General features: G+C 40.0%; 49 protein-coding genes and 2 tRNA genes. 25 read left to right on the top strand and 26 right to left on the bottom strand.

Going from position 1 to position 57,671, the window contains the following annotated elements; genetic code table 11:
* Positions 1 to 142 precede the first annotated feature (142 nt).
* On the top strand, positions 143 to 349 hold the full coding sequence (locus HY817_00255; GenBank protein ID MBI4835671.1) for a hypothetical protein: 207 nt from the start codon (positions 143 to 145) through the stop codon (positions 347 to 349).
* Positions 350 to 352: 3 nt separating this feature from the next.
* Here HY817_00255 and tilS read toward each other — a convergent pair whose 3' ends face one another.
* A complete protein-coding gene (gene tilS / locus HY817_00250) occupies positions 353 to 1,345 on the bottom strand; it encodes a tRNA lysidine(34) synthetase TilS (protein MBI4835670.1) in 993 nt (330 codons plus the stop codon).
* A complete protein-coding gene (gene prfB / locus HY817_00245; protein MBI4835669.1) occupies positions 1,342 to 2,349 on the bottom strand; it encodes a peptide chain release factor 2 in 1,008 nt (335 codons plus the stop codon). The genes tilS and prfB overlap by 4 nt, the downstream gene beginning before the upstream one ends.
* A 298-nt stretch (positions 2,350 to 2,647) precedes the next feature.
* Between prfB and HY817_00240 the strand changes: the two genes are divergently transcribed.
* Entirely contained in the window at positions 2,648 to 3,292 is a 645-nt protein-coding gene (locus HY817_00240) for a hypothetical protein (protein MBI4835668.1), read from the top strand.
* Here HY817_00240 and HY817_00235 read toward each other — a convergent pair.
* Together HY817_00235 and HY817_00230 are read right to left on the bottom strand one after the other, a co-directional pair.
* Positions 3,281 to 4,861 (bottom strand): beta-galactosidase, encoded by a 1,581-nt coding sequence (locus HY817_00235; protein MBI4835667.1) that lies wholly within the window; start codon positions 4,859 to 4,861, stop codon positions 3,281 to 3,283. The genes HY817_00240 and HY817_00235 overlap by 12 nt on opposite strands.
* 114 nt (positions 4,862 to 4,975) lie before the next feature.
* Positions 4,976 to 5,800, bottom strand: coding sequence for a hypothetical protein (locus HY817_00230; protein MBI4835666.1), 825 nt, complete (start codon positions 5,798 to 5,800; stop codon positions 4,976 to 4,978).
* Positions 5,801 to 6,012: 212 nt separating this feature from the next.
* On the opposite strand from HY817_00230, the gene HY817_00225 reads away from it, so the two are divergent.
* The 3 genes from HY817_00225 to HY817_00215 all read left to right on the top strand — a co-directional run bounded on the left by HY817_00225 (position 6,013) and on the right by HY817_00215 (position 10,478).
* On the top strand, positions 6,013 to 6,576 hold the full coding sequence (locus HY817_00225; GenBank protein MBI4835665.1) for an HAD-IA family hydrolase: 564 nt from the start codon (positions 6,013 to 6,015) through the stop codon (positions 6,574 to 6,576).
* Positions 6,577 to 6,813: 237 nt separating this feature from the next.
* Positions 6,814 to 9,660: an excinuclease ABC subunit UvrA gene (gene uvrA / locus HY817_00220; protein MBI4835664.1), complete on the top strand. Its 2,847-nt coding sequence runs from the start codon at positions 6,814 to 6,816 to the stop codon at positions 9,658 to 9,660.
* The gene (locus HY817_00215) at positions 9,660 to 10,478 is read left to right on the top strand and encodes a YdcF family protein (GenBank protein ID MBI4835663.1); all 819 of its coding nucleotides are present in this window, start codon (positions 9,660 to 9,662) and stop codon (positions 10,476 to 10,478) included. Before uvrA ends, HY817_00215 begins: the two co-directional genes overlap by 1 nt.
* Positions 10,479 to 10,788: 310 nt before the next feature.
* Here HY817_00215 and HY817_00210 read toward each other — a convergent pair.
* A tRNA-Arg gene (locus tag HY817_00210) sits at positions 10,789 to 10,863 on the bottom strand.
* Between the two features lie 213 nt (positions 10,864 to 11,076).
* On the opposite strand from HY817_00210, the gene HY817_00205 reads away from it, so the two are divergent.
* From HY817_00205 to HY817_00190, 4 genes are all read left to right on the top strand, one after another.
* Complete coding sequence (locus HY817_00205) at positions 11,077 to 11,673, top strand: nucleotidyltransferase family protein (protein MBI4835662.1); 597 nt, start codon at positions 11,077 to 11,079, stop codon at positions 11,671 to 11,673.
* A gap of 54 nt (positions 11,674 to 11,727) precedes the next feature.
* Complete coding sequence (locus HY817_00200) at positions 11,728 to 12,537, top strand: hypothetical protein (protein MBI4835661.1); 810 nt, start codon at positions 11,728 to 11,730, stop codon at positions 12,535 to 12,537.
* Positions 12,538 to 12,915: 378 nt separating this feature from the next.
* Positions 12,916 to 13,116, top strand: a complete 201-nt coding sequence (locus HY817_00195) for a hypothetical protein (protein ID MBI4835660.1) — start codon at positions 12,916 to 12,918, stop codon at positions 13,114 to 13,116.
* 54 nt (positions 13,117 to 13,170) lie between these two features.
* Positions 13,171 to 13,782, top strand: a complete 612-nt coding sequence (locus HY817_00190) for a hypothetical protein (GenBank protein MBI4835659.1) — start codon at positions 13,171 to 13,173, stop codon at positions 13,780 to 13,782.
* Here the strand turns inward: HY817_00190 and HY817_00185 are convergent.
* From HY817_00185 to HY817_00160, 6 genes are all read right to left on the bottom strand, one after another.
* Positions 13,765 to 14,757: a hypothetical protein gene (locus HY817_00185; GenBank protein MBI4835658.1), complete on the bottom strand. Its 993-nt coding sequence runs from the start codon at positions 14,755 to 14,757 to the stop codon at positions 13,765 to 13,767. The genes HY817_00190 and HY817_00185 overlap by 18 nt on opposite strands.
* Before the next feature lie 217 nt (positions 14,758 to 14,974).
* Positions 14,975 to 15,943, bottom strand: coding sequence for a hypothetical protein (locus tag HY817_00180; protein ID MBI4835657.1), 969 nt, complete (start codon positions 15,941 to 15,943; stop codon positions 14,975 to 14,977).
* Positions 15,944 to 16,061: 118 nt separating this feature from the next.
* Complete coding sequence (locus tag HY817_00175) at positions 16,062 to 16,979, bottom strand: hypothetical protein (protein ID MBI4835656.1); 918 nt, start codon at positions 16,977 to 16,979, stop codon at positions 16,062 to 16,064.
* Between the two features lie 124 nt (positions 16,980 to 17,103).
* Positions 17,104 to 17,445 carry a hypothetical protein gene (locus HY817_00170; GenBank protein ID MBI4835655.1) on the bottom strand — a complete coding sequence of 114 codons (342 nt, stop codon included), beginning with the start codon at positions 17,443 to 17,445 and terminating at the stop codon, positions 17,104 to 17,106.
* Between the two features lie 41 nt (positions 17,446 to 17,486).
* Positions 17,487 to 18,401, bottom strand: a complete 915-nt coding sequence (locus HY817_00165; GenBank protein ID MBI4835654.1) for a D-alanyl-D-alanine carboxypeptidase — start codon at positions 18,399 to 18,401, stop codon at positions 17,487 to 17,489.
* A 34-nt stretch (positions 18,402 to 18,435) separates the two neighbouring features.
* Positions 18,436 to 19,149, bottom strand: coding sequence for an rRNA pseudouridine synthase (locus HY817_00160; GenBank protein MBI4835653.1), 714 nt, complete (start codon positions 19,147 to 19,149; stop codon positions 18,436 to 18,438).
* A 43-nt stretch (positions 19,150 to 19,192) separates the two neighbouring features.
* On the opposite strand from HY817_00160, the gene HY817_00155 reads away from it, so the two are divergent.
* The gene (locus HY817_00155; GenBank protein MBI4835652.1) at positions 19,193 to 19,648 is read left to right on the top strand and encodes a DUF3566 domain-containing protein; all 456 of its coding nucleotides are present in this window, start codon (positions 19,193 to 19,195) and stop codon (positions 19,646 to 19,648) included.
* 5 nt (positions 19,649 to 19,653) lie between these two features.
* Here the strand turns inward: HY817_00155 and uvrC are convergent, their stop codons facing one another.
* The gene (gene uvrC, locus HY817_00150; GenBank protein MBI4835651.1) at positions 19,654 to 21,576 is read right to left on the bottom strand and encodes an excinuclease ABC subunit UvrC; all 1,923 of its coding nucleotides are present in this window, start codon (positions 21,574 to 21,576) and stop codon (positions 19,654 to 19,656) included.
* 56 nt (positions 21,577 to 21,632) lie between these two features.
* On the opposite strand from uvrC, the gene HY817_00145 reads away from it, so the two are divergent.
* Positions 21,633 to 22,913 carry an MgtC/SapB family protein gene (locus tag HY817_00145; protein ID MBI4835650.1) on the top strand — a complete coding sequence of 427 codons (1,281 nt, stop codon included), beginning with the start codon at positions 21,633 to 21,635 and terminating at the stop codon, positions 22,911 to 22,913.
* On the opposite strand, the gene HY817_00140 is transcribed toward HY817_00145, so the two are convergent.
* Positions 22,884 to 26,690 carry an isoleucine--tRNA ligase gene (locus HY817_00140; protein MBI4835649.1) on the bottom strand — a complete coding sequence of 1,269 codons (3,807 nt, stop codon included), beginning with the start codon at positions 26,688 to 26,690 and terminating at the stop codon, positions 22,884 to 22,886. The two genes, HY817_00145 and HY817_00140, sit on opposite strands and share 30 nt — an antisense overlap.
* A 207-nt stretch (positions 26,691 to 26,897) precedes the next feature.
* On the opposite strand from HY817_00140, the gene uvrB reads away from it, so the two are divergent.
* Positions 26,898 to 28,877 carry an excinuclease ABC subunit UvrB gene (uvrB, locus tag HY817_00135; GenBank protein ID MBI4835648.1) on the top strand — a complete coding sequence of 660 codons (1,980 nt, stop codon included), beginning with the start codon at positions 26,898 to 26,900 and terminating at the stop codon, positions 28,875 to 28,877.
* Here the strand turns inward: uvrB and HY817_00130 are convergent, their stop codons facing one another.
* The 3 genes from HY817_00130 to HY817_00120 form a co-directional block, all read right to left on the bottom strand.
* Entirely contained in the window at positions 28,878 to 29,933 is a 1,056-nt protein-coding gene (locus HY817_00130; GenBank protein ID MBI4835647.1) for a hypothetical protein, read from the bottom strand.
* Between the two features lie 50 nt (positions 29,934 to 29,983).
* The gene (locus HY817_00125; protein MBI4835646.1) at positions 29,984 to 30,328 is read right to left on the bottom strand and encodes a hypothetical protein; all 345 of its coding nucleotides are present in this window, start codon (positions 30,326 to 30,328) and stop codon (positions 29,984 to 29,986) included.
* 76 nt (positions 30,329 to 30,404) lie between these two features.
* The gene (locus HY817_00120) at positions 30,405 to 30,977 is read right to left on the bottom strand and encodes a hypothetical protein (protein MBI4835645.1); all 573 of its coding nucleotides are present in this window, start codon (positions 30,975 to 30,977) and stop codon (positions 30,405 to 30,407) included.
* A 126-nt stretch (positions 30,978 to 31,103) separates the two neighbouring features.
* On the opposite strand from HY817_00120, the gene HY817_00115 reads away from it, so the two are divergent.
* The gene (locus HY817_00115; protein ID MBI4835644.1) at positions 31,104 to 32,873 is read left to right on the top strand and encodes an alanine--tRNA ligase; all 1,770 of its coding nucleotides are present in this window, start codon (positions 31,104 to 31,106) and stop codon (positions 32,871 to 32,873) included.
* 52 nt (positions 32,874 to 32,925) lie between these two features.
* Complete coding sequence (locus HY817_00110) at positions 32,926 to 33,744, top strand: hypothetical protein (GenBank protein ID MBI4835643.1); 819 nt, start codon at positions 32,926 to 32,928, stop codon at positions 33,742 to 33,744.
* Between the two features lie 5 nt (positions 33,745 to 33,749).
* Here the strand turns inward: HY817_00110 and HY817_00105 are convergent, their stop codons facing one another.
* A complete protein-coding gene (locus HY817_00105) occupies positions 33,750 to 34,001 on the bottom strand; it encodes a transcriptional regulator (protein ID MBI4835642.1) in 252 nt (83 codons plus the stop codon).
* A 324-nt stretch (positions 34,002 to 34,325) separates the two neighbouring features.
* On the opposite strand from HY817_00105, the gene HY817_00100 reads away from it, so the two are divergent.
* From HY817_00100 to HY817_00075, 6 genes are all read left to right on the top strand, one after another.
* Positions 34,326 to 36,494: a hypothetical protein gene (locus HY817_00100; GenBank protein ID MBI4835641.1), complete on the top strand. Its 2,169-nt coding sequence runs from the start codon at positions 34,326 to 34,328 to the stop codon at positions 36,492 to 36,494.
* 61 nt (positions 36,495 to 36,555) lie between these two features.
* Positions 36,556 to 38,028, top strand: coding sequence for a hypothetical protein (locus HY817_00095; GenBank protein MBI4835640.1), 1,473 nt, complete (start codon positions 36,556 to 36,558; stop codon positions 38,026 to 38,028).
* Between the two features lie 9 nt (positions 38,029 to 38,037).
* Positions 38,038 to 39,159 (top strand): o-succinylbenzoate synthase, encoded by a 1,122-nt coding sequence (gene menC / locus HY817_00090; GenBank protein ID MBI4835639.1) that lies wholly within the window; start codon positions 38,038 to 38,040, stop codon positions 39,157 to 39,159.
* Between the two features lie 9 nt (positions 39,160 to 39,168).
* Positions 39,169 to 39,870, top strand: a complete 702-nt coding sequence (gene pepE / locus HY817_00085) for a dipeptidase PepE (protein MBI4835638.1) — start codon at positions 39,169 to 39,171, stop codon at positions 39,868 to 39,870.
* Position 39,871: 1 nt separating this feature from the next.
* Positions 39,872 to 41,197, top strand: a complete 1,326-nt coding sequence (locus tag HY817_00080) for an aminopeptidase P N-terminal domain-containing protein (protein MBI4835637.1) — start codon at positions 39,872 to 39,874, stop codon at positions 41,195 to 41,197.
* Positions 41,198 to 41,359: 162 nt separating this feature from the next.
* Positions 41,360 to 42,265, top strand: coding sequence for a hypothetical protein (locus HY817_00075; protein MBI4835636.1), 906 nt, complete (start codon positions 41,360 to 41,362; stop codon positions 42,263 to 42,265).
* Positions 42,266 to 42,267: 2 nt separating this feature from the next.
* Here HY817_00075 and HY817_00070 read toward each other — a convergent pair whose 3' ends face one another.
* The 7 genes from HY817_00070 to HY817_00040 form a co-directional block, all read right to left on the bottom strand.
* Entirely contained in the window at positions 42,268 to 42,570 is a 303-nt protein-coding gene (locus tag HY817_00070; GenBank protein ID MBI4835635.1) for a hypothetical protein, read from the bottom strand.
* Positions 42,571 to 42,636: 66 nt separating this feature from the next.
* Positions 42,637 to 43,125 carry a hypothetical protein gene (locus HY817_00065; protein ID MBI4835634.1) on the bottom strand — a complete coding sequence of 163 codons (489 nt, stop codon included), beginning with the start codon at positions 43,123 to 43,125 and terminating at the stop codon, positions 42,637 to 42,639.
* A 275-nt stretch (positions 43,126 to 43,400) separates the two neighbouring features.
* The gene (locus HY817_00060) at positions 43,401 to 45,041 is read right to left on the bottom strand and encodes a hypothetical protein (GenBank protein ID MBI4835633.1); all 1,641 of its coding nucleotides are present in this window, start codon (positions 45,039 to 45,041) and stop codon (positions 43,401 to 43,403) included.
* Positions 45,042 to 45,072: 31 nt separating this feature from the next.
* A complete protein-coding gene (locus HY817_00055) occupies positions 45,073 to 46,710 on the bottom strand; it encodes a hypothetical protein (protein MBI4835632.1) in 1,638 nt (545 codons plus the stop codon).
* 67 nt (positions 46,711 to 46,777) lie between these two features.
* On the bottom strand, positions 46,778 to 48,418 hold the full coding sequence (locus HY817_00050; protein ID MBI4835631.1) for a hypothetical protein: 1,641 nt from the start codon (positions 48,416 to 48,418) through the stop codon (positions 46,778 to 46,780).
* Positions 48,419 to 48,445: 27 nt separating this feature from the next.
* Positions 48,446 to 50,086 carry a hypothetical protein gene (locus HY817_00045; protein MBI4835630.1) on the bottom strand — a complete coding sequence of 547 codons (1,641 nt, stop codon included), beginning with the start codon at positions 50,084 to 50,086 and terminating at the stop codon, positions 48,446 to 48,448.
* A 310-nt stretch (positions 50,087 to 50,396) separates the two neighbouring features.
* Positions 50,397 to 52,097, bottom strand: a complete 1,701-nt coding sequence (locus tag HY817_00040; protein MBI4835629.1) for an S-layer homology domain-containing protein — start codon at positions 52,095 to 52,097, stop codon at positions 50,397 to 50,399.
* 120 nt (positions 52,098 to 52,217) lie between these two features.
* On the opposite strand from HY817_00040, the gene HY817_00035 reads away from it, so the two are divergent.
* From HY817_00035 to gyrB, 5 genes are all read left to right on the top strand, one after another.
* Positions 52,218 to 52,288, top strand: a tRNA-Gln gene (locus HY817_00035).
* Positions 52,289 to 52,589: 301 nt separating this feature from the next.
* Positions 52,590 to 53,429 (top strand): hypothetical protein, encoded by an 840-nt coding sequence (locus HY817_00030; protein MBI4835628.1) that lies wholly within the window; start codon positions 52,590 to 52,592, stop codon positions 53,427 to 53,429.
* Positions 53,430 to 53,442: 13 nt separating this feature from the next.
* Entirely contained in the window at positions 53,443 to 54,123 is a 681-nt protein-coding gene (recO, locus tag HY817_00025; protein MBI4835627.1) for a DNA repair protein RecO, read from the top strand.
* A gap of 79 nt (positions 54,124 to 54,202) precedes the next feature.
* Positions 54,203 to 54,571 carry a four helix bundle protein gene (locus HY817_00020; GenBank protein MBI4835626.1) on the top strand — a complete coding sequence of 123 codons (369 nt, stop codon included), beginning with the start codon at positions 54,203 to 54,205 and terminating at the stop codon, positions 54,569 to 54,571.
* Positions 54,572 to 54,638: 67 nt separating this feature from the next.
* Positions 54,639 to 56,555, top strand: coding sequence for a DNA topoisomerase (ATP-hydrolyzing) subunit B (gene gyrB, locus HY817_00015; protein MBI4835625.1), 1,917 nt, complete (start codon positions 54,639 to 54,641; stop codon positions 56,553 to 56,555).
* A gap of 111 nt (positions 56,556 to 56,666) precedes the next feature.
* On the opposite strand, the gene HY817_00010 is transcribed toward gyrB, so the two are convergent.
* Positions 56,667 to 56,846, bottom strand: a complete 180-nt coding sequence (locus tag HY817_00010; GenBank protein ID MBI4835624.1) for a hypothetical protein — start codon at positions 56,844 to 56,846, stop codon at positions 56,667 to 56,669.
* 100 nt (positions 56,847 to 56,946) lie between these two features.
* A complete protein-coding gene (locus HY817_00005; protein ID MBI4835623.1) occupies positions 56,947 to 57,423 on the bottom strand; it encodes a hypothetical protein in 477 nt (158 codons plus the stop codon).
* Between the last annotated feature and the right edge of the window lie 248 nt (positions 57,424 to 57,671).

Raw genomic sequence — 57,671 nt, 5'->3', positions numbered from 1 at the left:
CCCTATATATGTACCATCTATTTTTATTAAAGAAATTGGTAGAAAATAGCACGTAACTGGTTTATGTTACTTAGCTAGCACATAGGCCAAAGCAGAACGTATCACATTATTAAATACTTACTTAATTATTTATTTAACTTTTATGGCTCTAATAGAAAGAAGATCGGTTGATAATTTGTACGATGGAAATACTGTTTCACCTAGTACTCCTAGTCGTAGAGATGATTTAGTTGCTTGTATCAAGGAGCGACTTGCACGGGGAGGAATTTCCGCTCGTGAATTGAGTGAAATGGATGTGTGGACTAGGCGAGCTGTGTTGACCGTGATGCGAGGACATGCATCACGGTAGCTGCTAATCTTTCACAAGATAGATTTTTGAGAGTTTATGCTTGAGTAGCAACTTATTACGATAACGATATCTGCTTGAGCTTTTGGACTGGGTAATCCACTGATATACACTGCTTAACCAACTAAAGCTGAGGTCTCTTAATCGAAAATAGTGTTTAGTAATGTGTTGGAGAAGGTAGAACTGTAAGTATATGGGCAATGCAAAAAAATCTTGGCGTTTGAAATATAATTGATCATCATCTTTATTTAGATGATCTCGTAGCCAATTTTCAATAAATTGATCGAAAGTAGCAATGCCGGTTTTGGCTTGATTGCTGAGTTGGATAATAAGTTCTCTGGGAAAATGTGGAAGCAGATTGTGGCGAATGAAGTTTCTGCTTAATGTTGTATCTCTATTAGTACTGTCTTCTCGCCATTGTAATTGGTGTTTTTGGGCGTAAGCAATGATGTCTTTTTTTGCAGTAGTTAATAACGGTCTGAAGATCTGTTGCTTATTGAGCATTTCCATTCCTACCAAACCCTGAATGTCGCTACCTCTAATGAGGTGAAAGAGAATGGTTTCTAATTGATCGTCTTGGTGATGAGCTGTAATAATAGCTGCAGCTTGGTACTTCTTCTGATACTTTTGTAATACTTGATAACGAATATCACGAGCCGCTTCTTCCAGGCCTTTTCTTTGCTGTTTGGCAAGTGTTGGTACCGTTACTTTTTTGCTATGAAAAGGAATTTTATATTTCTGCGCAGCCTTTTTTACTAAGGCAATATCATCCTTGCTATCTTGGCGAATAGAGTGATCAATAGAAACAACAATGTAGTGATATTTACTGATTTGACTTAGGCAGTGAAGCAAGGCCATTGAATCTACGCCTCCAGATACAGCAATGATAAAAGTAGCATTCTTTTTGAAGAACTGCCGAAGATATTGTTGGATTTCTTCTAATAGCTTTAACTTCTGCCTTCTGCCTTCTGCCTTTTGCCTTCGCACTACGCCGCTCATGGCTTTTGTCTTAGATAACCTTCAATGAATGGCATGATCTCACCATCTAGTACTTTATGTACATCACTAGCTTCCGTATTAGTCCGATGGTCTTTTACCAAAGTATAAGGGTGCAGAACATACGAACGTATTTGATGGCCCCAACTATTTTGGTGAGAACCTTTTAATTCTTTCAGCTCTTCTTGTTGTTCAGCCAACTTTAAAGCGGTTAAGCGATGACGTAATGTTTTGAGCGCTAATTCTTTGTTCTGTAATTGAGAGCGTTCATTTTGGCATTGGACCACAATTCCGCTAGGAAGATGAGTAATGCGTACTGCCGAATCAGTAGTGTTTACTCCTTGGCCACCATGGCCACCAGCACGAAATACATCGATACGCAATTCATCATGATCAATTGTCACCGTTACATTATCAGGAAAGATGGGCATCACTTCAATCAAAGCGAAGGACGTTTCTCTTGAATGTTTGGCATTGAAGGGAGAATTGCGGACTAGACGATGTACACCATTTTCGCTCCTTAGTAGGCCGTATGCGTAGGGCCCTTTGATTTCAAGTGTTGCTGTTTTGATACCCGCTTCTTCTGCTGGTGAGAGATTGATAAGTTTCGCCTGAAAATGTTCTCGCTCAATAAAACGGGAATACATACGAAATAACATCTGTGCCCAATCTTGAGCGTCCAGACCGCCAGTACCGGCATGAATAGTAAGAATAGCGTCACCCTTATCATATTTGCCATGCAAAAAGGTGATTGTTTCAAAGTGCTCAAAGCGCAGCATCAAGTCAGGGACTTTGCTGTGCAGCTCTTTGGCTAATTCTGGATCTTGTTCGGGGGAAGTGATTGTCACTAATTCCAGCAGTTCTTTCTGTTGCTCTTCTAGCTGCCTAAGTTCTCCAAGGGTGGTATCTATTTCGTGAATCCGTTCGGAAACACTTTTAGCCTGCTGTTGATCCTGCCAAAAGGCAGCTTGCTCTGTTTTTTGTACTAGCTCCTGCTTTTCTTTTATTAATCTATCTACGTCAAAGAAATTCTCTCAGCTGAGAGAGTTTATCTGCTAGGCTTGCTAATTGTACTTTTAATTCATGCATAGGGTTTGAACAGATGAAGTTCGGTGCCACTATACAGAAAAGTATTTCTTGGGGGAATTGTAGTTCCTAACAATGGGGATATGCAGGATGGTTACTTTAATGTTTAATCGTTAATTTGTCAATTGATAAGTGCCATTTGTGGCCCTCTAGTGGTTATATAAGCATAGTGAGTGGCTATAAGAGCTGGTATACTTAGGGGATTGCTGTATTTCTTCTATGTCCTCTGTCCACTCCCATTTTTTCTCAGCTACTTCAGTAGATACGGTAGAACCTATGCTCACTACACCTGAAGAGGATGCATATCTCTCAGTACAATTTAGTGCCCGTTCACTAAGCAAAAGAAAAGATAATAAAAAACAATTGTTACAAGAGTTAGCTAAAGATAAGGCTGATCTTAAAAAGCCTCTAGTAATTTTGCTCCCTGGGCTTTTTACGGTCAAAAAAGACCGGACTCTTTTGGAAGACCTAATGCCTGGCTTGCAGAAGCTTAATGCGACTATTTTGATATTGGCTTCCAATAAGTCTTGCAATCAAGATATGCTGCAATGGTGCACTCAATTAGAAGCAAATGAGAAAAATATTCATCAAGCATTGGCTGCTGGAGATATAGTGATAACTCCACCAAACGGTGATCAATCTTTCACACAATCGTGTCTAGGATATGGCATTGTTCCTGTGGCACCAGTTGCTAATGGTGTGCAAGATTACGACCCAATTTGGGAATCGGGTAATGGGTTTATTTACCAAGATTATTCAGTTTGGAGTGTTTTTGCTGCTATTGTTCGTGCTTTAGAAACGTTCAAATTGCCTTACGATTGGCAAAGAATACAGAAAAACGGTATGGAAGGTTTAGAGAAATAGACCCCAAAAAAGCTTAAGAAGAACTAACAAAGTCAAAGTAGAACCGGAAAGGTAAAGGGTATTGGCAATAATCAGAGCAAATGAATCTGAGGTATTTTCATCTTGCCAATTTAGCTGGGGAAATATTCCTCTTGCCCATGCCTGTTCTATTGTAGAGTCGATTTGGTACCGTTTGCCCTCCTTCGCTAGATTCAATACTTGATCGCGATCAATAAAATAAGAGTGAGCATGTTCTGGATAAGTCAGATCAACAAGTGCATTAATCTTTCTTGCTGCTTTTACGATCCCTTTTGTCCGATCTTTTAGTGAACCATCCAAATTTAAGAGAGAATAATAGTCATTGCCTCTTTGCCATTTGAATACGCTAGAAATGCTGGCACCATGGAGAAATTGGAAAAGCAGATAGTGGTACAGGGTATCTTCCCCACAAGCGTTTCCCAAAATATTAGTCTCAGCGATAATAATTGGTTTTTGATAACTATACTGGGCGGCAAATACATTAGGTGTGAAACCATAAATGTCATTGACTAAGATAGGAGAATTAACCAGCTTAGATGTTGGTCTTTGGTGAAACTTATGAGCATTATCAGACATTGATTCATAGAGCATCAACCGATGTGCCAATGGTACTTGAGTGTTTTGCTGTTTTTGTACTTCGGCAAGAATATACGCTTGGTACTTTGCTAATCCATCCTGCAAAAAGTATTCGAATAATCGGTAATTAGGATCGTTGCTATCTGTGGGTAAAGCAAATGTCGGCTTTTGTATAGCATTTAAATATTTTACCCAAGCGAGTTTGGCATGTTCTGAATAATCAACCCTAATTTCTTTAGGATAGGTTTGTTCATTGCTAAGGAAAATTGCGATCATTGATGCGCGTTTTTCATAATGCTGCACAGCATTTGTTTGAAATACTATCTGTTCTTGGCTAGCTGCATCCGCAAAAGGAGAATAAGTAAGATACGCGCCTGTTTCTGGCACTAATTGACGGATATTATCCCAAATGATTTTTCTGCCATCAGGTGTATGCATATAAATATCACCCAATTTGGCAAATACCCAATCCGGTGTGTAGTGGGGAGCTAGTAATATAGTAGAATATAGTCCTTGCTCTTCAATAATATCCAATGCTTTTTCAATATAAACGGGCGGAGTAAATTGATTATCTGCTGATTCATATTCATACCAAGGTACCTCCAAAGAGACACCCAAAATCCCCTCTGCTTTCATAACAGCCACATCTTGACGGAACTGTTCTAAGCTGGCTTCTCGCTTATGTAAAAACACATTTACCATAATACCTTGAATGCGCTCGTCACCTTTGTATAGAAAGCGTTCTTCGATTCTCATTGGTCGGTAATCATGAGCTTGCAGATGTGCACTACTATTGTCTTTGATCACCTCTTGAGTATGTCTAGGATAAATAGCGATCAATTGGTCAAGCTGTTGAGCTAATTGGGTGGAATTGGCTGAGCTGCACTCGGAAAATTGAGCGGCATTAACTGGGGTAATTGCGATGAGAGATGCTAATAGTGCTACACCAGGAGCTTTTAGTGAAAACAGATTCATGCTATCGAAATTGATCAAACACAAAGTAGTGAAAAGTGTAGTTGAATAAAAGAGAATATTATAAAAAGCGACTTTACCTATAAAGATAAAGCCGCTTTCTTTTTAATCGACAGATTACTTAATAATTACTTCTTTCGGTTCAGGAAGTGGAGGCACAATTTCGGGAACTTTAGGTAATGGAGTGCGAATAATCTCTGGCGCCAAAATCTCCTCACGAATACGTGAACAAGCATTGTCACGGATGACTATCCATCCAGCATTTACCACTACTTGATTACACACAGCACCAGCGCCTGCACTATAATTTCGAGAATTGATAAAGTGACCACGTACTAAAATATGAAGAACATGACTTTGTTCAGTTCGATTGCCACTAAAATAAGGCGGGTTGATATAAAACAAATCTGGGCTAATAGTTGTTAGGGCTCGAAAGAAGCGTTGTGATGGTGGGCTATACTGACATTCATAGTGAATTTGAGCTAACCGAGGATTAGGTTCAACACTATTAGGATCTGAGTCATTCCAACAACTGGTACGCAAATTGTAACTGCCTAATTGTGCAGGGAAAATATCTTCAACAGTGACATATTCCACATCGCTACCAGTATTATTGATATTGATCAGAAAATCGACACTATCCCCTGATCTGGCACTTACAGCTGTATCAAGAGTATCAGCATCCTGAAATGGTCCGCCATTAACACTAACTAGTTTTCTAACATTCAGTGTGTTCAAACCGCCACCAAAAACAGTGGGTTGGGTGTTTTCCGGTTTCTGATCTAATGGGACAATGCTCTCTACTTTTTCTGCAGGTTGTGGGTCAATCACAGAGGCCAGAAAAGAACGATTATTTTGTGTGGTCAAAATAGCTGCACTTAATACGCCTACACTCAAAATAACACCAAGACCTGTAACTAGCTTACTGGACGATTTCTGCATGGCAATTATTAATAATTGCTGAGACAGTAACAATTACCCTTGTTGGTGTAAAGTTTTATTTTTTTGCCGAAGTTTCTACGAGATAAATGGTGAATAGTAGGTACATATAAGGTAATGCCAATCTCCACCAAACATTATTAAAGTATGATTGGAATCTTCCTACTAGCTTTGGCAGTGATTTCGACTTAAGGTGTGGGAGAAAAATACTTTCCATGTCCTCTATAACTACTCTCATTTTTGATTACGATGGTGTTTTTACTATTGATGAATACCGAGGAGCACGTCTGCTATTTCCCGATGAAGTCGTACTAGAAAAAATGGAAGCACCTTATTATACGGCAGCTAGTTCTACTCAGCTCTGGTCTGATTTATGCACATATTTTCACTTGAGGAAAAGTAATGAAGAGTGCATTATGACTTACAATTATGAAGATGAAGAACAGAAAGTCTATAAACAAAAAATGTTTGCATATACGAGAGCACTTGCTAAAAGATTCTCTTTGATATTGTTATCCAATCAAATGCGCGATCGCAGTTGCTACTTACGAGCTCATGAAGATTTTTCTTTCTTGAAGCAAGTCTATTTTTCTGATGAAATAGGACTACAAAAACCAGATCCGGCAATATTTCATTTTGTGCTCGCCGAACAGAAATTAAGTCCAGGTGAATGTTTGTTTGTGGATGATCGTAAGCAGAATACTGATGCTGCTCAAGCGCTAGGGATGCAGATACATACCTTTGTGGGAGTAGAAGATTTGAAACAGGTGCTAGGCTGATTGAGAGAAAAGCTCATTAATCCACTGCACAGCTCCGCCCAGAGTCACTAATAGAAATCGTGATTGGTAATGTATCTGATCTTCACTTACTTCAACTCTTCCCTTGATTTAACCACTCTCGCAAAATTACTTTCTCCCACCTGTTGTTTAATTTAACCCGAGTAGTAGAGTGAATATTTGACGAACTGCAGTGACCGCGGTAGCATTCACTAACGTAAATACATAACTCTATCTCCAGTGGCTTCTGATAAGATTGTTATTCATGGTGCACGGGTTCACAATTTGAAAAATATTGATTTGGAGCTTCCTCGGGATAAGCTAATTGTGATTACTGGTTTGTCTGGTTCAGGCAAATCCTCTCTTGCGTTTGATACTATTTATGCTGAGGGGCAAAGACGCTATGTGGAAAGTCTTTCTACCTATGCCCGTCAATTTTTGGAATTGATGGAAAAACCTGATGTGGATCAAATTGATGGTTTGTCTCCAGCGATCTCAATTGATCAAAAAAGTGCTTCTCGTAATCCCCGCTCTACTGTAGGTACTGTTACTGAGATCTATGATTATTTGCGTTTGCTCTTTGCCAAAGTCGGCCAACCGCATTGTCCTAATTGTAATCGGCCAGTGACGAAGCAAACTGTGCAACAAATTATGGATCAGATTGTAGCTATTCCAGCTGAGACGAAGCTGATGTTATTGGCGCCATTAGTTAAGGATCGCAAAGGTGAGCATGCTAAAGTGTTTGAACAAATCAAAAAAGGTGGATTTGTCCGTTTGCGGGTGGATGGTGCCATGTACAATATTTCTGACACAATTAGCTTAGATAAAAACCAAGGTCATACCATTGAGGTGATTGTCGATCGTATGGTGACAAAGGCGGCCTATGAAAAAGAAGATTTGAGTCGTCTTGCTGATTCTGTAGAACTTGCTTTAAGTTTAGGCGAAGGGATGATGTTATTGGTCAATATGACTACTAGCGAAGAAACACTTTTTAGTGAGCATTTTGCTTGTGTCTATTGTGCGATCAGCTTGCCAGAAATTACTCCTAGAAGCTTCTCTTTCAATAGTCCTCATGGTGCCTGCGGTTCATGTCATGGCCTAGGCACAAAACTAGAAGTCGATGAACATCTGATTATACCCAATCCCCGACTCACTTTGGCTGAAGGAGCTATTGTCCCTTGGGCAAAAACTTCGTCTCGTTTAAATTGGTACAATCGCATCTTGAGAGAAGTAGGGACAACTTACGGTTTTGATCTTAATACCCCTTATAATAAGTTGTCACCTGAAGTGAAGCAGATGGTGCTACGTGGTACTGGTAGCGAAGTATATTCTATTCGTGGTGTCAAAGAATATGGCTTTGAAGGTAATATGAAAGTAACCTATGAAGGTGTTATTCCTAATCTTGAACGTCGTTATAATGAAACAGAATCAGATTATGTGCGCAGAGAGATTGAAAAATTCATGCAAATTCTCACTTGTCCTGTATGTGAGGGAAAAAGATTAAAAAAAGAGGTTTTGGCAGTGAAAATTGCCGAGCAATCAATTATTGATGTTACTCAATTGTCTGTTGCTAGAGCCGTAAGCTTTTTTAAAGAGCTGAACTTGTCAGCTCATCAACAAATGATTGCTAGTCGGATTATCAAAGAAATTAATGATCGTCTACATTTCTTGAACAATGTCGGTCTGAATTACCTGACCCTGAGTCGTTCAGCTAGCACTTTGTCTGGAGGAGAGGCTCAGCGCATCCGTTTGGCTACACAAATTGGCGCACAATTACTTGGTGTTCTCTATGTGCTAGATGAACCTTCTATTGGTTTACATCAAAGAGATAATGATAGATTGATTTCTACTCTCAAGAGTCTGCGAGATTTGGGCAATACCGTGATAGTGGTAGAACATGATATGGATACCATGCTAGCGTCTGACTATATTGTGGATATTGGACCTGGTGCGGGAAAACATGGCGGTAAAGTGATCGCAGCTGGTACTCCTACTGAAATCATGCATGATCCTAAATCAACCACTGGCCAATATTTGTCAGGCAAAAAGAAAATTGAATGTCCAATGCATCGGAGAAAAGGAAATAATCTCAAAATAATCATTGAGGGAGCAGTAGAGAATAATCTCAAAGATATTCGTGCTGAGTTTCCTCTTGGTAAGTTTGTTGCTGTTACCGGTGTATCTGGTTCGGGCAAGTCTACCCTGATTAATGAAATTTTAGTGAGAGCAGCAGAAAATCACATTAATCGCAGCAATAAGCCTACTGGCTCCTTTGGCCGTATTTCTGGTCTGGAAAATATTGATAAGATAATTAATATCGATCAAAAGCCAATTGGTCGCACTCCTCGTTCTAATCCTGCTACTTATACTGGAGTATTTTCTGATATTCGAGAACTTTTTGCCGCTACTCCAGAAGCTAGAACACGGGGCTATAAAGCTGGTCGCTTTAGCTTCAATGTCAAAGGTGGTCGCTGTGAGACTTGTCATGGTGATGGCATTGTACGCATAGAAATGCACTTTCTACCTGATATTTATGTGCCTTGTGAAGAATGTAAGGGGCAACGTTATAATCGTGAGGCTTTGGAAATTCATTATAAAGGAAAGAATATTGCCCAAGTATTGGACATGACAGTGGAAGAAGCGGCACAATTCTTTGCACCAGTACCGAAAATCAAAGAGATACTTGATACCTTGATGGAGGTTGGTTTGGGCTATATCAAACTAGGCCAACAAGCTAATACGCTTTCTGGGGGAGAAGCACAAAGAGTGAAGCTCGCTACTGAGTTGGCTCGTCGTAGTACAGGAAAGACCCTATATGTTTTGGATGAACCAACCACAGGATTGCACTTTGCTGATGTTGATAGACTTCTAGCAGTACTGAATAAACTGGTGGAAACTGGCAATACAGTAATTACTATTGAACACAATCTAGACGTAATCAAATGTGTAGACTGGATTATTGACCTTGGTCCCGAAGGTGGTGAAGGCGGAGGTACTATTTTGGCTGCAGGTACTCCTGAGGATGTAATGGAAGTAAAAGACTCTTATACAGGGCAATACCTCAAAAAATTAATTAGTTCTGAATAATGAGCAGACGCGATTATCATCCAGAATTACAAACTGATGGTAAATATTTAACTAAGATTGCTGATGGTACCCCAACGATTGCTGAATTGATGGATATTGATTTTCTTAAGTTAAGTGAGGCATTGGCAACATTTGCCTTAGAGGATTTGTATCAATATGTCAGTAAAGATGCGATTGATATTGCTCGAGTAAAAGCTGTGTTAGATATATTGTTTACCAAGATAGTAGCTGGCTCATTAAATGATGAGCAAAGACAGAAGTTAGATGTGCTGTGGGACTATTTAGCAGTGGATGATAGTAACCATCTTAAACCTGCTGATATCATTTTTGTTTTTGGGGGGCCAGAAGAAGTTAAGGCTCATAAGGCTGCAGAATTGTTTAAAGCTGGTCTAGCTCCCCTGATTATTTTTACTGGCGATACCCAAAAAGCATTGGTAGCAACACCGCATACTAGTGAATCAGTAAGAGATGCTGAAATTGCTATGAGGTTGGGAGTGCCTCGAGCAGCAATATTGATTGAAAATACCTCTATCAATACACCGCAAAACGTACTCAATGCCAGGGCTATACTGGCTAAAAGACAGCCTTTTCCTAGAAGGTACATTTTAGTGAATCTACCATGGTATTTGCGTCGAGCCACTAACACTTTTATCACCAATTGGCATCAGGCTCCTGAGCCAGCCTTGAGTATTCAAAAAGTAAGTGTCGATTCCACTAGATTTACTCGGAAAGATTACCATCTCGATCGCCAAGGTTTAGAATATGTTGTCTTTGAATATCTGAAACTGAAGCAAGCAAGAGCAATGGGACATATGTAAGAAATGAGACAGATTCACTCTACAAAACCTGTTTTCTTAGTCTTTCAATTCCTAGTTCCTTGCTCCTCATTCCTTGAGCTCGCAAAAAGTCCTAGATACAAAAAGACTCCTAGGAATGAGGAACAAGGAATAATAGATGATGCTGAATAATGGCCTATCCTTATGGTACTGTCATTGATTTATCCTTCGGCACTTTTTCATTTTTGATTCGTTATTTTTTAATTTTTCGAGCTCGCGTAAATATCCTCAGCCAAAGAAAAGGGATAAAAAATGACGAATCAAAAATAAGACTCACTCGCAAGCGAGCTCGTGGTGCCCCTGGAAGGAATCGAACCTTCACAACCGGTTCCGAAGACCGGGACTCTATCCATTAAGCTACAGGGGCGAAAAGCGCGTGAATTATAAATGACAGTTATTTAATTAGCAATTTGCTTTTAGCTAAGACGTCAGTCACGGTCTGGGAGAAGAAGATTGATAGCTAAGTGTTGTTTAACAACTAGGGCTACGCTTTGGCTTCAAAGTGGTGGTATTTAGCTGAATCTTTGACTTGCATACTCACTGGTGAGGAGAGTTATTTTGCCAATGATTAATCATTCTTATGTTTGGATCTGCTCACTGGTTGCCCTTGGATCAACAAGTAATAGCTCTGCAAGAGATACTCAACACGAATCTTGAATTAACCTCCGTGCTCAAAATTGGTCGTGAATTAGGCTTCCCCAATTGGTATGTCGGTGCAGGAGCAATCGCTCAAACTGTCTGGAACTATTTTCATGGTTTTGCCCCACTTGAAGGTATCAAAGATTATGACTTTGTTTACTTTGATTCCGATATATCTTATGAAGCTGAGGATCGATGTATCCAAAAAGGTTTAACGGCATTTCAAAATATTTCTCGGCCAGTAGAGATTCGTAATCAAGCGCGAGTACATCTCTGGTACAAAGATCATTTTGGTTATGACATTCCTCCGCATGCTTGCACTGAACATGCGATTACTACTTGGCCAGCTACTGCTACTGCCATTGGTATTCGACTAGAAGCAGATGATATCCTCACAGTATATGCACCATATGGCTTACACGATTTATTAGGAATGGTAGTGCGCCCAAATAAAGTAAAAATTACCGAACAGATTTATCTTGATAAAGTGCATCGTTGGCAAGCAGCTTGGCCAAAGCTGAAAATAATGCCTTGGTAATCAAATTTGTGCTGGCCACAGCTTTTTGCTATGGTGCTGCACAATTTAAATATTATGGGAAAATTATTAGATTTTGAAATCGCTTTTGCCCAAAAAGGAGCGCGGGATTTTGTAACTACCAGTTTGTCTGAATTTGCAGCCTTAGAAGTAGGAGCACAGAAAATAGCAGTCACCTACAGAGCTCTTTGTAGAGATGATGTGCGGCAAGCAATTGATGCTTTTGTTCCCTTAACAGAAGCAGTTCGAGCAGTAAACCCATGTGTGGAAACTATGGGTAGCGATGCTATTGTTGGTGGACCTAATCATACCTGGGTAGCTTGGTTGCTAAACTCTTTGGGCAAAGTCTATGAAGACTTGTCACCAGAGGTAAAGAAACTGGCTCTTGAACAAGTGGTGGTACGTTACTTAGATGAAAGAAGAAGCGATCAAGCGACTAACCATGTGGAACTTATTGAGGATCCGGCTTTAGCTGGAGACATTGTCATTAGTAGGCCAGAATATTGGCCGGAAAGAACGACATTGGCTACTTACGAAAGAGCAGCGGCTCAGGGCAATGATACCAATATCACACACGCCACTTACGAACGTATGAGAGCTGCCTTGGATGCACTACCAAGTCCTTTTTGGGCGGCTAGAGTGGTAGCCAGAAAAGGCTGGACCAGTCCACCTGTCCAATCCACTTTTTATCGAGAGCATCCCGTGTTGATGAAAAGTACTTTGCGAGCTTTGGCCGGCATTATAGTTGTTCATGGTAAGCATAATGCAACTGTGATTGAAGATAAATTGACTCGATATGATTGGCGATTAGTAAAAGAATTACGAGAAAACATAGCTGCTAAAACCTGGACAGAATTAGCAAAATAAATAGTTACAAATCCGGCGAAATGAGCTTAATTGAGAGTTTGGTCATCTGCTCAAAAAAGCATGACCAATCAGCTGGATCAGCACCCTCAGCCAACTTGTCATACCGGACTCAGATCCGGTATCCAGTTAGGACAATGTCACCCTTAAATTATCTGTCACTTTGGAGCACTATTGTCCCTGCTGGATACCAAATCTCGTTTGGTATGACAATGGAGGTGAGGATACTAATCAAGCTAATTCGTCATACTTTTTACCCAAAATGCCAGAGGTGCAATGGATAAAGTTCTTTGGCATTCTTGTCAGTATTCAGAATTATATACTTGCCTGACTTTAAATATAATTAGCGTATAATACCTAGTGGCCTTAACCCTCTATTATATGGCTCAAACAGTTCATACTACCTCTGGGGATTCCTCAGCAAATGTACTTTTGGGAGTCTTATTGGCAGTGGTTATTATTGGTTTACTCATTGCGGCCATCTACGCTTTTGGTGGTAGAGCTAACCCTAATACTTCAGGGAACCGTATTTCAGGACAAGTGGATCTTTCGCTGCCCTCAGTGCCTGGGGTAGCTAGATAATCAAGCTTGTCTGGGGCAATACTTTCTTCTATTATCGGCAGGAAAAACTTTTTTGTGGCTATTAATTCACCTTATCTGGTTGGTATAGCTGGACCTAGCGGCGCTGGTAAATCCACCGTTGCTCAGAACATAGTGAAGTGTTGCCCCCAAGTGACGCATTTTAAACTAGACAATTTCTTTAAATCTTTGATTGAATTTCCTCGATATAAAGAATGGCCTAATCGCGAAGTGCCTGAGAATTTATTGTGGCAGGAATTTTTTACCGCGCTCAAGGCACTAAAAAATAATCAATCAGTGATTGTTCCTACATATTCTATGGCAGCCGATGCGCCCATTGGGACACATGAAGTAAAACCGACACCGATTATTTTGGTAGAAGGGTATTTACTGTTTTTGTATGAGCATATTAGTGATCTTTTTGATTTTCGTTTGTTTTTGGATGTACCAGTGAATACCCAATTAGAACGTCGACTCATGCGCCAACCCAATATGGATATTGATTATTTCCAAGAAGTAACGGTTTCGGTATTTAAACAGTATGGTGAGCCCACTAAAAACATTGTCCACAAGGTCATTGATGGTAGAAAAGATGAAGAAGCACTCTGTTCGGAAATTGTAGAACTGATGAAACGACGTGTTCCAGAATTGTTATCCGACATTAACTAGATTTCTTGTCTCGTCGCGAACGGAAGTGCGATGAGAGCGCTCAGCTATTTCTGTTTGAGCACCGATGACTTCTGCCAAACGGGTATTAAAGTTATCCATGTGTGCTAAATCAAGTAATCCTTGTGAGATAGCGGCACTAAATGCACTAGCGATGGGTAAAGGCAATACTATTGTTCCTGGTGGTACAGTTTGCTGATCTAAGAAATGCCTATCGCCTAAAATTAGGGTTGGAAGCAATTTTCTAGGAGGCATCTTTGCTGTCACTATCTTTACCTCTCTGATACCCGCCTCCCTTACTAAGGGTTTTAAGAAACGTCGAGCAATATGTCTCTCTACTCTGGTACAAGCTGTATCTATTTCAGGATGTTGTCTATTTGGCGGGAAATTGTCAGTTGCATTAGCCGGAACAAGGGCCTGAGTAAATAATTGTGAGATAAAAGGATGATGCTCACCAAGATGTTGGCTCAGAATAACACAGCGTTCGATTCTTTTGCTGGTTTTTCCTAGTCTTGCTTGAATGAGGCCTAATAACATCCCTAAAGCCTCGCGAGTTTTTGTAGTATTGCTTTCAACACCTTCTAGCGCGTGAGGATCATGAATCGATTCAGGGCATAGGGCTAGATAGGCTGCTTCTGCTAATAACACTTCCAAACTACCCAATGGTTGCTGAATAGCTATTTCAGCATCACCCTCAATGGCATGAGCAATTGTGGTGTCTACAAGAAAACTTTTTGCTCTCGTGTCTGCGATTAGTCTTTTTACATGATCTCGAATAGCTATCGCGTTTGCTCTTGGTGGTAATAAAAAGGGGCCATTTACTCCATAACCTAATTCTTCTAAAATCCTTTTTATTTCATTACGGATAGCGGTGTAAAGGCTGTTTTCTCGGCATATGAGAGTAACCTTTTTAGCAGCTATTGGGAATTCACCAGTGGAATCAGCAGTAAGGAAAGTGGGACCTTCAGGAATTGTCATCAGTATTGCTTAGCGACGTACTCTAGTCCTCCTTTAATTTCTTGACAAGAGCTAAAAAAGCTTGACTACTCACTAGATATATATGTTTTGTTATAGTTACTGACTATAAAGTATACAAGCAAGCTAGTGCTTATATTTGGGATTATCTGAATGTTGTTTAGGAAAAAAGCTTTTGAGAAAAAGAAGAAATCAATGAATAGCCTCAATAGTAAGAGTGCTAGCTGCCATTGATAATTTCGCTAAAAACGGCTCGATGGCCTTTGAAATGTGGGTCATTCAGTCTAACTGATACTTTGAGAGTATCATTGAGCATGCCGGTCATTCGCATCTGCCAAAGAGCTCGGATGCCGGCTGCATGTGCTGGCATAGCGGCACACAATGCAGCAACTTTCTCTTCAACAATTCTGCGCACAGCTACTGGATCGTCAGCAAAAAGCAGCATATGGCCCCAGGCTCGTAAACGATCATAATATTGATGATATGGTCGTGTATATAAATGTAATTGAGTGAAATGTAATTTTCCCTTATCGTCTACCACAATTCTATCACCATGAATGTCATCATGAGCTGGACCAATAAGATCATCAGCTACTAGGACATGATTAACAATACCTTTTACCATTCTACCAAAACCCGCTATAGACAGATGTTGTCTTCCTTCAGGATAGCGAGCATTTTTCAAGGGCCAACCTAAAGTACGAGATATTGTCCATTTATCGGCGTCACGGCGTCTTAAGTCTACCTTGTGCTTACGCGTATAAGTATAGGCTGCTAATTGGAAGGCTGTATGTACTGTTTCAATAGCAGCAAGGGTATCTGTAGTAGCATCATTGTAATGGTCAGTAAAATATCTGCCTGGGGTAAAACGGGTAATTACAGCGTGAGGATCGTCAAAAAATAAGGGATGCATTTGAGGCATATGCACTCCAGCTACTTCTTGACCATGATAATGATGAGTAAAGCTACGCTCATGAGGGCGCAAGTGTTGGTTTGTAGCAATAACCCACACTGCATTGTCTCTATCGACCCCAATCTGTCTATGATCAGCTAATATTCTTTCTAAAGCAGCTCGATTATTTCTGGTGGCTGGATGGAGGGCAATCTCAAACAACTGTAGTTTGGTAATGTTCGCTCCGACAAGTTTTCTGTCTAAACTTTTGCTAGCGTCTGCTGGTAAGCGTTTCATAAAAGTTGGTAAGTCAATTAGTGCATATTTGTGATATGCGATCATTTCTCATCCTACTGATTGTCTCAAAAAGATGAGATGTTAGTATAAGCTCAAGATAAAGATTGTCTAGCTTGTTTTAATATTCACCAGTAATTAGCTTAAGGAAACAATTTCTCCGCTCTTCTGCTGCTTCTACTGCTGGAGTATCCATATTGGCTAACATATCAGCTCCTAAAGCTCCTAAACCGCGCAAAGCTAAAAACCAATGCAATTCATTTTTATCTACATGGGACAATCTGGTGCTGATATTCTTGATTACTAAACTAAACATTTGCTTAGGATCTTTTGCTTTTAATATCATCCAATCCAAAGCTCGCACCCAATCATAATATTCTGCTCGACCAGGACGATACCAACATACTGGGTCCACCACATAACCAGAGCCCGTCGCTGGCAAAAATGTATGATCTCCATGCATATTACCATGTATTGCTGCAAACATGCTCGTGCCATGTTGCTCAACCAGTTGAGCCCAAGCTTGATAAATACTCTCTAATTTGTGTTGCTCCATTAATCCAGCTTTAACAATTGGCGCTCCCCAAGCTTGAATCTTTTCGAATAGCCACCTTTTTTCTTTTTCATAATCCATAGCGATAGGATGCTCGGCTAAGAAGGAGGCTAATAGCCTTTGATATCCTTGAGCCATTTCCCATACCGTATCAATGCAGCGTTGTGGTTCAGTATCAATCAGACTAGCAATTTTAGGGGCAGTGATATGTTCCAAAACTATCCAATTACTACCATCTACTTGGCCTTCAGCATGTAATTGGGGTAAGCGACATCCCGAATCAAAACCATGTTCGGTAGCGAAGCGCAACAAAGCTAATTGAGTGGATTCTATTTTATCGGTCTTAAGCACAAATCTTTGGCCATCAGGCATTAGTATCAGATGAGCACCTAATCTTCCTAATAAGAATGGTTCTTCAATAACAACTTTTCTCTCCAAAAGAAAATCCCCCGCTGTTCCCTGATATTGAGCTATTTTACTGACCATAAATACAATTACAGTAGCCTACTATAGCTAAAAATGGTTATCTTGGCTAACAAAAAGAGAGCCATTCAGGCTCTCTCTCCATTCAAAACTCAGTTATCATCCCGAACCACAATCTGGGATGAAATTATTTTTGCAACATATCTCCCAAGTTTCCCTTGAAAGTCTTCAAAAATTCATGCACTTTCATAACATCATCTGAATTGACAATCTCTTGAGCGCCTAGCTTCTCTACATCAGTTTTCATATTCTTGGTACTCATAGCGGTAGTGTTGGCACCTTGAGGAGAAAGGCTAGCAGTGATCAAAATTGAAGTTTTACAATAGTCGCATTGGGCAATGATAGCGCATTTTTCTCCAATACAACTAACAACCGTGATATCATCATTGGAGTAACTATTATCACATTGAGGACAATTCACATGGCTCTTGATGTTCCGAATGACAGCTCTGAGTGAGGTGAAATTCATTTTGTTTTCTTTACTATCTTTATTATACCTTGAGTTAGTAGCTATTGCCAATGATAGTGTTTAGTTACCCATTCATAGAGCACTTTTGTCTCTTGGAAGCGATCAGGACTGTTGAGGACTACCGTTATGAATTCGCGACCTTTATAGGCTCCTAGTGAGACGAAGGACTCGCCCGCCTGTAATGTGGTACCAGTTTTTAAACCTTTGATATCAATATAACTACCTAGTAATAAATTAGTAGACTTTACTTGATAATTAGTTCCTAAGGCAGAAGTAATAGTCACCTTCTTTTCTTTTACGATATCGACAATAGTAGGATAGCCTTTGATCATGATATGTACCGCTTTCGCTAATTCAAAAGGAGTAGAATAATTGTCAGGATCATCAAAGCCTACCGCAGTAGCAATATGGGTATTAATTAATCCTAGAGAACGAACTTTTGCATTAATTTTCTCTAAAGCGCTTTCGGTATTACCAAATATTCCTTCTACTAGTGCTTGGGTTGCATCGTTTGCTGAAGCAATTAAGCTCGCTTGCACTAATTGATGAAGGCTCAATTTATCTCCGGGTTTAAGATATAACTTTGATGCCGGCATATCAGCAGCGAATTGATCAATGGTAATGAGACGACTCAGGTCTTTTCCTTCATCTAGGGCCGTCATAACAGTAAACAGCTTAGTGATACTAGCTATCGGCATCCGTAAATAGGCATTTTTCTGATAGAGAATCGCTTGGGTCTTAACGTCCATCACAATAGCTCCACGGGCGGCAATTACTGGAGCTAAAGCTTCTTCATCTTTATGAATGCCAAAAAGAGCTGGGTCGAAACTTTTATTCTCAGCTAAAATTTGACTTTGCTGCTGTGGTGGTAAACTTACGGGGGGAAGATTGAGGAGCACAGAGCCTTGGGATGCTTGATAGAAGAGTAGGGCGCTGAGGAAAAGCGATTGGGACATGGAAATTACGAATTACAAATTACGAATGAAGGAGTTAGGGATTAGGGTGGGAGGGGTGGAGTGTTGCCAATTCTAGGGGTTTGAGGGGACGGTAAGATTTTCCTGCTAAATCTGCAAGTGATAGTGGGCCGATATTGGTACGGACCAGCTTGACTACCTCATAGCCACATTTTCTTAACATTCTTCGAATATGACGTTTTTTCCCATGATGCAAGCTGATTCTCAGTTGTATTGGTGACAGCACTTCTAATTTGTCTAATTGGAGAAATTCTTTTTGATCGCGCATGCCTCTTTTTAATTTATTTTGATCTTCCGGGCGAAAATTTGGGGTAATATTGATTTCGTAGATTTTGGTCAAGAAGAATTTAGGATGAGTCACTTGATACGCTAAGTCGCCATCATTCGTTAAGAGCATTAATCCTTCAGATTCCTTATCCAGTCTACCTACAGGGTAAAGCCGGTCACTGGATTTGGGAACCAGATCAGTCACTAATCTTTCGGCAAAACGATCTTGGGTGGAAGATGTATAGCCGATGGGTTTGTAAATTAGATACGTGACTTTGTGCACAGTGGCACTAATCAACTTGCCGGAAATCATTACTTGATCATGAGGAGAAACTTTATTTCCTAAGCTAGCAATTTTATCATTTATCGTGACTTTGCCAGCACGGATCAGCTCTTCTGCTTTTCTTCTCGAGCATATTCCACAATCAGCAATATACTTTTGCAATCGCACAGATTTGACCATAAAAACGCTTAAGTATAGGTTACAAGTAAGTAACCAAGCTTACATGCTACATACTGTCTCTCGCATTAAACCATTTTCTCTCGGTAAAATACATGGGTTACTTTGTGCTACCGTTACTTTATTAGTTGGTTTAATTCTGAATGCAGTGACAGTGTTCTGGGGCCAAAGAGCTTTATCATTAGGTTGGCAGAGTATCACTCCCGATGGTCAAATTATGTTTCATGCCCTGACTATCAAACCAGTAGAGATTCTTTTGCTCACTTGTATTTTTACTGTTATTTTCTTGGTCATTGGCTTCTTTTATGGGGTAATCTTGGCTAGTCTCTATAACTTTGCCTCTGGTATCACGGGTGGTATCCAAGTAGATTTGGCTTTGCATACGACACGGCCGGTAAGTGTCCCAGCGGCGATGCCGGAAACAAAAATTGCAGAACCTGCAGTAAAAACTGCTTCTGTACGTCGACCAGTTGTCAAGAAAAAAGCGGCTAAGAAAAAGTAAATCGTCTACAACATCTCCCTGATGCGCTCAGCGGTTTTGCTACCCACTACTTTCACAATATCTTCAAAAGTTGCTTCCCGGATCCCTGGTACACTACCAAAGGCCTGAAGCAACTTTTTCTTTAGCTTGGGACCAATACCAGAAATAGTGTCCAATTTTGATTTTACCATTTTTTTGCTGCGCAAGTTTCTATGTCCTTTGATTGCAAAACGATGAGCTTCATCACGGATTCTTTGGATCAAGAAGAATACTGGCGTATCTTTGGGCAATAATAAAGGAATTGATTTTCCTGGAAAGAAAATCTCTTCTTCTCTTTTTGCCAAGCTAATTATCAGCGGAAGTTCAACTTTGAGACCTCCTTTAACTTCTGCTTTTAACGCTTTGACTACGCTAGAAAGCTGGCCTTTGCCACCATCAATAATAATCAGATCCGGTCTTTCGGGTAAAGACATGGTATCGACTTTTTCCCGCCGCCGTTTCTTTTTTGCTCGATAAAGTTCATCTAAATAGCGAATACGTCGGGTGAGTACTTCTTGTAGTGAAGCAAAGTCGTTATTTACACCTTCGGCTAAACTCTCAATATGAAAACGGCGATAGAGCTTGCTTTCTGGTTTGCCATCAATGAAGACAATCATAGAACCAGTTTTGTTGGTCCCTTGAATATGGGAAATATCATAACATTCGATTCGATGGGGTGGTGTCTTCATGCCCAAAGCTTGTTGTAGTGTCACTATTGCTTGGGAACTATGAGTTTGCTCTTTTTGCCAGTTCTTTTTGTTGTTTTCTAATTGGAGTTGAGCGTTTTCCGTGACCATATCAATCAATTGTCTTTTCTCCCCTCTTTCTGGCATCAGAATGCCGACTTTTTTGTCTCGAATAGTACTGAGAAATTGTTCTAAAAGTTTTTTATTTTCAGGAGAAAAATCAGTACTTACGACCACCTCATCGGGTAATGAGGCTGCTTCACTATAATATTGTTCGATAAAGGCAGAGAGCAATTGCTCTTCATTATGATCTTTACTGTAATCAGAGAGATTGAAGTGCTCGGTCTGAATTACATGTCCTTGGCGTACCATGAAAAGAGCAATTACCGCCTGATCTGCATCTTTGGCGACAGCCAAAACGTCCTGATTGTGACCAGATGTTAATGTGGCGTATTGTTTTTTGCTTAGTTCTTGTAATGCTTGTAGCCGATCGCGATAACGAGCAGCGATCTCAAAAGCCTTATCATTGACAGCTTGCTGCATGGTGCTTTGCCAATCTTGAATTAGCTCATCATAGTTGCCTTTGAGAATATTGCTAATTGCTTGAATATTTTGTTGGTACTCGGTTTTTGTTACTTTACTAATACAAGGAGCCTGGCAGCGTTTGATATAATACTCAAGACAAGGAGCTCGGCGACTTAAGTGCTGATATACATTCTGTCCTGGAACTTCTTCTCTGATTTCGCCTTCACAGGTGCGGAAAGGGAACATCTTTTGTAAGCCTTTTAAGGTTTTAAATATCGTGTCTCTACTAGTATATGGTCCGAAATAATGGAATTTACTATTGCGTTCGAAGCGACGGACAATATTAATTTCAGGAAAATCCTCTTCTCGAGAAATCTTCACATATACATAACTCTTATCATCTTTCATCAAGATATTATATCTTGGGCGCATGCTCTTGATGAGATTTGTTTCTAATACCAAAGCTTCCAACTCGCTTCTAGTGATAGTGCATTCGATAGTGACGATTTTTTCTCGCATCACCGCTACTTTGGGTGATAGATCTTTTTTAGTTTGAAAGTATGACTTGACCCTTTTGCGTAGATTTTTTGCTTTTCCTACATAAATTACCTGCTTGTCCTTATCAAGCATTTTATAAATACCTGGTTGGGTGCTGAGTTCTTTCAATAAAACCTTGATGTGATCAGGAACTTTAAACATAGCTTCATAACGTACACACATGTTATACTATAAAGAAACTTACTTTTTGACCATCCATGCTAGACATTCATTCTCTTTTGGTCCCATTTGCGATTACTTTGGCCATAGGTTTTTTAATTGGCGCTGAGCGTGAATCTTTGCGCCTTCATGAAAAAGTTACTATCTTAGCGGGTTTGAGAACATTTTTATTTGTTAGTATTTGGGGCTTTGTCAGTGCCGTGCTCGATCTTATTGGTATTAGCCACTTCTTTCTGATCTCAAGTATTGCTTTGGTGGGATTTGTCGGTATGGCGCAATATATTCGTGGTATAAAGGAAGGTATAACCGGATTGACTACTGCTTTAGCCTTGATTTTAACTTTTCTCCTAGGAGGATTGAGTCTACATCTGCAACCACCTTTAGTATTAGCCTTGGGTATTATTACTGCTCTTATTTTATCGTTCAAAAATAAGTTTCAGTATGTGCTGGGCATTATTCCTCGAGATGCTGTATTGGCTACCGTTCAGTTTGCCGTGTTGAGTGCTGCTATTTTGCCCTTCTTGCCTAATAGTTATATTGATCCCTGGAACTTTTTAAATCCTTATACCGCTTGGTGGATAGTGGTGCTTATTTCTGGAGTGAGCTTTATTGGTTATTTGCTCCATTTAATTATTGGTAGTCGGGGGAGTTTGATTTTAACAGCTGCGGTTGGTGGCTTGATTTCTTCTACCGCAGTGACGAGCAGTATGGCTCAATTATCAAAGAGTACCAAGCTATCAGAAAAACTTTTAGTGACCGCTTGTGTTATTACTACCACCATAGCGGCGGTACGTATTCTCTTTACCACTACGGCGGTAAACGCTGATATGTTTCAGGTCCTACTTATCCCTGCAATTGTCTTTGTGTTGATTGGTTCACTATTCATTTACTTTTGGCATAGGCAAAGTGAGAATCAAGAAGAATTACCAAGTAAGCTTGATGGTTTCGATAATCCTTTCCGCTTGCCAGCTGCGCTTAGTTTTGCCATTTTGTTTATTGTGATCAAATTTTTGGCGCGCAATAGTACAGCATTTTTGGGAAGCAGCGGTTTGTATCTTACCAGTTTGATCGCTGGTTTAGCAGATATCGATGCAATTAGTTTGTCTATTAGCGAATTACTTGGTCAGGGCTCAATCACGATTTTGCAGGCACATTTTGCTGCATTGATTGCTTTTATGAGTAATGTAGCTATGAAATTAGGTATCATAGTAGTATTTGCTGCACCAGCTTTGAGGGCTTATATGTGGCGCTACTCATTGGCCATACTTACTAGCGGTACTGCGACTGCTTTAATTCTGAGCCGGTTCTATTTTAATTAATAGTTCGATTTCATCGATTTTCACTTTCTCTTCTCGATCAGCGAGCAAATTTTGTTCAGTCAAAGTGTTAGCTAATGTTTCGCGAGCAATATAAGAGCTAAAGTTGCTGAGGACTTTGTGAGCTAATTCACCTTCACTTAAGACTTCGATATTAACATTGATACGACTATCTACTTGATAATCGGCATTTTTTCGCATTTCTTGAATATGACGGACAATCTCTCGAGCATATCCCTCCCAAATTAGCTCATCAGTAAGCTGAGTATCCAGGGCGACTACAATAGAACCCTGACTAATGACACTCATGCCTGGTTCCGCTTGATACACGATTTCCACCTCTTCCGGTAAAAGGGTGAATTCATCAGCGATAATCACGGTACCATCTTCAACTAAAGTAAACTTATCTTCTCTCACGGCTTGCAAAATCTTTTGGACATCTTTGCCATATTTGGGGCCCAAAATAGCGGGAATTGGTTTGATGCTTCGTTTGATCTTGCCTTCTTCAGCTGTAGTCATTTGTACTGTTTTGACATTGAGTTCTTCAGCAATTACTTGTTTTTCTTCCTCACTCAAGCGATGTTCTGCGATAACAGCAACGGAGCTTAATGGTTGTCTAGTTTTGAGCTTTTGAGCTGCTCGGATAGCATGGCCCAAGTTGACTACAGTTCTAATAAAAGCCATTTCTTCATTCAAGGCAGGACGAATAAAGGTTTGAATAGTCTGAGGATAATTAGCCATGTGGACGGATTCTTGCTTTACCAAATTCTTATAAATATGTTCGCTAATAAATGGTGTGAATGGCGCAATAATACGAGTGAGTAAACTCAATACATGGTAGAGGGTTTGATAAGCACCAATTTTATCTTGATCATTTTCTGTTTTCCAAAAACGACGACGGGAGCGACGTACATACCAATTGGAGAGATTGTCTACAAATAATTCGATCTTACCAGTGGCTTCCCATATCCGATAATTATCTAAATCACTAGCTACGGTATCAACTAAAGTATGGAGTTCAGAGAGAATCCAACGATCTAGTTTATGCTCACTCCAACTCATTACATATCGGTCAATCAGGCCAGGAATAATGGTTTGATTGAGTATTTGATCAGATGGAGTGTGATAGAAATACTTTTGCACCATCTTTTTTACGGCACTATGAGTAACAACCAAGATCGTTTCCCCTTCATGTTTGCGCTTGAGCTCTTCTAAGAAAGCAAAGCATCTTTTCTCAACATCAAGATATGATTCTCCTTCCGGGAAACTTTCAGCATAAGGATTCTTGAGCTGTGTAATATATTCTTGGATATCAGTGAGACTTTTACTCTCGAAGGTACCAATATCCATTTCACCAATACGTTCATCAACCGTGACCGGGACATTATGGAATTGACTAATAATTTGAGCCATCTCTTGAGTGCGCATCAAAGGAGAAACATAAATGCGATCCATAACGGTGTGTTTGAGCTCTTGGGCGATACCATCAGCATCCCGTCTACCCTGCTCGGTGAGATGATAGGTATGTTCTTTGTCTAAACTACATAAGCCCAAGCTGTCATTTTCGGCTTCAGTATGAGTAAGGGCAATAATTTTGGTAAACTTCTTCGGCTCAAAATGATCAATATTGGCATAAGTAACAAAGAATGCATACACATTCCATAAAGTAAGCAAGAACTTGCGTAGCGATTGCTCTACTAATCCTAAGGAAAAACTACGGGGCTGACCTGGAGGAGATGCGCTAAACATATACCAGCGCAGAGCATCAGCACCATGAATATTAGTCACTTCCATCGGGTCTACAATATTGCCTAGCGACTTACTCATTTTTCTCCCTTGCTCATCGAGAATATGGCCAAGACAAATAACATTCTTGTAAGGACTTTGATTGAATAAAATAGTGTTGATGGCCATGAGGGTATAGAACCAACCACGGGTTTGATCGATAGCTTCACAAATATAATCAGCGGGAAAGTGATTCTTTAAAAATTCTTCTTCAGTAAGGGCAAACGGATAATGCTGTTGAGCAATAGGTACGGCACCGGAATCAAACCAACAATCAATTACTTCCTCTACTCTAGTGCTAGTACCGCCACATTCACAGTTAAGGGTGATTTGGTCGATATAGGGACGGTGTAAGTCAATTTCTTCAGCTTTATTCAGGGGCAATGGTTGGCCGCTTTTCTTTTGTAATTCAATCATGGAGCCCACACAGACCGACTTGCCACAGCTTTGACATTCCCATATTGGTAACGGCGTACCCCAATAGCGATTGCGAGATAGAGCCCAATCTTTTACTTCTGCTAGCCAATTACCAAAGCGGCCATGTTTGATATGTTCAGGATACCAATTTACTGTTTCATTATTAGCCATCAATTCTTCTCTCAATTGCGACATGCGAATAAACCAAGAGCTAATAGCAAAATAAACCAATGGTGTTTTGCAACGCCAACAATGAGGATAATTGTGTTCGTACTTTTCCTTTTTGAGCAACAAATCTCTACTGGCTAAATCTTTTAAGATTTCTATGTCCAATCCCTCTTCTTTGAAATAGCGCCCAGTGTATGGGCCACTACCAGCAATAAACTTGCCTTCTTTACTAACATGCTGCACACGAGGTAAATCATATTTGGTAATGACTTGGAAATCATCTTCACCATATAAAGCAATTTGAACCAAACCGGTACCGTCAGTGGTAGTGACAAATGGTTCAGCAATAACATACCAGCCCTTTTTATCACTAGTATAATAAGGCCATAATGGTTCATACTCTGCACCGACTAATTCATTGCCTTCGAAGGTAGCCTGAATTTCAATATTAGGAGAGTTATCGGCATTTTTAGGTAGAACATCATGATAAGCCGCGATTCGCTCTTCTGCTATAAACACCCAACTATTGTCTTTTAACCTTATTTTGGCATAACGAACATTAGGGCCGACACAAATAGCTACATTTCCAGGTAAAGTCCATGGCGTAGTGGTCCAAGCGGCCAAGTATACTGTTTCATTCTCATTTACTAAATTGGTATTTGTCGCTTTCACTTGGGCCAATGCCGTCAGTGATAGATCCTTTACTGTTTGGTACTCTTGCGCCACTTCGTGGCTAGATAAAGGGGTGCCGCAACGACAGCAATAAGGTACTATTTTGAGATCACGATACAATAGTCCTTTTTCCCAAATTTGTTTCAGCGACCACCAGACAGATTCAATATAATCAGGCTCATAGGTGACATAAGGATTTTTCATGTCTACCCAGTAGCCGATCCGTTCTGTCATTTCTTCAAATGCTTGGGTAAAGCGATGGACGCTCTCCTTACATTTTTGATTGAATTCCTCTATGCCATATTCTTCAATTTGCTTTTTGCCCGATATGCCAAGTTCTTTTTCCACCTGTAATTCTACTGGTAATCCATGAGTATCCCAACCAGCCTTACGCTCAATTCGGTAGCCTTGCATGGTTCGATAGCGGAGAATGATGTCTTTGAATACTCTAGCAATTACATGATGAACTCCTGGTTTCCCATTAGCTGTCGGTGGGCCTTCATAAAAAATAAATTCTTTACCGCCAGCTCTGCTATCAATAGTTTTGCGAAAAATATCACTATCTCGCCAAAAACTTAAAATGTCATCTTCTAGTTTGGGAAAAGATTGCTTGATATCCACGGCACTGAAAAATGTATCTAAAGGTTTTTTTTCTGCTGTTGGCTTGGTCTCGGTAGCTGTTTCAGCTGGGGCTGCGGTTTTGGCTTTCGATTTTTTATTAGTCGTTTTTTTAGGCATAAAGCAAAATGTAAGAAGTGCGTCTAGACTTTTGTGGCCGAAGAATACTATTTTTTAGGCTGAGTCGCAATTTGACAGTAGCAGAAAGAATTCTGAATTCTGAATGCTGAATTCAGAATCAGAAAGGAGCATGATACAGCACCTAGTGGTTGTCATAATTATTTAGCCTGCTAATATAGATCTACTCTATTCCCTAATTTGCTGTGCATGGATAATAAGCAATTTAAATTGGTTGCGCCCTATTCACTTACTGGTGATCAGCCAAGAGCGCTAAAAGAACTGATGGCGGGAATTGAACAAGGGAAAAGGCATCAGACGCTATTGGGAGCCACTGGTACCGGGAAAACATTTATTATGGCCAATGTGATTAGTCAAATGCAAAGGCCCACTTTAGTTTTGGCGCATAATAAAACTCTGGCAGCGCAGCTCTATAGCGAGTTTAAAGAATTTTTTCCCGAGAACGCTGTAAATTACTTTGTCTCCTACTATGATTATTATCAGCCAGAAGCGTATATTGCTCGCTCAGACACTTATATTGAAAAAGACGCTTCTATCAATGAAGAAATTGATAAATACCGCCATGCAGCGACAAAGAATCTACTTACTCGAAGAGATGTGATTATCGTGGCTTCAGTGTCATGCATTTATGGTTTGGGTTCAGTGGAAGAGTATGGCAATGTAGCGGAAAAACTGAGTGTCGGTCTGCAATATAAAAGAGACAAACTGCTCCGTCACCTAGCTGATCTCCAATATCGTCGCAATGATATTGCCTTTACTCGTGGTACATTTCGCGCCCGTGGCGATGTGGTAGAGATTTATCCTACCTATAGTGATACTGCTATTCGTATTGCTTATTTCGGCGACGAGATCGAAGAGTTACAAGAGTTTGATACTCTGACTGGAGAAATCATTGCTCAATTACAGTCAATCGAAATATTTCCCGCCAAGCATGCGGTGACTTCCCGAGAAACTATTCTCCGGGCGGTAGAGCAAATTCGAGCTGAGCTAGAGCAAAGAGTAAAGGAGCTAAATGAATGGGGAAAAATCGTGGAAGCGCAACGTGTCCGTCAGAGAACTGAATATGATATCGAAATGATGTTGGAGACTGGGTACTGTAGTGGTATTGAAAATTATACTCGTTATCTTAATAATCGCGGCCCTGGTGATCAGCCAGCAACCTTGCTCGATTATTTCCCCGATGATTATTTAATGTTTATTGATGAATCACATATTACTATCCCCCAAATAGGTGGTATGTTTAACGGTAATTTGGCGCGTAAGACTAGTCTAGTAGAGTACGGTTTCCGCTTACCCTCAGCTTACGACAATCGGCCACTGACATTTGCTGAGTTTGAAAAACAAATAAATACAGCAGTATATGTATCAGCGACTCCCCGTGAATATGAGGTGAAAAAATCTGGTGATGTGGTGGTAGAGCAGCTAATTCGTCCTACTGGTTTACTCGATCCTACTTTGGTAGTGAAGCCGACAGAGAATCAAATTGACGATCTTTTGGTAGAAATTCATAAACGCATTGAAGTCAATGAGCGGGTATTGGTAACCACTCTGACCAAGCGCATGGCGGAAGATCTCACTGAATACCTACAAGAGGCAGGTATCAAGGTGAAATATCTGCATTCTGATATCGACACTATGGCGCGCCTCGATATTCTTCGGGATTTGCGCTTGGGAGAAATTGAGGTAATTGTGGGTATCAACTTACTTCGTGAAGGATTAGATTTACCAGAAGTAAGCTTGATCGCTATTCTCGATGCTGACAAAGAGGGCTTTCTCCGTTCTGATATGGCCTTGATCCAAACTATTGGTCGAGCAGCTCGTAATGCTCATGGGCATGTGATCATGTATGCCGATCGTATGACGGATGCCATGAAAAAGGCAATTTCAGAAACCAATCGTCGTCGTGCTATTCAAGAGGAGTACAACAAAAAGCATGGCATTACACCTACTACTATTATCAAAGAAATCCGTAATATCATGCCTCAAGATGAATTACGCCAAGATGCACCTAAACTCAGTGAATTACCTGAAGAAGAAATCGCTAAGGTCATTACTCAATTAGAATTGCAGATGGATATGGCTGCCGGCAAAATGGAATTTGAAAAAGCAGCAGAACTCCGTGACCAAATTGAAGAGCTTCAGAAAAAGTTGAAGAAGTTGAAGCGGTAATTATCTCGATCGATTAAAAATAGCCAAGTCCCAATATCCTGAATGAGTGACAGGATTCAATGAATTGGTTAATGACACCGCATAAGTGCGGCCATAAGGACTTTGGGGGGATGTGCCATGTTGAGCTGGAAGGTATGGCTTGATAGTCCAGCCGACAATTGCATCTAATTGGTCAAAGAAATCTTCTCCTAAACTACCAAATTCTCTAGCTGGATCATTTTGGTATCCAGCTAACATGGCTACTGAGGATGAAGTGAGAGAAGATCTTTCTACATATAAACTTTCATGGCCATGCGCTCGCTCTTTCATCCTACCCGCAACCAAAGCTCCTGTACCAAGTATCTCAGTGATCGCAGTGGTGAATTGGTTGCTGGCATTGGCCAAAGCACCATGATATGACCAAGCTAAATTATTGCTTGTTTTGACTACTAGTACGCAATGTCCCACAAAGGTACGCAGTTCACAGCGGATGCTGCCATGAGGAGATAAATATGGATTTTGTTGTTCAGTAACTAAATTGATACCGGCATCGATTATTTTTGCTCTGGCTTGCCTGATAATATCGCTAGCAGTTAGTCTTGACCTGGGAGCAATAGCTTTTGGGATGTTGGTCTTGGCAATCGTTGCTGGTCGAGCTGGAGTTTCTCTTCTAGCGTCTAGCCATCGTTGTACTGCTGTACTATTAGCGCCACGAGAAGCTTCAGCTAATGCCTTTTTTTCATGCCAGGCAGCGACTAATTGTTGATACTCTATACCTGCACTGCGATCAACTAGTACAGTCTCACCTTTTAAGGCATTGATTGCGTAGGTCATTGGTGGCTTATCTATAGCATTGTCTAAAGATGTGATCTGTCCACTGCTAACTAGGCATAATCTATTTCGATAAATAACAACTAATGGGACACCTTGCTTTGCTTCAAATTCACTTAATACCCAAGCAGTTCCTTCAGGAGGGAGCATGTCTACTAGATCAAGGTCAATTGGCACAAATTCTAGAAGTTGATCTATGTCAGGAGCATTTACTTCAATAGCTTCGATAGTATTAATGTTTTTCATTTAGAACTTAGTAAACAAGATCTCGGTAAATACTCTAATGAGATTAGTAACTATACACGACTGAGCCAATGATCATGGGCTCTACGGTAAGCTATTCGTTCCATCATTGCTTGATCCACGATAGCTGCCACACCTTTTTGTACTTTTGGTAGACCCAATTGTCCTAACTCAGCAGGACTATTGTCAGCCATAAATAATACGCTACCCCAAGTTATTCGTTTAGTTGTTCCACCCGTTTTGAAAAGTAATTCCATACAAAGCCTAGCAGCTCGACAGCCATCTTCAATAGCCTGAACTACAGCTGCTCTATCATCCGCTTTAAGTTCTTTTAAATCTTGGGGAATTGGGAAATCTTCTAATTGAACTGCATCATTGCTTGGTACTGTGGGATTCATAAGATTATTTAAGTAAATAAGCTAGCATATGAGAATAGACTAAGTAAATATGGTGAATAAAGTTTGTTTAGATAGTTTAGTAATCAACTGTAATCTGACTATACATTTCTTGCCCTAAGAATCTTACCGTGCATCCACCTCGTACTGCTGACATTTGTACTGGCCAATAACTTCTTACAGTAGCACTGAAGTTGGGAAAATGGACAGTGACTACTTCTCCCCCATCATTGTCTCGATGATAAAGCCCATGGGCAAAGAATTGCGGACTAAATTGATTTCGAGCTGTGCAATTTACCATTACCGGTACTTTGTATATGGTGCCGCTTACTGAGCTTAGTTCCGGGTATTCTGTAGTTGAGCTGCCAGCCGCTGCTACATCAGCGGCACAATTAGTCATCGCAATAGTTAGATGAGGGATGCTGGAGTCAAGAGAAGTAAGTAAAGTCTGATTAATCCGACCACCATTTACTCCATCGTGCCAATCAAAATAAGCAAGTTCACAGGAAGATGCGCTGATGTGGTTAACAGGAGGAACTTTATCAGCAGGTACCTTAGGTGGGACACAACCAGCTAGAACACACGCTATTGCTGTTCTTTGTAGCCATTGATCTGAATTGTTCTCCCCTATTCTAGATAATCGATTGTTCATAACATTTAAAATAGTTTACTTTCTAGCATCTTTTTCAGTAGAATGCCAGTGTAATAAGGCAATGAGCGAGAGCATAATGCATGCTAATTGGTCTACTATTTATACTTCGTAATCTGTAATTAACCTATGTTTACTGCAAAAGAATTGCGCAAAAAGTATTTGGACTTTTTTCAAAAAAACAATCATGCTGTTTTAGCTAGCGCCTCTTTGGTGCCAGAGAATGATCCTAGTGTGCTTTTTACCACCGCTGGTATGCATCCTTTGGTGCCCTTTTTGATGGGTGAAAAACATCCTCGAGGGATGAGATTGGTAAATGTCCAAAAGTGTTTGCGCACCGATGACATTGATGAGGTTGGTGATAATACGCACAATACCTATTTTGAAATGTTAGGAAATTGGTCCTTGGGTGATTATTTCAAAGAAGAATCGATAACGTTAAGTTTTAGATTTCTCACTGAAGAGTTAGGTGTTGCTATAGAGAAACTGGCAGTAACCTGTTTTGCTGGGGATGATACGGCACCAAGGGATGAAGTGTCTCACCACTGTTGGCTAAAGCTGGGTATTCAAGAAGCTCGCATTGCTTTTTTAGGCAAAGAAGATAATTGGTGGCCATCTGGAGGTAAGCATCCCGGTCCCCAAGGTCCTGATACGGAAATATTTTATTGGACTGGTATGGAAAGTGCTCCTACTATTTATGATCCTGCTGACAAACGTTGGGTAGAAATATGGAACAATGTGTTCATGGAATTTAATCGTACTACGGATGGTGCTTATCAGGCGCTTGCTCAACAAAATGTGGATACTGGTATGGGACTGGAGCGTACTTTGATGGTTCTGAATGGTAAGACCAATATTTATGAGACCGAACTTTTTATTCCTATTATCAATAAAATCCGTGAGCTAGCAGAGAATCAAGATACTATTTCCGAGCGCGTGATTGCTGACCATGTTCGGGCTGCTATGTTTCTCTTAGCTGATCATGTTCGTCCTAGCAATGTCGATCAGGGCTATATCCTTCGCCGTTTAATTCGTCGTGCTGTCCGTCATGGTCGGAAAATGGGCATTAAGGGAAACTTTTTAGAAGTACTAGGAGCTATTGTGATTGCTCTTTATCAAGAAGCCTATCCAGAGTTAATGAAGCATCCTGTTGCTTTACTCCAAGCTATCCAAGACGAGGAAAATCAATTTAGTAAAACTTTGGAAAATGGTTTGAAGCAATTCCGTAAATTAGAACAAGAGCTCACTGCTACGGGTAATAAAATGATTAATGGTGAAGAAGCTTTTCATCTCTATGACACGTTTGGTTTTCCTATCGAAATTACTAAGGAATTGGCCAGTGAAGTTGGTTTTGTTGTTGATGAAGCTGGTTTCGGTGTTGCTTTCAAAAAACATCAAGAATTATCTCGCCAAGGTAGCGAACAAAAGTTTGCTGGTGGCCTTGCCGATCATTCTGACGAAAGCAAAAAACTTCATACTGCCACTCACCTATTGCATCAGGCTTTACGTATGGTATTGGGACCACATATTGAACAACGAGGCAGTAATATTACCCAAGAAAGATTACGTTTTGATTTCCCCCATGATCAGGCTATGACTGCTGAGCAAAAAGTACAGGTGGAAAAAATTGTGAATGAGCAAATACGTCGTGATTTGTCGGTAACCTGGGAAGAATTGTCTGTAGATGAGGCCAAAGCAAAGGGTGCTATTGGGATATTTGAAGATCGCTATGGAGATAGAGTAAAGGTGTATACGATGGGAGATTTCTCTAAAGAAATTTGTGGTGGGCCTCATGTAGATCATACTGGTGAACTCAAGGCCTTTAAAATTCTTAAAGAAGAAAGTTCTTCTAAGGGAATTCGTCGTATCAAAGCGGTGATTGGTGAAGCGGCTCTGTAACATTGCCAGTAGGTACTTATTATTGTATATTGTTCTGTTCGAAACAGCGTACATGTTTACAGTGAAGATTGACGAAAGTCCATTTGAAATTGAACCATTAGCAGAGCTTCATGGTTGGGGTGAACGATGGTTTTGTAAAGAAAAGAGCCCTTTAGATTTTGCTTTATGGTTAAGCCAAAATGCTGAAGCACTCAAGACTCGAGTTGCTTTGAGTGGTGTCATCGTAGTAGAAAATGCTCACTTTACAGTTCCTGATGATCCTGATGTCTATGCTAGTGAAATCCCAGCTGAAGGTCCTATGGGGTGGCATGCTGATGGTGGCATTGGTGCAGGTACCATCAAAGCCGTAGTGTTAGGACAAAGATTAGGAGCAACTCCTAGAAATGTGCCTACTCAAGTTGCTGCGGCTCCAGTGATTTGGCCTGTTCTACAAATGCTAGCTAGGGATGCATTGAAGAACTTTCACTTGCCAGTCGAAGATACCCCAAAGAATCGACTCCTGGCTGGTCCTTTTGATTTTCTGGAATATGATGCTTATCGACAACTAGCTGAGGGCGGAGAAGTGGTTGATACTGCCCGTTTAGGTGCATACAATACTGCATTGATGCAAAGCGTACAGCTTGAAACCCAGAAAGCTGCTGCTGAAAGATTAGTAAAAGTAACTGCCAGCGCTACTGAGATGATTGAAGGCTCGGTATATACTCATGATTGGCAAAGTTATTCTAGCGGCTCTGTATTGATCATGGATACTGCTATTGAAAAAGTGGCTTGTGGTCGAGATATAGTGAAAGCTGCTCGTATTCTCCATGCGCGTATATTCAGACCTGGGAAGCAAATCACTGGCGATCATTTGATTTCGCAGTTGCTTTAAGATGATTAAGTAGTTAAGAGATGCTTAATCTTTTGATAACTATTGCTTCTGATTACACTGGCTCCCCGAGTTACTGTGGCTACTCCAACATGTAACTTCTGGGCAATTTTATGCTGAGGCTCTCCGTGTTCTAAGCGGTTGAGTATTTCTAGGCGTTGCCCTATCTCTTGGAGCTCTTTCGGAGTCAGTATGACTTCTAGCAATAAGGATAACTCTTTGGCGTTAGCGACTTTTTCTAAGGCTTTGATTAGACTCATGGTTGCGTAATTAGTATGATGCTATTTTTATCACAGACTAGTAGACTAGTAAATTAAATCTTCCTACCAATACTAGTGTAAAGTGGTATTGGCGTAACACTTTTCTCATTTTAAGCGGGACAACTTTAGAAGATTTTGTTGCATTTTTTGCAAGTTTTGCTATTCTAACACTAGCTGAAATATCTATGTCTCATAAAGTAGCTTTTAGCATTATCAATCTCTTTATTCTTAGCCAGTACCGCTGGTAAGAGACTTGTAATGCCAAAACTACAGAGCTCTCTTGCTACGGGTAAGAGGGTTTTTTTAGTAATTAATTCTTCGGTTATGAATAATACCCAACCTGCTGTTCCTCCGGATTCGCTACCTTTATTAAGAAGATATTTATCCTGTAGATCTGCGTTGCCGTTTCTACCGGAAGGTATGGTAGCTTTGACTAGATCAGACTTGGTAAAGGTATTCGGGCGAACTGCTTTAAGCAATGCACTTTGTCAATGCCATTCTCATGCAACATCACGATCTAATTTGCGTAGAGCATTAGCTACTTATGAGGCTCCTAGAAATTATGCCTCTTTAAGGGAGAAAGCTGCTCAACAAGAAGCTGCATATGATGTAGATGCTTTGCTCAGAGAGAGAAGTCAATTGGTGGCGCGATTGGCGGGTTTACATGCTGTGCAACAATTGTTTCAAGAGAAGAAGCGATCTTTAGAAAAAGGTATGGGTTTATTGCGGGCACATTATAAGAAGGATGTTGCAGGTCTAGCAGCTGATAAGAACTATCAACTTTTATCTAGCCAAGTAGATGAAATAAAGAGATTGCTGAAAACTGTTGATGAAAAAGTCAATGGAGATGCAGATATTGGCTTGTCTGGTTTGGCAAAACAACAAAGAGAGTGTGATATTAAATTGGCACTGGGTGAGAACTTGGCTGAAATAGCAACTACCTGGGGTGAGGTAACTCTGGAACATATGAATTGTCTTGATTTGATGTCTCCTAGTGATAGACAAACTTGGTCAGCTTTTCTGAACTTAGAGCAAACTAATATCGGTCTGGCCGCTGCAGCGAAACAAAAAGCTAGAGATGCTGCGTGGGCTGATGGTACTAAGGTTAATGAAGTTAATCAGAAACGAGATGCAATTTTAGATCAACTTCGTTTAGATGAAGCTAATTATAAGCTTGCTCATGGGATGATGACCCATTTTGAAAAAACACGTGCTCTTTTGGGGGCTGAGGGAGTGGCGAAGATCACTAAGGCTGCTAGAGATATTTGTATAAAGGAAAGGATTAACGTGACTAAGACGGCAACAAAGGTAGTTGGTAAAGTGGAGGATCAAATAGGAAATTGGAGTCAAGATTTAATTAATCCTATTCTGATGGTTCTTCCCCCTTCTGCTCCTAGAGAAAGATTAGAAACTTTTGCTATTGAGATTGTAGAAAAAGCCGCTACGGCATTGTGCCGCATTATGAGCAATACCTTGATTGAAGAAATTGATTTTCATTCGGCGCAAGAATTATTTAAACAATTAGTATATAGTCTGCTCTTCCCTGGTTATAGAGGGGAAATGATTGTAGGCTTTGGTGGCACTGAATCTCCCGTTTCTCCACGATATCCTGCTTACCTATTGGCGCCCTTACAAGTGATTGAGACACTTATTCATTTGAATCATGAATGGGAACAACAGGGTGAAGGTGTAACCATTAACATTCCTGATTTAGTACTTTTGGATGCGCATGAACCTAGTGGTCAGATGAATGGTATGAATTTGTCATTAACTGCTCAAAGGGCTAGTGAGAGCAAGGAGCTATTGGTCGCATTTGTTGAACGCTTTTTCCCTAGATGTGCGCCATATTTGAAAGTACAAGAAGCGAAGGCATCTACTGAGGAGGATGCTACTTTGCGTGAAATTCAAGATCATGTTCTTCAGTTAGCTATTGGTGATAAACGAGACAAAGTGTTAGACGAATGTATGGAAGAGCTTATTAAACGCGCACAGGATCACGCGAAGCAGCCAATAAGCAGAGATACTGCTACTGTAACAGCTGCTCGTTATGTTGCCCTTCATCCCCGCTTGTTTAGAGAAATAAGAACAGCTAAGGATAAATTTACTTCAGCTTTTTCCATTAAATTTGGTGGAGCTGGTGAACGAGCATTTAATAGTCTACAGCGAAAGTTAACCATGTCCGGAAAGTATAATGTTCATCCAGGCAGCAAGACTTTTGTTCCTCATGCTCCTATACATATAACAATGGTCGCTGGAGCGGTCCCCCCTTATTATCCATTAGCAGAGGAGCCTTCTATTGATCAAATAGGTGAAGTATCCGTTATAGAGGCTTTTCGTAACTTGGTCACTGCTGGTGACCTAAAACTTAGTAAAACAGCTGCTGTTGTAAGAGATATGAGAATTTTGTTGGAAACAGTAAGTCCCGAGGAATATATTGCTTTACTTATGAGCCTTAAAAAGGGTAAGCGACAGGAAGAGTTTGTGGCTGCCTGAGTATTGACGCTATACTAGTCAGGTAGTATGGTTTGGTCTTAAATAATAACTAAATAGTTCCATGAATGATGTTAATCAAATAGGTCCTGATGAACCGCATGAATATGCAGCTACACGCGCAGCTTCAATCGAGGCTTTAGACTCTTTAGGTAGGTTGAATCAAATGTTGGAAGCAGTTTTTGCTAATAAACCGGTGCTTAGAGGTTTGATACATCAAGAAACATTAGGCCAATACTTAGACAATGCTTTGCATTGGAATGTGGGGGAAGAGTTTGCAGGGAAACAAGCATTCCTAAGCCGATTAGGGCATGAGGTGGCGAGACTTTATGGAGATCAGACAGCTGCGAAAGTTACAGCTCAAATGCTCACAAGCTTTGTATTGGAAACGGGTGCGCATCTTCATTTGCCCCGGAGACAAGATAAAGTCAGTAAATCCACTCCCTATAATGTGAATGCAATTATTTTTCAAGGTCAAATTCTTTGGGCAGCTGCCAATGCAGCTAAAGGGCATAGTGTGAGTATTAGTTTTAGCTCGAGTCGCGTACCGGTGAATAATGCGAATAGTGCTACCTATCTAGATCTACCAGCTTTAGAAGCTCCGGTACGTTTAGTATCTGACAGATATAAAGAGTCTCCACAATATGCTGTGCCTGGTATCAATGAGGAGGCAAGGGCACGCCTAAGAGGTCAATTAGCTAAAATAAAAGGGCGTCTTGGTAATGATCATGCTGAAGTACAATTACTGGAGAGTTTTTTAGTAATTTGTGATCGTCATCCAGATCACTTGTCAGATCAGGCTGCCTTGATGCATAGTACATGGATGAATCAGGTTCTATCAGAAAGTGAAATCACTCCAGTTACTATTGATTCCGAGTCCGTCGCTGCCCAATTTCTAGCTGATATGTTGGCAGATAAAAGTAGTGTAGTCGGACGAATCTTTGCTGATGCTGCTTTACGACAACAGTTCTTGGTTGATATGGCAGGAATTCCAACCGGTTGGGAAGAAGGAGAGATTCCCTTTAACCAAATAGACAATTCAGGGAAGTCAGCCAGACTCCAGCCTTATACTGGCAATCTTGATCCTGATTTATTGGCACAGAAATTGAGAGCAAGGGAAATCCTCCCTTATGGGATCTTAAAGTTTTTTTGTTTAATAAGTGATGCTGGGGTTTGCCCTATCGGTGGAATGATGCAGTCAGGTTATCTCACTGAGCTGCGTAATAGGAGTGAAAAGTTTCTCCAGATGCTTGGTGAGGCGCGTCGGGCAGATAAACTGGCTACTATGCCTACTGATGTCGCAATTGTTAGTCCTTGCTGGGGAATAGCGTTAGCGCAAAAGTCTTTGCTTAATGGGGTTGATGCTTTGAATGCTGGTGTATCTAAATCAGATTTGCAAAGAATTATCCAATTATCAGGCAGAGAATCACTCGCAATTGCTGCGCCAACATTATATGCTTTCATGTGTGGTGAAACTCCCCCTTTAGGATACGGATCTGATTTAGCTGCGCTTACACCATCTGCTATTCTTCGTTAATTACTTATTATGATTCATATCGACAAAGTAGAAATTATAAAAATTAGTATCCCGTTACTAAAGCCCATGGTAACAGGTTTTGGAGCCGTGCATACCAGAAATTCTTTACTATTCAAAGTTTATTCTGGCAGTGTATTTGGTATTGGAGAAGCTCCTGTACTGAACGAACCTCTGTATAATCATGAGACACCTGATAGCGCTTATAGTTTTCTGAAAAAGGTTGCTGCGCCTTTATTGAAGCAGACAGATTTTGAGCATCCCGATAACTTTAGTGATAGGCTCACTCCTTTTAGGGGGAATTATTTCGCCAAGAGTGCTGCAGTTTGCGCAGTCTATGATCTTTTTGCCAAGCTATCCAATACTCGGATAGTTGATCTGATCTCAGGAAGTAAAAGTGAAGCTACCATTTCCAGAACCATTTCAGTTCATGAAAAAATAGAAGATACTCTAGCTGAGGCTCAAGCTCATATTGATAGTGGAGCAATTTATCTCAAATTAAAAATCAAACCGGGACATGATATTGATCCATCAATCGCTTTAAAGAAAGCCTTTCCTCAAGCAATACTGATGCTCGATGCTAACTCGGCATATGTGTTGAATCAAGAAACCATATCCATCTTTCGAAAGCTTGATGAATTAGATTTATATTGTATAGAGCAACCGTTACAACAGAATGATTTAATCGATCATGCTAAACTTCAATCACAGATTAAAACTAGCCTTGCTCTTGATGAAAGTATTGAAAGCCTCTATGACACGGAAAAAGCTATTGAGTTGGGTAGTTGTAAACTAATTAATATCAAAATCCCTCGAGTTGGAGGCCTTACTAATGCTTTGAGAATTAATAAAAAAAGCCAAGAGGCTGGAATAAAGACTTGGGTTGGCGGTATGTTAGAGTCACCTGTTGGATTCTATACTAATTTGAGTTTGGCCACAGTAGATAATGTAGATTATCCGATAGATTTCTTAGGAGCGTTGACGTATATAGCCGAATATGAAAAGTTTTTTGCTCATTTGCCCTATAGTATCCAAGGAGATAAGATCCATATCGATATCCAGGCTACTGGTTTCGGAATGGATCTTGATTGGTCAGTATTGAACAGCTTCGTATCAGAAACTGTAACTATTTAATTTATATGTATGAAGGATTTATTGTTGCTCAGTAGTTCTCGTGTGTATGGGTATGATGGCTTTCTTAAATATTGTGAAGAACAAGTTAAAGCATTCTTGAGTAATGCTCAAAATATTCTCTTTGTTCCTTACGCGATATACGACATGGATTTTTATACAGGTATTTATGATGAAGTATTTCAAAGGTTAGGTTACAAAATTAAATCAATTCATCGGGAAAGTGATCGTCAGCAGGCCATCAAAGATGCCGATGTCATTTTTGTTGGTGGCGGTAATACGTTTTTGCTACTGAACAGACTGTATGAGGCAAATGTTTTGCCTTCAATAAAGGAAAGGGTCATGAGTGGCAGAAAGTATTTAGGTATTAGTGCTGGTAGTAATATTGCTTCTCCCACGATTTGTACTACCAATGATATGCCGATTGTTTATCCACCATCATTTACTTCATTGAGTCTTGTCCCCTTTCAGATCAATCCACACTATGTTGATCCTGAAGCAAATAGTACCCATAAAGGTGAAACTCGTGCTGATCGTATTAAAGGTTATCAAGAGTTGAATAAGGTGCCTGTATTAGGTATGAGAGAAGGAGCAATACTTCACATTGAGGATGATCAATGCCAGCTTTTGGGTATTGCGGGGGCGAAGTTGTTTTCACCAGACGGTAAGATTACAGATTTTGAGATAAATCAGGATCTCTCGTCTCTTTTGTAACATGGCTACTGAGTTCATTAAACGCCGAGAGGCATTGACTCAACAATTGCCACCAGCCTCAGTAGCAATAGTTTTTTCTAATCAATCAATTTATCGCAATGCTGATACTGAGTATCCTTTCCGTCAGGATAGCAATTTTTGGTATTTAACCGGCTTCAATGAACCACAAGCACTTTTGTTGATTCGTAAAGATGCTCAGGGCAATTTAGAGGAATATTTATATACACAATTAGCGCATGCCAAGAAAGATGTGTGGAGCGGAAAAAGACCAACAGTTGAAGAGACCAGCCGAATTACTGGTATCGCTCATGTAAAAGAGTGGGATACATTTGATCAAGATCTAGTAAGGCTATTTCAAGGTTGTACTACTTGTTACTTTGATATCGATGGTAAATCATATGTTAAGGAAAGAAAGAGAGTCCTTGGTATCCTTGCTGATGCGGATCGTCACGGAGTGGGGGCCGCGATTATGAGTATTCATAAGTTGGCACCTTTACTAGCAAGATTACGTATGTACAAATCAGAGTCAGAAATAAGACTAATGAAAAAAGCAGCACAGATTAGTATCCATGCTCATAAATGTGCAGTTGCGAGCTTACGATCTCACGTCAAAGAGATAAATAAGTTTTATGAGTACCAACTTGCTGCTGACATCGTTTACGCCTTTACTAAGGCTGGAGCCAATTGGGCATATCTTCCAATAGTTGCTGGAGGCAATAATGCTTGTACATTGCATTATACTAAGAATAACGCAGTATTGCTAACTGAAGATCTCTGTCTTATCGATGCAGGAGCTGAATGTGATTATTATGCAGCAGATATTACACGTTGTTATCCTATTTCTGGAACTTTTTCTCCGATCCAGAAAGATATTTATGAGATAGTGCTCCAGGCACAGTTAACTGCTATTGAAGAGATAAACAAGGCCGATGCAACTATGTTATCTATTCATATGGCAGCTGTGAAAGTTTTAGTGGCTGGTCTGATCGATCTTAAAGTACTCAAAGGTTCTATAGAAGAAAATGTTGCTCAAAAGGCATATGGTGACTTTTTTATGCATGGTACAGGCCACTTCTTAGGTCTCGATGTCCATGACGCTGCTATCTATAAGGATACTAATGGTAGGCCCGTTGTGCTTACTGAAGGCATGGTGGTTACTGTGGAGCCAGGACTATACTTTCCTAAAGAAAATGACTCGCTCCCTGAGGAATTGCGCGGTATTGGAATAAGAATTGAAGATGATATAGTAAAAACAGCTTCAGGTATTGATATTCTCACCCAGGATTTGCCAAAGAATGTTGTTGATATTGAGAAAATGTTCATGTAAGTATTGACTGGCGTTGTACTAGTACGATAGTATTTGATTGATCTACACACTCTCAAATATGGTGCAGGATCTTCTATCTAGCTATTTGAAAAATCGGCTTGCTAAATGCTGTTGGCGCTAGTTAGTTCTTCTAACCGTGTCTAACAATACTTTTAGCTTTCTATGTCCAATATAACAGCACTATACCCTAAGCTCGGCGATCTCTTTAAACCAGTAGAGTTACCGGGAGAAAAAACAGGGCGTAATCAAATTACAGAAATCATCACCCAACCTGATAAATTTGTTTTCACCACTGGCATTGGGTTATCACCAACTGGTACTTTCCCTTATCGTTTACCAGCTATACTAGTGCCTACTCTTCATGCTATGGAGCAGGCATATATGCATTTTGGTAAGTTGCCGGAATATTTAGTATATCAAGCAACAGAATTTATTGCAGAATCTTATAACATGAATCTGCCCGATGCTCTGAGTTGCTCAGATCAGATGCGAAAATATTTAGAACGCTATATAGATCGTTTTCATCCTAGATTAAGACATAACGTACATTTTCGTTTTGGTATGTCTGCAACTATGCCAGGAGAAGATATTTGGGCTCAGTGCATCAAACAAATGATGGCAAGTGCTAATGCCGACGCCTCCTGCCGAGATGCTATTGAAAAAATCATGCGTTACAAAACAGCACAAGTAACTAGTTCTAATGTTCAAAAGCGTTATGCTACTGCCAATGTTCTTTATAATGGTGGATTCAGTGACGCTTATCCTTTTAAGGATATTGTTGACGGCCGAAAGTTAGTGTTAGTAGGAGGAGAAAAAGAACAACCGTTTTTTTATACCACGCGCACAATGAGTCAATCTGATGGACTGTTAGTGGCCAGGGCATACGTGCAAAAAGCAGGCAGCTTCCCATCTTACTATACTTATCTAAATCCTGTTGATGGGACATGTGAGGACTGTTTGCTTGCAGATAATGAGAAGCAACAACTAGTGTCTGAGGTTCGCTATGATTGGAAGCTGTTGGCTGCAGATGGTGCTACTTATGCCACTTTAGTGGAATTACGCTACTGAGTTTACTTTTCTTCTGGTGGCTTGGGAGTTTTTTTGTTGAATAATTCCTGAACCTGTTTGGTTTTTTTCTCCCACCATTGTTGAGTAGTTAATTCACTCTTTTGTTGGAAGCCAAAGAGATAGACTAAATCAACTAAAGGGAAATTGTAGAACACGATAAAGATAATTAACCAGCCGTATTGATGATTTTGTACGGCGCGAATAATGGCGAAGAGACGAATAGCAATAAATGCCAAAATTAAAATGGAAATGCCCCCGACAAATCCTCCCATCATCGGGTCCATTAAAGATAGATTAGAATACATATGAGGCATGGGCCGTAATTAATACTACGGTCATTCTAGCACTGATTGGTTTACGAAAGAAACGGTTTACTTTTTTGCGCAAATCCAAGTGGTACGATCAAATATCTGACAATTGACCCAATCTGGTCTTTGTGCGTGATTGGCACAAATATCGAAGTTCACTGATCTTTCCTCACCATTGCGGCGGACAATAACTAAATCACTTTGCGAACGATCTGGCTGAAAACAAACTTCACTCAGAGTACCAGCGGCAGTAAAACCACATCTGACTACGGAGCGATGACTACAAAGCGCATCAGTGCTCAAATCAGTAACTGTTGACCTTCCTACTCCACCGTCGGTTTGTCTCATGCCTGGAGTTACCAATGTTGCTGTAGCATTTAGGGTGTCATCACAAGTAACAGTGACTCTGATAGTTTCGCCGGCGACCCGAGTTCTATTGTTTAGGGTCACATCAAGCGCATTGTTGGCACAGCCTAATGCTAATATTGCAGCAATGAGATTGCGGCCCATTTGAGGTAATGGTTGCTCCCTATTTTGTCTTGGTGCATTCATAAATGAAATTTTATTAAATAATAATATAGCATCAGTTTGTTGATGTGTCTATATTTGGTCAGCGGCTGTAATATTTATCGGTTGAGAGTTTTGCGCCCAGGGTGATTAAGCATGACAGTATCACTCTAAAACTACAAGTTACTTTGGAGCACTATTGTCCCTGCTGGGTACCGGATCTGAGTCCGGTACGACAGTTCGGGGCTAGAAGCTGTTAAGCAAGCTTATCTGCCATGCTTTATTGGTTCAGGCAGCAACCTGACAGTGATAACAGAAAACTAATAATGCTCTTTCAGATAGCACTCTTCACAAAGCACGGCTCTTTCTTGAGGATCATAGATTGATTCAATTTTCTGATGACAATTTGAGCAAGGAATCTTTTTTACTTCAGTGATGCGGAATACGGCAGCATTTTGATGGACTCGTTCTAATGGGGCTTGCCGAGGAATAGGTACGCCCATTTCACGATAAAACTCTAACTCTTGTTTGGTGAGACGAAACTTTTTACCTGTCGTAGCGCATTGTAAAGTGCCCTGGAGAATATCGTCTTTCACATCCTTAATATTGTCTGGGATTTGATAGGCAGCAAAAGCTTCTTGGGGAGTTTCTTCTTCCCAAGTAAAGCCCAGCTTGATCGCCTCTTCTTTAGTTACTGGCAAAATAATAGCACCGTCAGAATGATTGTAGTGCATCGGTGATAAGCGACTAGGAAAAAATTCTTCCCATTCATTTCTCTCGGTAAGATTACGCTTGATCTCTTGTACTAGCTTTTCATACTCTTCTTTGCTGTATTGTTTATTTAAAACACAATACTGTTTCTTCTTGAGACTGACGCAGCCAAAACAATCACTACTCCCCTGCATACAATATAAACAATACAGCATATTTCTGGTCTGTACGCACTCAGCACAATATTGATTGTTATAATTATTGATACCAGCTTGGCAATTGTAGAGTAATTCTCCACTAGTACAGAAGGCTGTACAGAAAACATCTTTGGATTTATTGACACCAATACAATTTTCTACATCAATTGAACCATTACCATGAAATAAACTGCGGCAATCTTTGCAATTGTGAATATAATTGCCCGTAGAGTTTTCATTGTTGCGCCCCTGGACTGCTTTCTGAGGAAAACGCTTTTTAAACTCTGCAAACTTTTTCATTTCTTCTTCTATTGTCCGCAAACTCCCCATTGCGAATTTCGTCCTGCGCATTTCGAATTCCTCTTTCGTGAGCTGCTCATTATACCAGCAATACTCTTTGTTACTTAAATTGACACAGGCAAAACAATGTTTGCATGACTGGCAACTCTCTAGAAAATAAGATTCTGAGCAATAATTAGAGCTTTCGGCATAACAAACACGATAACAGTTTTCAATATCGCGACAGTGATAGCATAATTCTGACTTAATGGCGGAAATACAGTTCACCACATTTTTGCTGTCAAAGGTATTCCAGCAAAACATACAATCTGAGTTTCCTACTGAGGCAAAACAAAGATAACAATTCTTGAGATTGGCAGCGCCATTACAGTAGTCACTATTTTCTAGCCCAGCTCGTACTACCGTCAAATTTGGTAAAGGGACAGCTTTTAGTAATTCTCCCAATTGATCAAAGAAATTACGCTGAGGATCATATTCTTTCCCATAGGATAATGCATCCCAATCATCGCCATTCCAGGCATCTACATCATATACAGTAAATCCTTTGTCTGGTGGAATGCAGCTGAGTATCGGTTTTTTAGATGATGCACAGGTAGTATTGTAGAGAAATGTCCGATTGCGAAAGTTGAGAATTCTTTTCAGTCTTTCTTGGGGATGCAACTTGGGCAGTGGAATACCAGCATTGTGACAATATTCTTGCTCATGATCAGAAATAGAAAATTGTTTACCAGTAACAATACATGTAGCTTCCATAAAAATTATCGATTACGAATAAAGGTTGAAATTAGAAAACCTTTTGCTGATAGCAAGATTCACACAGCACTTCCAGCTCAGGATCAGTATAAACAGTTTCTACCGGCTGAAGACAGTGACTACACGCGCGTGTCTGTAAAGGATGGACAGCGAAAAACTGAGAACGTTCAGTAATTCGTTCAATTGGTGCAATAGTTGCTATAGGCACGCCCATTTTGCGGCAGAATTCTAGCTCTTGTTTTACAATGCGGTACTTTTTGCCTGTCTTTTGGCATTTAAGTGTCTGTTCTAAAATGTCATCTTTTACATCTTTGATGTCATCAGGTATGTGATAAGTAGTAGTGAAAGGTTCTATAGTATCATCTTGCCATTTAAATCCTTGAGCTAGCGCCTGTTCTTTCGTTAAAGGGAAAAAACTCATTGCTTCAGAATGATTATAATAAAATGGTGACATTTCTTTGGGGAAGAAATCCTGATATTCATCATTAGCCAACATTTGCCCTTTTATCTTTGCTATTAAACTAAAATATTCTTCTTTGGAATACTGCTTGTTTAAAATACAGTACTGCTTTTTTCTGAGACTAATACAGCCGAAACAGTCGCTAGTGCCATTGGTGCAATATAGACAATACTGGAGATTCTTGGTAAATAAACACTCATTACAAAATTGATTGTCATAATTACTACCACTTTGGCAATTATACAAAAGCTCGGCGCCACGATTGGAAGAAACACAAAAACTATCTTTGGCCTGTAAAGAAATAATACAATCTTCGCAGTCTTGGGAATCACTGGTGAGATAACAGTGATGGCAATTCTTACTATTTAATAAATAATTGCCGCTACTATTTTCTATATTTTTCCCACGATAATACTTAATAGGAAACTTTTTTCTTAAATCTTTAAACCGTTTTTCTTCCTCAGCTACTGTATTTTTACTGCCTAAATTGACTGATTTTCGGCGTTTTTCAAACTCTTCTTTGCTAAGTTGTTCATTGTACCAACAGTACTCTTTATTACTGAGATTCACGCAACCAAAACAATTTTTACAAGCTTGGCAGTTGAACAAGAAGGCAGAATCGGAACAACGGATACAACTTTCACAGAATAATAAATTGTAACAGTGATCAATATCGATACAGCCAAAGCATAACTCCGAAAAATAGCAGTAAACGCTATCAACCACTTGGCTACTATTAAATACATTCCAAGCAAACATACAGTCCTGACTATCAAGACAAATGAATGTTAAATAGCAATTCTTCAGATTGACGGCACCATTTACATAAGGAGAATTTTCTATCGTTGATTCTACCACTGTGACAGCTGGCAAAGGCACTTTTTTCATTAAAGCTGCTAATTGCACAAAAAATGGCTTGCTGAAATCATAATCAATCCCATAATTTGTCGCATCCCATTGCTCACTATTCCAAATGTTTGTGTCATAGACCGGAATGCCGTTTTCCGGAGGAATACAACTTAATATTGCTTTGCTAGAAAAGGCACAAGTAGCATTGTAAAGATAAATACGATTGCGAAAGCTCTCTATCCACTTTAGTGTTTCCCATGACGCTACCCGGGGCAAGGGCAGGTTTCGCTCGGCGAGATACTTTTGCTTCCGTGGAGAAATTGTGAAGGGTTTGCCGGTAATTGCGCAGGTGATTTCCATAGGATTATTCATTTCAAATTACAAGTCTTTGTGGAGCTTGTTGAAGCTCTATATATGGCGCTAAGTGTTAGAAAGTAGTTTGGAGATAGCATTCTTCACAGAGTACTTTTTGCTTTGTCGTATCATATGCGGTCTCAAAACTTTTTTGACATTGAGCACATTGTCCCAGATGCAGTTCGTGAGTGTTAAAAAAACTGGCTGCCATATTGGCGATTCTAGTTAGTGGTGCAATATTTGGTACCGGAAGATTTAAACGGCGATAAAAGTCTAGTTCTTGCTTAGTAATCCGATATTTTTTCCCTGTTTGGCTACAAGAGAATGTCTGTTGCAGAATATTATCAGTGACGTCCAGAATGTTATCTGGAGCGAGCGCTGTATTATCATGTGTTTCTGGTACTTCATCTTTCCAGGTGAATCCTTTTGTTAAAGCTTCTTCTTTTGATAAGGGGAACCACAGCATGGCGTCACTTTCATTATAATGAAATGGACTCAGGCGGCGGGGAAAGAAATCTTCATATTCGCCACTGGCAATCATTTTGTGCTTGATCTCTTTTGTGAGCTTTTCATATTCTTCTTTGGAGTATTGTTTATTCAAAATACAATACTGACTCTTTTTTAAGCTAATGCAGCCAAAACAATCGCTACTCGTATTGGTATACATACACCATTGCAAATTGCGATTATTAGCAATAGATTCATTACAATACTGACAATTGTAATTAATTCCGCTTTGTACAGCATAGCAGAGCTCACATTTGCTAGATGAAAGGACGTCAAAACAGTCTTTTCCGCCAATCAGCAGCCAACAATCCTCAGCATCAATACAATTACTAGAATAAAAGATATTGCGACTATCCTTAGTTCCATTGAGATAATTGCCAGTAGAATTCTCTATATTCTTTCCCTGATAATACTTAATCGGGAAATTTTTCTTAAACTCGGCAAATCTAGCCTTTTCTTTTTCTACTTCTCGCCTGCTCCCCATTTCGAACTTCGCATTGCGCATTTCGAATTCCTCCTTCGTAAGTTGTTCATTATACCAACAATACTCTTTATTATTGAGATTCACACAACCAAAGCAATTTTTACAAGACTGGCAATTAAACATAAATGCGCTATCGCTACATGTATGACAGCTCTCTACAAACACGCAATTATAACATTTTTCTGCGTCACGACAGCCATAACAAATCTCACATGAGTAACAATTAATGCTGTCCAACACGTTGTGTGAGTCAAATACAGCCCAAGTGAACATCAAATCTGAACTGTTGAGAGTGGAAAAACACAAATAACAGTTTTTTAAATTCATTGCTCCATTAACATAATCGCTATTCTCCATAGTTCCTGTTACTACATTGAGATTGGGTAAAGGAACTTTGTGTAATAGTTCATTAAATTGTTCGAAAAATGGCCGATTAGGGTCATACTCTTGTCCATACACTAATGGATTCCAATTGTCCCCACTCCATGCTGCTAAATCGTACACGGTGAAGCCTCGATCGGGAGGAACACAGCTTAATATGGGGCGACCAGTGAGCGCACAAGTAGTATTAAAAAGGTTGATGCGATTACGAAAACTAGCAATTTGACGCCATCTTTCTAATGGCTGTTGCTTAGGCAACTGCATTCCCCGCTCTTTGCAATAATTAGCTTCTCGATCAGAAATGGTGAAAGACTTCCCAGTAGTTTTACAAATAGCTTGCATAAAGATTGTTAATTACAAGTGAAGTTTTTATTGATACATCTCTAAATAGCATTGTTCACACAATACTGAAATAGTTGGTTCAGAGTAAATAGTATCGAGGCTACTTTGGCATTGATCACACTTTCTAATTGTAAGTGGCTTGATTACAAAGGTTTGTGAGCGAGTAAGAATTCTTTCAATGGGAGCTATTCTTGGAATAGGAAGCTTTTGACCACGGTAAAACTCGAGTTCTTGCTTAGTAATGCGATAGGGTTTGCCAGTAAGTTCACAAGTTAATGTTTTTTGTAGGATATCTTCAGAGACATCAGCAATATCATCAGGTATTTGATAGATAGTATTTGTGGGTTCAATAATTTCGTCTTTCCAAGTAAATCCTTGGGCTAAGGCTTGGTCTTTTGTTAAAGGGAAAAAAGTAATAGCATCAGAATGATTATAATAAAATGGTGATAACTTTTGAGGAAAAAAGTCGCTCCATTCTCCTGTCTTGATCATATGTTCTTGAATACGAGCAAGTAAGGCAAAATACTCTTCTTTGGTATATTGTTTATTGAGAATGCAATAACTATTTTTTTTGAGGCCGACACAACCAAAACAGTCACTAGCGCCATTCACACAGTACATGCAGTAACGCAAATTCTGTGTGTGAATGCATTCTAAGCAGAATTGATTATTATAGTTTCGGCCGGTAACAGAATGATAAATAAGCTCTGATTCTGTGGTGGAAAAAGTGCCAAAGCTATCTTTACTTTTTACCGCCATCACACAATGCTCAAGATCTTCAGATCCGGTAGCTAAATAACAAACATGGCAATTTTTGCTATTGAGTAAATAATTTCCTGAGCAATTTTCTATATTCTTTCCTTGATAGTATTTCCTAGGAAAACGACTTTTGAACTCTGCAAATTTTTTCTCTTCAGCTCGTAATATTTTTTCATTGGCCAAATTTAATTCTGCTTTCAGCTTTCTAAATTCAGCTTCTGTCTTTTGTTCATTATACCAACAGTATTCTTTGTTGCTGAGATTGACACAGCCATGACAGTTCTTGCAGGCTTGGCAATTGTAAAGAAATGTGGAATCAGAACAATGCACAGAAGTTTGCGAGAAGCTGACATTGTAGCAATGATCTAAATCTACTGAGCTGTAGCAAATTTCACAAAAGCTACAATACACACAGTCCAGTACATCTTTACTATAAAAAACATTCCAACAAAACATGCAATCTTGGCAATCCAAAGTGGTGAAGCAAAGATAACAATTTAAAAGATCTCTGGCGCCATTCACATATCTACTATTATTGTCGCTGCTATTAAAATTGATCAATAGGTTCGGTAAAGGAACTTGATGCAAAAGCTCATTAAACTGATCAAAAAACGGTCGAGAAAAATCATATTCTCGGCCATAATCTAAAGCGTTCCATTGTTCACCATTCCAAATATCTGCGTCATATACCGTGTGTTTCCCTTCCGGTGGGAAGCAGCTCAATATCGACTTACCTGAGTGAGCGCAAATGGCATTATATAAATGTACTCGATTGCGAAAAGATTGTAGCCAGCGCAGTAAAGTGTAAGGTTCAGTTTGAGGAAGTGGGATACCATGTTCGTGGCAATATTTCTGTTCTGTTTCCGAGATGGAAAATATTTGACCAGTACTAGTGCAGCGAGCTTCCATAATAGCAATTATTCTTCTTGCTTATGGTATACCCAATTGAGGTGCTAAAGACAAATTAGCGGGTAAAGGATGTTGAGTGTTTTTATTGTTGGTTAATAAAGCATGACGAATCAGCCAGATCAGCAACTTCAACCAGCTTGTCATACCAAACTGGATTTGATATCCAGCAGGGACAGAGTTCCCCTAAAACTACACGTTACTCCACAGCACTATTGTCCCTGCTGGGTACCGGATCTCAGTCCGGTACGACAGTTAGGATGAAGAGAAATTATTGTACAACACTTAATAAACAAGTTGAACTCGGTCAGTACTAATCTTCTGTACAACTAGTCGCTGCCACAATTGCAGTATTGTCGCCTCTATTATTCCTTAAAGTGAGTCCTGTGAGCTCGTGACTTGAAATATGACAAATACTAGTGTCATCTGTTTGGTTACCATTGAAAGTATTGCCTTCGATGGTGATATTGCTGCTTTTTTCTGCTGGTGCATTGCCTGCTCGGAATTCAATTAAAGTACCATGGTTGTTAATAAATTGATTGTTACTAATGGTAACATTCGTAGCATCATAAATACCTAAAGCTCCATAAGTGTTATTGCGCAAAATATTGTTGCGGAAAGTGATATTATTAGCTTCATACTGTTTGCCTCGTAATAGTTCACTATCAGTCCAGCCACCTATACCCCAAGCAGGATCTCCGGCTCCGGCTCTTTGATTTTGGATAATATTTTTCTCGATTATGACATTAGTGCTGCCACCCTTCACATAGCCAGCTAAATTACCAAAGTCACTGAGAATATTATCGTGAATAATACTGTCGTCAGTGTCGACAAAATCTAAAGCCTCTTGCCAACAATTTTCTCCAGGACAACCAGGTCTAGCACCAGGACGAGAGAATTCACTGCGCAAGATACTAATATGATGAGCTTGATTAACTTTGACTACATCGCCGTCACTCCCCGCATCGTGAGCACGGACATTTTGTACCGTAATGTGATGAGCATTTTGAATATGAATAACATTATCGCCCATGCCATATACTTCTAGGCCATCAAGTGTTAAGTAGGCAGCACCATCGCCTATATTAATTCCTTCTTCTGGTGAACCAGTAATCTTAGCAGCAAAATCGCCATCTTTAGAACGAATAATAATCGGTTGGCTGGCTGTGCCTTGTTTATCAATCCATAATTGTCGCGATAAGCGATAAGTCCCTGCAGCTAATAATATCTCATCACCAGGTTCAGCATTGTTAATGGCATCACGGAGAGCTTGCTCGCCTTGCGCTGGAGTAATATTGATTTGTCTTGTGCTCCGTGCTGTTGGTGATGGTGTTGCTGTTGACGTTGGGCTGGGAGAAGGTGTAGGAGTGGGAGCTGGTCTTTCTCCAATTAGTCCCATCATTACACTAATAATCTTGGCCATTTCCGCTCTAGTCAAAAAGCCATTAGGCTTAAATGTGCCATCAGCATAGCCTCTGACAATACCCATACTAGTAGCAGCATTGATATAGCCACTGTACCAAGCACTACTTTCTACATCAGGAAAAGTGCTTCTGCCTTGAGCTTGCATATTGTATACCAAGAAAAGAATTTTTAGCGCCTCTGCTCTAGTAACAAATTGATTGGGCATAAAGTTCTTGCCGGCAGCACATGAGGCATTAGCGCCTGTTACGCCTTTGCCTTTCAGTACAGTGACATAAATATGAGCCCAATTGTTCACTGCCACATCACAAAAAGCCTGTTCTTGGGATAGCATCGGTGAGGCCAATAGACCAACTTGTTGGCCCGATGTCACGGCCACTTTTGCCAGCTCGGCACGAGTAATCGGGCGATTCGGATAAAAGTTGCTATTTTGAGCAGAAACAATGCCTTGAGCACTGAGTTCGTCTACATATACTTTGAACCAAGCATCAGCACTGACGTCCAGGAATGCATGCGCTGAGAGTGGAGAATGGAGCAGGAGAATGATGGAAAGAATGGAGGTAAGGGCTGAAGAGATTTTACTTTTAAGCATAGGATGAAAGTAAGGCTGGTATCATAGTACCACTATTCTTATTCTGTCTGGTAACTGTGAAGAAACTTTATATTGCTCCTCTGTTGCTTCCATGCTATAAATTTCGCGTGTCAATTTTGATCGGGGGTCGTCTAATGGTAGGACAACAGCCTTTGGAGCTGTGAGTTGGGGTTCGAGTCCCTACCCCCGAACACGAGCTCGCACCAATCCAGGCGAGCGAGTCTTATTAGTTATTTTTTATCCCTTTTCTTCGTTTGTGGGTATTTAAGCGAGCTCGAAAAAATGAAAAATAACTAATAAAAAATAAGGAAGGCTTGAGATCATAAAAGACGAAGACGAATACTAAGACAAAGACAGGGGGCTTTCGGTCTTCGTCTTAGTATTCGTCTTTGTCTTCATGATCTCGTCTTTTGTGCCTCCTGCCAATTTTATTGCTGCTTTCTTCCTCTTTCGTTAGAATTCCTCTGTCTTTGAATTTCTCCTGCATTTTCTATGTTTGGCTTGCTCCTTACTACTGTTGGTACTTTCTTTCTTGAGATTGGTTCAAGTATTGGCAAATATGAAGTCTCTCACCGCCGTGAGGATATTTATACCATGGCTTTCTTGAATCACTTTGGCGGTTTTCTGCTTTTTATACTGTTAGTTCTTTGGCAAGGAGATTTCCGCTTTAGTATTTACTCATTGCCTTTTTGGCTATTACAAATGGGCTCTGAAGCTTTACATATTTGGTTGGCTGGTAAGGCTACTATTAAATCTGATCGTAGCACATGGGGATTTTTGCGCATGGGTACTGTGCCTATTTTGCTGATTTGTGATGCTTTGTTGGGCTATGATATTCAGCCATTACAATATGTGGGCATACTTTTTATTATCATGACTTTATTTTTGCTGTATAAGCAGCATGGTTTTACTAGAAAGGGCGTGGGCTGGGTGATTGCTGCTACTATCAATGCAGCCTTGGCAATTACTCTATATAAGCATGCTATCACCTACTATAATTCAGTAGCTGCTCATCAGTTGGTGAGCGGCATCTTTGTGATGGCATTTGTTACTTGGTTGTGTAAACATCATAGGCATCATCATCCATTGAGATTGTACAAAGAAAAACTGTTTGTCACCCAATCACTCAGCTTTGCTTTCGGCGGTATTTTAGATTCTTTTGCTTACACCTTGGCACCTGCCTCTATTATAGTAACTGGTAAGCGCTGTGCCTCGGCTTTATTTACTATTCTTGCTGGTAATTTTTATTTTCATGAGGAGCGATTGGCCGTGAAATTGTTTGCTTTTGTGATACTCTGTATTGGTATGGTTTTCTTGGCCTTTCAAACATAAGTAGTACTTTTGCATGTTTTCTCAAACTATTCAGGGCATTATTATCAAGATCACCAATTTTCATGAAGCTGACAAAATCGTTACTGTTTTTAGTAAAGAGTTAGGCAAGACACAATTTATTGCCAAAGGGGTCAGAAAAGTAAAAAGCAAGACCAGCGGTATTGTTGATTTGTTCATTGAGGCTAATTTTGAACTAACTAATAAATCACAATTACCTACCTTAATTCAGGCCCAATTAATTACTTGGTTCCCCTATCTCCGTACTTCTTTAGCTCATTGGCAATTCGCTGAAAGAGCCGCTCGAGCTCTTTATAAAGCAACGAAAGAACATGATCCTCATCCTGAGCTCTACTTTTTATTGCGAGATTTTTTAATGCAAGGGAAAGATCATGGGGACCCTCAATATTGGTGGCTAAACTTTTTATGGCAATTGCTTTTTTTGTCTGGCTTCGGCATTAATCTTTCTCATTGTCTCAATTGTGCCCAGCCCCTAGTGAAAGAAACTGTAGGAAGTAAGATACATACCTATGAAGGCTTTCGTTGTCGAGAATGCTCGCTAAAAGTGGATGCCAATGATCAATTGATTCATCAAGTATTAGTATCTTTGGAAAACAAGGAAAATGAACTAGAAAGGCAGGGATTTGCTGTGACCCAAGGTTTTCTGGAAGATGCATTTAAGTACCACTTTTTATAGAGCTAAGAGCTGAGCGCTAAGATATGGGGGAGGAAAGTTTCATAATTTGTTTACTATACTCATGAGTAGTTAACCAATTATGATGAAGCGAAGTATTGCTTATGAGAAAAGTTTATTATTTGGTGTTGAAATAGCTATTTTATGTCAGAGATTGAAGCAAAAAAGAGAATTCAACTTTTCTGATCAATTAATTCGCAGCGCAAATAGTATTGCAGCAAATATTGCCGAAGCTATTGGTGCTCATAGTAAGAAAGAATTTTTATGCAAAATTGATATTGCCTTAAAAGAAGCACATGAGTCAGAGCACTGGCTAAAGGTCTTGCAGAATAGCCAAATAGTACCAGGTGATTATGGCCATTACTTATCGTTGGTGCATGAAGTCATAAAAATACTTTGCAAGACAAGCATAACAACTAAAATAAATCTTAACAAAACCAAACCATCTTAGCTCTCAGCTCTTCGCTCTTAGCTCTGAATATGCTATATTCTTCTCGCTTTTAAGCAGCTTTTTTCTTATGTCTGAACTACAACCAAATAAAGGGTATACTGCCGAGCATATTCAAGTGTTAGAAGGGTTGGATCCTGTGCGCAAGCGTCCTGGTATGTACATTGGTTCTACTGATAGTACTGGTTTGCATCAATTAGTCTGGGAATTAGTGAATAATTCAGTGGATGAAGCGATGGGCGGATTTTGTGATCTTATTAATGTCACTATTAATGAGGATGGGAGTTTGATGGTGCTTGATAATGGGCGTGGTATTCCTACTGATATTCATCCCAAAACTGGCCGTCCTACATTGGAAACTGTTATTTGTACTTTGCATGCTGGTGGTAAGTTTGAAAATCAAGCCTATAAAGTATCCGGTGGTCTTCATGGCGTAGGTATATCATGTGTTAATGCCTTATCGACAAAAATGGTAGCGCGGGTATTTCGTAATGGAAAAATCTATCATCAAGAATATAGTAAGGGAGTACCTACTATGGACATGTCGGTGAGTGATGATCCTGATAATCATCCTACTGGCACTGAAATTTCTTTCATTCCTGATGGTTCTATCATGCAAGTAACAGAGTTTGATTTTGAGCGCATCATGTTGCGTCTCAAGCAGCAAGCGTATCTAACTAGAGCACTTACTATCACCTTTTGGGATAAAAGAAATAATCAAAAGCGTAAGTACTTTTTTGAAAATGGTATTAAGTCTTATGTAAGCCAATTAGTATTAGGTCGCAAACCTTTGGTAGATGATGTCTTTTATTTTGAAAAACAGTTGGATGATGTCACCGTTGAAGTCGCTTTATCCTATACAGAAGCTTTTCAGGAAAGTGTATTTTCTTTTGCCAATAATATTTTCACGGCTGATGGTGGTATGCACTTAGTTGGTTTACGTTCTGCACTCACTCGTGTCATCAATTCCTTTGCCCGCAAGCAGGAAATTTTGAAAGAGAAAGATGAAAATTTAACTGGTGATGATGTTCGTGAAGGTTTAGTTGCGATTGTTTCTGTTAAATTGCCCAATCCTCAATTTGAAGGCCAGACCAAAGGAAAGCTGACGAATGTCGAAGTTCGTACTGCAGTTGAAACATTGTTTGGTGATAAGTTCAGTGAATATTTAGGAGAAAATCCCCAAAATGCTAAGTCAATTGTAGGAAAATCATGTTTAGCTGCTCGTGCCCGCCTCGCTGCTCGTGCTGCCCGTGAAGCAGTGGTGCGCAAAGGTGCTTTGGAAGGTATGACTTTACCAGGAAAGTTGGCTGACTGTTCTACCAAAGATCGCTCTCGTAGTGAGATTTATCTAGTAGAGGGAGATTCTGCAGGTGGTACTGCTAAGCAGGGCCGTGATCGTGATTTTCAAGCGATTTTACCTTTACGTGGTAAAATCTTGAATGTAGAGCGTGCACGTTTAGATAAAATGCTTGCCTTCAGTGAAATCAAAGCTCTGGTAATTGCCCTCGGTTGTGGCATTGGTGAAAGTTTTGATATCACTAAACTTCGTTATCAGCGAGTGGTAATCATGACTGATGCCGATGTGGATGGTGCTCATATCCGCACTTTACTGCTGACGTTCTTTTTTCGCTATTTTCCTAAACTGGTAGAAAATGGTCATATTCACATTGCCCAACCTCCTCTATTCAAATTGAGCAAAGGCAAAAAGACGTGGTACGTACATAGTGACGAAGAAAAAGACCGCATCCGTGCCTCAGAAAATATCGATTCAGCCAATATTCAACGCTATAAAGGTCTAGGAGAAATGAACTCAGAGCAATTGTGGGAAACTACCATGGATCCTGAACGTCGCACATTTCTCAAGGTCCATGTAGAGGACGCCGAAAGAGCGAATACAGTATTTGAAACTCTGATGGGGGAAGAAGTACTCCCACGCAAAAAGTTCATTCAGATGAATGCTGAGTTTGCGAAAGATATTGATATTTAATGAATTCTGAATGCAGAATGCTGAATTCAGAATTTTGGATAACCGAAAAATAGATTGTTAGGCATCAACAATCTATTTTTCTAATTCTTGCTGGGTAAATATTCCGAGATATTACTTGATGGCTGCTTTGCCTGAATCTGTCTTTCGTTCATCTAAAATTGCTGCAAGTCTCTCTCTATCAGCGTATGGAGATAAATCATCTGGTGAGCGGATCTTCCTTAAAGTGCCAACATCAACTATATCAATATCATGAATTTCTAATCTTCTGGGCAATCCTTCTTTGAGAGACATACATATATTAATTAATCATAAGTAGAACGACCAAAACTCAGCAATAATTGCAGAGTAAGCACAATACCCGCGCCTGAAAATGCAGTCAATGCTCCAGAACTTAATATGTACTGATCATGATTTTTAATCTATGCAGGCCACGTTCTCTGGCAATGGCATATTCACCAAGACAACCATCAGCTGCTAGTGGTGAACATGGTAGTTCAAGCTGATTGAGCATGGTAATGTAGATATCACAAACCTTACCAATATCATTGCCACTCAGACCCCCTTGGCCATGAGCCAACTCTACGGCTAATTGTCTGAGAATTCTCTTGTCTGTTTCCACTCGATCGAGAAATGTATATGTCCCTAATTGTCTACTATTCAATCTGCTTTCAATAATTCGGACCAAAGCTGACAATGCCACTCGTTTGGGGCCTGACATCTGATGGAGAAATGACCTTAACTTATTTGTTGCTGTTTGGGGAGTATTAATTGTTTCAGCGACATTTTCTCTAGTTGCGTGACACCCACTATTTTCTATTGCCAAACTAAATGTGACAGCTGCCAATGAAAGAAGTCTTTTTGTGCTCATAGAGAATAAATTAACGCGTTACTATAAGTGGTAATGCTTGGTTAGTCAAAAAAAGAGTCTGAGCTAACAAAGTGTGACCCATCCGCTGGGTGATCAACTCCCCCGCAATTGTCATATACAGGAAGAGCCAAGAAGAAATGACATCTTGTTGGTGAGAAAGTAAGATTGGGGAAGGAGAGGAGAAGCTTGTTGTCATAGGACAAAGATCCTCTCGGTATGCATACAACCTTCTCCTTCTCCAATCATCT

The organism is Candidatus Abawacabacteria bacterium (genome assembly GCA_016207805.1).
Classification (GTDB): domain Bacteria; phylum Patescibacteriota; class Gracilibacteria; order RBG-16-42-10; family RBG-16-42-10; genus JACQZO01.
This window is presented reverse-complemented; position numbering and strand designations above follow the sequence as displayed.

Excerpts from the sequence above, each read along its gene's own strand:
- HY817_00255 (MBI4835671.1), top strand. The coding sequence starts at position 143 with ATGGCTCTAATAGAAAGAAGATCGGTTGATAATTTGTACGATGGAAAT.
- tilS (MBI4835670.1), bottom strand. The coding sequence starts at position 1,345 with ATGAGCGGCGTAGTGCGAAGGCAAAAGGCAGAAGGCAGAAGGCAGAAG.
- HY817_00240 (MBI4835668.1), top strand. The coding sequence starts at position 2,648 with ATGTCCTCTGTCCACTCCCATTTTTTCTCAGCTACTTCAGTAGATACG.
- HY817_00235 (MBI4835667.1), bottom strand. The coding sequence starts at position 4,861 with ATGAATCTGTTTTCACTAAAAGCTCCTGGTGTAGCACTATTAGCATCT.
- HY817_00230 (MBI4835666.1), bottom strand. The coding sequence starts at position 5,800 with ATGCAGAAATCGTCCAGTAAGCTAGTTACAGGTCTTGGTGTTATTTTG.
- HY817_00225 (MBI4835665.1), top strand. The coding sequence starts at position 6,013 with ATGTCCTCTATAACTACTCTCATTTTTGATTACGATGGTGTTTTTACT.
- HY817_00215 (MBI4835663.1), top strand. The coding sequence starts at position 9,660 with ATGAGCAGACGCGATTATCATCCAGAATTACAAACTGATGGTAAATAT.
- HY817_00205 (MBI4835662.1), top strand. The coding sequence starts at position 11,077 with ATGTTTGGATCTGCTCACTGGTTGCCCTTGGATCAACAAGTAATAGCT.
- HY817_00200 (MBI4835661.1), top strand. The coding sequence starts at position 11,728 with ATGGGAAAATTATTAGATTTTGAAATCGCTTTTGCCCAAAAAGGAGCG.
- HY817_00195 (MBI4835660.1), top strand. The coding sequence starts at position 12,916 with ATGGCTCAAACAGTTCATACTACCTCTGGGGATTCCTCAGCAAATGTA.
- HY817_00185 (MBI4835658.1), bottom strand. The coding sequence starts at position 14,757 with ATGACAATTCCTGAAGGTCCCACTTTCCTTACTGCTGATTCCACTGGT.
- HY817_00180 (MBI4835657.1), bottom strand. The coding sequence starts at position 15,943 with ATGAAACGCTTACCAGCAGACGCTAGCAAAAGTTTAGACAGAAAACTT.
- HY817_00175 (MBI4835656.1), bottom strand. The coding sequence starts at position 16,979 with ATGGTCAGTAAAATAGCTCAATATCAGGGAACAGCGGGGGATTTTCTT.
- HY817_00170 (MBI4835655.1), bottom strand. The coding sequence starts at position 17,445 with ATGAATTTCACCTCACTCAGAGCTGTCATTCGGAACATCAAGAGCCAT.
- HY817_00165 (MBI4835654.1), bottom strand. The coding sequence starts at position 18,401 with ATGTCCCAATCGCTTTTCCTCAGCGCCCTACTCTTCTATCAAGCATCC.
- HY817_00160 (MBI4835653.1), bottom strand. The coding sequence starts at position 19,149 with ATGGTCAAATCTGTGCGATTGCAAAAGTATATTGCTGATTGTGGAATA.
- HY817_00155 (MBI4835652.1), top strand. The coding sequence starts at position 19,193 with ATGCTACATACTGTCTCTCGCATTAAACCATTTTCTCTCGGTAAAATA.
- uvrC (MBI4835651.1), bottom strand. The coding sequence starts at position 21,576 with ATGTTTAAAGTTCCTGATCACATCAAGGTTTTATTGAAAGAACTCAGC.
- HY817_00145 (MBI4835650.1), top strand. The coding sequence starts at position 21,633 with ATGCTAGACATTCATTCTCTTTTGGTCCCATTTGCGATTACTTTGGCC.
- HY817_00140 (MBI4835649.1), bottom strand. The coding sequence starts at position 26,690 with ATGCCTAAAAAAACGACTAATAAAAAATCGAAAGCCAAAACCGCAGCC.
- uvrB (MBI4835648.1), top strand. The coding sequence starts at position 26,898 with ATGGATAATAAGCAATTTAAATTGGTTGCGCCCTATTCACTTACTGGT.
- HY817_00130 (MBI4835647.1), bottom strand. The coding sequence starts at position 29,933 with ATGAAAAACATTAATACTATCGAAGCTATTGAAGTAAATGCTCCTGAC.
- HY817_00125 (MBI4835646.1), bottom strand. The coding sequence starts at position 30,328 with ATGAATCCCACAGTACCAAGCAATGATGCAGTTCAATTAGAAGATTTC.
- HY817_00120 (MBI4835645.1), bottom strand. The coding sequence starts at position 30,977 with ATGAACAATCGATTATCTAGAATAGGGGAGAACAATTCAGATCAATGG.
- HY817_00115 (MBI4835644.1), top strand. The coding sequence starts at position 31,104 with ATGTTTACTGCAAAAGAATTGCGCAAAAAGTATTTGGACTTTTTTCAA.
- HY817_00110 (MBI4835643.1), top strand. The coding sequence starts at position 32,926 with ATGTTTACAGTGAAGATTGACGAAAGTCCATTTGAAATTGAACCATTA.
- HY817_00105 (MBI4835642.1), bottom strand. The coding sequence starts at position 34,001 with ATGAGTCTAATCAAAGCCTTAGAAAAAGTCGCTAACGCCAAAGAGTTA.
- HY817_00100 (MBI4835641.1), top strand. The coding sequence starts at position 34,326 with ATGAATAATACCCAACCTGCTGTTCCTCCGGATTCGCTACCTTTATTA.
- HY817_00095 (MBI4835640.1), top strand. The coding sequence starts at position 36,556 with ATGAATGATGTTAATCAAATAGGTCCTGATGAACCGCATGAATATGCA.
- menC (MBI4835639.1), top strand. The coding sequence starts at position 38,038 with ATGATTCATATCGACAAAGTAGAAATTATAAAAATTAGTATCCCGTTA.
- pepE (MBI4835638.1), top strand. The coding sequence starts at position 39,169 with ATGAAGGATTTATTGTTGCTCAGTAGTTCTCGTGTGTATGGGTATGAT.
- HY817_00080 (MBI4835637.1), top strand. The coding sequence starts at position 39,872 with ATGGCTACTGAGTTCATTAAACGCCGAGAGGCATTGACTCAACAATTG.
- HY817_00075 (MBI4835636.1), top strand. The coding sequence starts at position 41,360 with ATGTCCAATATAACAGCACTATACCCTAAGCTCGGCGATCTCTTTAAA.
- HY817_00070 (MBI4835635.1), bottom strand. The coding sequence starts at position 42,570 with ATGTATTCTAATCTATCTTTAATGGACCCGATGATGGGAGGATTTGTC.
- HY817_00065 (MBI4835634.1), bottom strand. The coding sequence starts at position 43,125 with ATGAATGCACCAAGACAAAATAGGGAGCAACCATTACCTCAAATGGGC.
- HY817_00060 (MBI4835633.1), bottom strand. The coding sequence starts at position 45,041 with ATGGAAGCTACATGTATTGTTACTGGTAAACAATTTTCTATTTCTGAT.
- HY817_00055 (MBI4835632.1), bottom strand. The coding sequence starts at position 46,710 with ATGGAAATCACCTGCGCAATTACCGGCAAACCCTTCACAATTTCTCCA.
- HY817_00050 (MBI4835631.1), bottom strand. The coding sequence starts at position 48,418 with ATGCAAGCTATTTGTAAAACTACTGGGAAGTCTTTCACCATTTCTGAT.
- HY817_00045 (MBI4835630.1), bottom strand. The coding sequence starts at position 50,086 with ATGGAAGCTCGCTGCACTAGTACTGGTCAAATATTTTCCATCTCGGAA.
- HY817_00040 (MBI4835629.1), bottom strand. The coding sequence starts at position 52,097 with ATGCTTAAAAGTAAAATCTCTTCAGCCCTTACCTCCATTCTTTCCATC.
- HY817_00030 (MBI4835628.1), top strand. The coding sequence starts at position 52,590 with ATGTTTGGCTTGCTCCTTACTACTGTTGGTACTTTCTTTCTTGAGATT.
- recO (MBI4835627.1), top strand. The coding sequence starts at position 53,443 with ATGTTTTCTCAAACTATTCAGGGCATTATTATCAAGATCACCAATTTT.
- HY817_00020 (MBI4835626.1), top strand. The coding sequence starts at position 54,203 with ATGATGAAGCGAAGTATTGCTTATGAGAAAAGTTTATTATTTGGTGTT.
- gyrB (MBI4835625.1), top strand. The coding sequence starts at position 54,639 with ATGTCTGAACTACAACCAAATAAAGGGTATACTGCCGAGCATATTCAA.
- HY817_00010 (MBI4835624.1), bottom strand. The coding sequence starts at position 56,846 with ATGTCTCTCAAAGAAGGATTGCCCAGAAGATTAGAAATTCATGATATT.
- HY817_00005 (MBI4835623.1), bottom strand. The coding sequence starts at position 57,423 with ATGAGCACAAAAAGACTTCTTTCATTGGCAGCTGTCACATTTAGTTTG.